The sequence below is a fragment of the Kitasatospora sp. NPDC024654 genome (assembly GCF_055559155.1).
The window spans coordinates 1-57470 of sequence record NZ_JBVHLF010000036.1 but is presented as its reverse complement, the minus strand read 5'-3'; the positions used below and the strand labels follow the sequence as shown (position 1 = coordinate 57470).

The window sequence follows — 57470 nt, the reverse complement described above, 5'->3', positions numbered from 1 at the left end:
CGCGTTGAGGTAGCGGAAGAAGCAGTCGAAGACGTCGGTGAAGATGGAGAGCAGCTGGAGTTCCTCGGGCACCTCCACTTGGATCCGCCGTACCTGCGGCGGCAGTTGGGTGTCCGGGTCCATCACCGCGATCTCCTCGGCGATGTCCTTGAAGATCGCCCGCTCGACGGTGCCGCCGTCCAGCACCAGGATGACGTTCTCGCCGTGCGGCATGAAGACCAGCCCGTAGGCGTAGAAGCTGTGCAGCAGCGGCTTGAGGTAGGCGTCGAGGTAGCGGCGCAGCCACCGCTCGGGGGCCCGCCCGGACTGCTCGATCAGCGCGGCGGCGAACGAGCGGCCGTCCCGGTCGGTGTGCAGCAGCGAGGCCATGGTGGCCAGCCGGCGACCCGGCTCCACCGCGGTGACCGGGCTCTCCCGCCAGAGCGCGGCGAGCATCTTGCGGTACGGCGAGTACCGGTCGGTGGCGGTCTCGAACTGCCGGTGCCGGTAGCCGATGGCGGCCCGCTCGCGGATGATGGTCAGCCCGGTGCCGCGCAACACCTCGTCACCGGCGATCAGTTCGGCCAGCCAGTCGTTGATGGCCGGGGTGCCCTCCATGTAGGCGGCCGAAAGTCCGCGCATGAAGCCCATGTTGAGCACCGAGACGGCGGTCTTGACGTAGTGCCGGTCCGGGTGGCTGCGGTTGAAGAGGGTACGGATCGACTGCTGGGCGAGGTACTCGTCCTCGCCCGGCCCGAGGCAGACCAGGCGCCGGTTGCCGAGCTCGGCGGCGAAGGTGACCGACAGCTTGTGCCACCACTGCCAGGGGTGCACCGGGAGCAACAGGTAGTCGTCGGGGTCGAGGCCCAGACCGGTCAGCGTGTCGGCGAACCGGGCCCGGGTGTCCGCGCCGAGTTCGGCGTCGATCAGCCGGTCGTAGTCGAGGTCGGCGCAGCAGCTGAAGGTCGCGTGGTCGCGGTGGGCGGCCAGCCAGATCAGCCGGATGGGGGCGGCGGCCTCCGGCGCGTAGGCGTGGTACTCGTCGCCGCCGAAGCCGATCCGTCCGTTGTTGGCGACGAAGCCGGGGTGGCCCTCGGTCATGCCGCTCTCGATGGCCTGGAAGTCGGCCTTGGCGAGCTCCGCGGCGCTGACCGGCGGCTTGCCGAGCTTGTAGGCGGTGCCGGCCAGGGTGGCGCCGATCTCCTCCAGGTAGACCGGCAGGATCCGGTCGGTCAGGCCCAGCGTGCCGCGCAGTTCCAGGCAGAAGTCCAGTGCGTCGAGCGGGAGTTCGACCTCGCCGCGGTGGCGGCTGAGGCTGTCCGGGTCGATCTGCCAGTGGTCCAGGCTGAGCCGTCGGGCGGCGAAGCGGTACTCCACCGTGCCGTCGTCGCCGCGCACGGCGTAGTGGCCCGGCGCGGTCGGCTCGGGGGCGAGCAGCCGCTCGTGCGAGAACTCGGCCAGCGCCTTGCGGACCAGCAGGCGGTTGGCGCGCGCCCAGGCGGCCGGGGTCAGGTGGGCGGTGGCCGCCACCGGGTCCGTGGTGCGCGGGTCGCCGGTGGACGGGGTCAGCACGTGGATGCTCCTTGGGTGGCGAGGAACCGGTCCCTGGTGCAGATGCTGAGCAGGGCGTCCTTCTCGGGCTTGTGGATGGTGCGCAGCGGGGTGAAGCCGACCGCGGCGTTGAGCGCCTGGACGGCGGTGTTGCGGACGTCCGGCTCGACCACCACCCGGTGGGTGGTCGGGTCGGCGAAGAGCCAGGCCATCACGGTGCCGAGGACGGCCCGGGTGAAGCCGTGCCGCGGGGTGTCGGTGGGCGCGCAGAGGAAGTGCATGCCGACGTCGCCCGGCTCCGGGTCGTACAGGCCGACCAGCTCGACCCTGGCCGGGTCGTAGCGCTCGGCCAGGAAGGACGGCCGGCCGTCGACGAGGCCCAGGAAGGCGTCGTGGCCGGCGGCGTCGGCGATCCGGCGGTACTCGGCGCGGACCTGGTCCAGGTCGGCGTCGAGCATCATCCAGAAGGCCGCCTTGGGGTGGGTCACCCAGCCGTGCAGCAGGGCGGCGTCGGCCTCCGGGTCGAGCGGGCGCAGCTCGAAGTCGCCGAGCCGGTCGTCGTGGCGCCGGAAGACGGTGGTGCTCACGCTCACGCTCATGCGACCACCCCCTGCGGCGCGCCGAACTCCTGGAAGGCGATGGTCTTCTCGATCGGGTAGTGCTCGCGGCCGAGCAGCTCGCGGATGATCCAGGAGTTGCGGTAGGGGCCCATGCCGAGGTCGGGCGAGGTGATGCTGTGGGCGTGGGTCCCGGCGTTCTGCAGGAAGATGCCGCGGCAGGTGACGTCGATGCTGTAGTTGCGGGCGACGTCGAAGCGGCCGCGCCGGTCCCAGCGGATCCGGTCGCGGACCGGTTCCAGGAACGCCGGCGGGCGGTAGCGGTAGCCGGTGGCCAGCACCAGGCCCTCGGTGTCGAGCGCGAACTCCCGCCCCTGCTCGACGTGGTGGAGTCCGAGCCGGTAGCCACCGCTCGCCTCGTCATAACTCGCGCTGGTCAGCGCGGTGTTGGTGAACAGCCGGGTGGGCACCGGCCCGCCCAGGCTCTTCTGGTAGAGCAGGTCGTAGATACCGTTGATGAGTTCGGCGTCGATGCCCTTGAACAGGCCCTTCTGCTCGGCCTCCAGGCGGTAGCGGGTCTCCTCCGGCAGGGCGTGGAAGTAGTCCACGTACTCGGGGGAGGTCATCTCCAGCGTGAGCTTGGTGTATTCGAGCGGGAAGAAGCGCGGCGAGCGGGTGACCCAGTTCAGCCGGTAGCCGTCGGTGTCGGTGTCCGCGAGCAGGTCGTGATAGATCTCCGCCGCGCTCTGGCCGCTGCCGACCACGGTGATGCTGCGCTTGGCCTGCAGCGCCGCCTTGTGCTCCAGGTAGGCCGAGTTGTGTACGAAGTCGCCGCCCAGGCCCTGGCAGGCCTCGGGCAGGTAGGGCGGCGTGCCGGTGCCGAGCACCAGGTGCCGGGCGTGGTGGACGACGGTCTCGCCGGTGCCGGACTGCCGGGCGTGCACGGCGTAGTGGCCCTCGTGCTCGTCGTACTCGACCGAGGTGACCTCGTGGCCGAAGCGTATGCTGCGCAGCTTGCCGGCGGCCCAACGGCAGTAGGCGTTGTACTCGGTGCGCACCGGGTAGAACCGCTCGCGGATGTAGAAGGGGTAGAGCCGCCCGGTCTCCTTCAGGTAGCTGAGGAACGAGTAGGGCGAGCTGGGGTCGGCCAGGGTGACCAGGTCGGCGAGGAAGGGCGTCTGCAGGGTGGCGGACTCCAGCAGCATGCCGGGGTGCCAGTCGAAGTCCGGCTTGCTCTCCAGGAACAGGCCGTCGAGCTCGCCGATCGGCTCGGTGAGGCAGGCCAGGCCCAGGTTGTAGGGGCCGAGCCCGATGGCGATGAAATCGTGGGTGGACATGCGGGTCTCCCGTGCGGAGGGTGTTCGGGGGGCGGTGGTTCAGCCGGCTCGGCGGACCGGCTCGGCGGCGGTCTTCGCGCGCAGGTAGCCGCCGGCGTGCTCGGCGAGCAGGTCGAGCACCTGGGCGATGTCGTCCAGCGTGGTCTCGGGGTTGAGCAGGGTGAACTTGAGGAAGTGCCGGCCGTCCACCTTGGTGCCGGCGACCACGGCCTCGCCGGAGGCGGCCAGCGCCTCGCGGGCGAACAGGTTGGCGTCGTCGGCGAGTTCGCGCTCCGGGCCGGCCGGCGGCAGGTAGCGGAAGACCACGGTGCTCAGCTGTGACCTGGTGACCACCTCGAAGCGCGGGTCGGCGCTGAGCAGGTCGTAGGCGTCGGCGGCGCGGTCCACCACCTCGTCGAAGAGCTCGCCGACCGCGTCCGCGCCCATCACGCGCAGGGTCAGCCAGAGCTTGAGGGCGTCGAACCGGCGGGTGGTCTGGATGCTCTTGTCGACCTGGTTGGGGATCCGCCGCTCGGCCATCCGGGCCGGGTTGAGGTAGTCGGCGTGGTAGGTGGCGTGCCGCAGCACGGCTCGGTCGCGCACCAGCAGGGCGCTCGAACTGACCGGCTGGAAGAAGGACTTGTGGAAGTCGACGGTCACCGAGTCGGCCCCCTCGATGCCGTCCAGCAGCTGCCGGCGGGTGGGCGAGACCAGCAGCCCGCAGCCGTACGCGGCGTCCACGTGCAGCCACACCCCGGCCGCCGCGCACACCTCGGCGAGCTGCGGCAGCGGGTCGATGGAGCCGAAGTCGGTGGTGCCGGCGGTGGCGACCACGGCCATCACCACCAGCCCCTCGCGGCGGCAGCGGTCGAGCTCGCGGGCGAGCACGGCGGGCCGCATCCGGCGGTCCTGGTCGGTGGCCACCGTGATCACGGCGTCCGGGGCGAGGCCGAGCATCTTGGCCGACTTCTGCACGCTGAAGTGGCCGGCCTCGGAGGCCAGGATCCGCAGTCGGGGCAGCAGGTCGGAGCGGGAGCCGGCCGCGCAGGCCTCCTCGCGGGCCAGCAGCAGGGCCTGGAAGTTGGACTGCGAGCCGCCGCTGGTGAACACCCCGTCGGCGTCCGGACCGAGCCCGACCCGCTCGGCCGTCCAGTCGATCAGCCGGCGCTCGATCAGGGTGCCGCCGGCGCTCTGGTCCCAGGTGTCCAGCGAGGAGTTGACCGCGCTGAGCACCGCCTCGCCGAGCAACGCCGGTATGACCACGGGGCAGTTGAGATGGGCCAGGTAGCGCGGGTGGTGGAAGTAGACGGCGTCCCGCAGGTAGACGTCCTCCAACTCGTCGAGCGCCCCCGCGATGTCACCGAGCGGCCGCTCCAGGTCGATCCCGGCCAGCCCGGGGGCCAGCTCGTCGGGGGATATCCCGCTGAACGGCCGCTCGGTGCCGGCGATCCGGGTGGCCACTCGGTCGACACCGTGCGCCAGCGAGACCCGGTAGTGGTCCACCGTACGGTCGTTGAACAGGTGCGCGCGGGCTCCTGCCGGCGGGGCGTCGACGGTCAGCGGGGCGTCGACGGGGTGTCCCGGGTAACTCATGGTCAAGTCCTCAAGAGTCGGAGCCGATCGGGGAACTTAGGTTAGCCTAACCTAAGTTCCCCGAGGTCGGTGCCCTCCGCGGAATGCGGACCGCCGGCACCCCGGGGCCGGGTCGTCAACCGGTGGCCGCGGCCAGCTTCTCCGCGAGCAACTGCTCCTCGGAGGTGCCGAGCCGCCAGTACCCGGAGAACCCCACCAGGCGGCGGTCGAATCCGCGCTCGCCGACCAGGTGCCGGCGCAGCGCCCGGACCGCACCGGACTCGCCCGCGATCCAGGCGTACGGGGTGCCCGCGGGCAGCTCGGCCGCCCGGACGGCCGCCAGCAGCGGGCCGCCCGCTCCGGGGGCGGCACTCTCGCGCACCAGCCAGGTGATCTCCGCCTCGGCGGGGGCGTCCAGGTCCTGGATGTCCGCCGCGTTCGGGACCTCGACGAAGACCAGGGCCCGGGTGTGCGGCGGCAGCCACTCCAGGATTCCGCCGACCGCCGGCAGCGCGGTCTCGTCGGCGGCGAGCAGCAACCAGTCGGTGTCGTCCGGCGGGCGGAAGCCGACACTGCGGTTGTCCTCGGTGACCGGGCCGAGCAGCACGACCCGGTCACCGGGCCCGGCCCCGGCCGCCCACCGGGAGGCCGGGCCGAGATCGCCGTGCAGTGCGAAGTCCACGTCCAGTTCGGCCGGTTCGCGGCGCTGGGCGCGGATCGTGTAGGAGCGCATGACGGCCCGCTCGGACTCGTCCACCGCCCGCCAGGCGGCGAACCAGCCCTCGCCGGTGCGGTCCGGCAGGACCGGGGCGTGCTGCCCGGGGTGCGGCAGGAAGAGCGAGAAGCTCTGGTCCCGGCCGCCCGAGGTGAAGGCGCGCAGCTGCTCGCCGCCGAGGGTGATCCGCACCATGGTCGGTCCCAGCCGGCGGCTGCGCAGCACGCGCGCGTCGAAGAAGCGGTACTGCCCGGAGACGATGTCGCTGCTCATCGGCGGCTCAACTGACCTTCTTGGCGCTCTGGATGGCCTTGGCCAGCCGTTCCAGCAGCGGTGCCGCACCCGCGTAGGAGTACCGGGGCACCGCGTCCCACGGGGTGATCTGGTTCGCCTTGACGGCCGGCAGCTGACTCCAGGCCGGCTTGGCCGCCAGGTCCTTCGGCTGCAGGGCCGTGCTGCGGTCGTCGAGCAGGATCAGGTCCGCGGCGTACTTGCTCGCGTTCTCCCAGCTGAGGCTCTCGTAGTAGCCGCCGGTGTCCAGCTTGTCCGGGACCACGAGGTCGACTCCGAGCTGGGCGAAGTACATCAGGTCGGCGCTGTAGCCCGGGTTGGACACGTAGAGCAGGTCGGCGCTGCCGGAGGCGGCCATCACCTTGAGGCCGCCGCTCGCCTTGGCGGCCTGGCGCACGGCGTCCGCGGCGGCCTCGAAGCGGGCCTTGGCGTCGGTGACCTTCTTGGCGTTCAGGTCGGCGCCCAGTGACTGGGCCAGCTCCGCGTAGCGCTGGATCGGGGTCGTCAGCGGGACCCGGGCGGTGGTGATCCCGACCACCGGCGCGAGCTGGAGGATCTTGTCCTTGCTCTCGTCCGGCACGTACCAGAGCGCGCCGGGGTCGTACATGTGAGTGACCAGCAGGTCGGGGCGCAGGGCCGCGTACTTCTCGATGTCGAAGTCGCCGTAGGCGTTTCCGATGATGGTCACCTTGTTCACGTCGAGGTCACCGGCCTGCGGGTCGGCCTGCCCATTGGCGAGCTTGGTCTCGCCGAAGACGCCGACGATCTGCTGGTCGACGCCGAAGTCGACCAGGGCCGCCGCGGTACCGGTGAAGGCGACGATCCGGCTGGGGGTGCTCTTCGTGGTCGCCGTGGTCTTGCGGTCGTCGGTGAAGGACCAGGGGCCGCCGCTCGGGTGGCCCGCGGCCGGGGCGGACGTGGCGGTCGAGCCGCCGTGCTTGCCACAGGCGGCGAGGACCGCGCCGAGCCCGGCGACGCCGCCCGCGGCGAGCAGACCGCGCCGGGAGAGCGAAGTGGTGTTTCTGAACAGTGGCATGACGGTCTCTCACTCTCACAGGTGCGCGAAAAGTGGGGTGATACCCACGGCGGAAGTTAGGTTAACCTATCCTAAGTAACTGTCCGGAGGGGGCGACTGCCCGCTCCTCGGCCGCCCTGGAGCCACCGTGTCCGTCACCCGCAGCTCGCCGGCCACCGCCGACCTGGCGGCCGCACCGCCGCCACGCGGTCGGCCCCCGGGGAGCCGGGCCGCCGCCCGAGCCGCGGGCCTCGCCGGCTCCCTGCTGCTCCTGCTGCTCGTGCTCGCGCTCAGCATCGGGGTGGGGGCGAAGGAGCTCTCGCTCGGCGAGGTCTGGCACGGCCTGCTCGACCGGAGCGCCGCCAGCTACCCGGTGGTGCACCAGATGCGGCTGCCGCGCACCCTGCTCGGCCTGGTGGCCGGCATCGCGCTGGGCCTGGCCGGCGGCGTGATGCAGGCGCTGACCCGCAATCCGCTCGCCGACCCCGGCCTGCTCGGCATCAACGCCGGCGCTTCGGCCGCCGCCGCCACCGCCGCCTCGTTCCTGGGCGTGGCCACCTTCGCCGGCTACGTCTGGTTCGCGCTGGCCGGCGCCGCGGTCGTGTCGGTCCTGGTGTACGCGGTGGGCGGCGGGCGTGGCGCCACCCCGGCCCGCCTCGCGCTGGCCGGCTCGGCGCTCAACGCGGTCTGCTACTCCTACGTGAGCGCGGTGATGCTGCTGAACACCACCGCGCTCGACCGCCTTCGGTTCTGGACGGTCGGTTCGCTCGCCGGTGCCACTCCCGGCACGGTGGTCGCGATGCTGCCGTTCGTCGCGGTGGGCCTGGTGCTGGCGCTGGCGCTGGCCCGGCCGCTCAACGCGCTGGCCCTGGGCGACGACTCGGCCCGCGCGCTCGGCGCCCACCCGGGTCGGGTCCGGGTCGCGGCCATCGTCGCGGTGACCCTGCTGTGCGGGGCGGCCTCCGCCGCCTGCGGGCCGATCGTCTTCGTCGGGCTGCTGGTGCCGCACGTGGTGCGCGCGCTCACCGGCCCCGACCTGCGCTGGCTGCTGCCCTACTGCGCGTTGCTCGCGCCGGTGCTGCTGCTGGGCGCGGACGTGCTCGGACGGGTGCTGGGCCGGCCCGGCGAACTCGAGGTGGGGATCGTGACCACGGTGCTCGGCGGGCCGTTCTTCCTCGCCGTCATCCGCCGCGGAAGGGTGGCCCAGGCATGACAACGCATCGGAGCACCGGCGTGCTGCGGCTGCCGGGTGGGATCTCGCTGCGCTTCCGCCCCCGGGCGCTGGCCGTGGCCGGCGGCAGCGCGCTGCTGACCGCCCTGCTCGCCGTGCTGGCGCTCGGCAGCGGCGACTACCCGATCCCCCCGGCCGACGTGCTGCGCGCGCTCACCGGCGGCGGCTCACCCGCCGACGAGTTCATCGTCCAACAGCTGCGGCTGCCCCGGGTGGTCACCGCCCTGCTGGTCGGCGTCGCGCTGGCGCTGGCCGGGGCGGTCTTCCAGACGGTGGTGCGCAATCCGCTGGGCAGCCCGGACGTGCTCGGCTTCACCCAGGGCGCGGCGGCCGGGGCGCTGGTCGTGGTGGTCGCGGGCGGTAGCAGCCTGGCGCTGGCCGGCGGCGCGGTGGCCGGTGGGTTGGCCAGTGGTGTGCTGGTGTACGCGCTGGCCTGGCGGCGTGGAGTGCACGGCTACCGGCTGGTGCTGGTGGGCATCGGCGTGTCGGCGATCCTCACCGGCGTCAACGGCTACCTGCTGACCCGGGCCCAACTGATGGACGCCGCACGGGCGATGCTCTGGCTCACCGGCAGCCTGAACGGCCGTGGCTGGGAGGTCGCCGGGCCGCTGCTGGTCGCGCTGGCCGTGCTGGTCCCGGTGGTGCTCTGCTGCGGGCCCGCGCTGCGGATGATCGAGCTGGGGGACGACACGGCGTACGCCCTCGGCGTGCCGGTCGAGCGGCTGCGGCTGGTGCTGCTGACCGCCGCGGTGCTGCTGGCCTCCTTCGCCGCCGCGGCGGCCGGCCCGGTCTCCTTCGTCGCGCTCACCGCGCCGCAGGTGGCTCGCCGGCTGACCAGGGCGCCCGGGCCCAACCTGCTGCCCTCGGCGCTGCTCGGCGCGGCGTTCCTGGTCGCCGCCGACTGGGTCGCCCAACGGTCCGTTCCCGGCCACGAGTTGCCGGTCGGCGTGGTGACCGGCGTGCTGGGCGGCGGTTATCTGGTGTGGCTGCTCGCCACCGAACGGAAGGCGGGCCGGATATGAGCGACTCGACCACCCGCGGCGGAACCGCGGCCGACGACGGAGGACAGATGCACGAGCCCGAGCAGTCCCGGGTGCCCGACCGGTTCCGGCTGAAGGGCCAGGGGCTGACCCTCGGCTACGAGCGGCGGATCATCGCGGAGGAACTGACCGTCGCCATCCCGGACCGCTCGTTCACCGTCATCGTCGGGCCGAACGCCTGTGGCAAGTCCACCCTGCTGCGCGCGCTCGCCCGGATGCTGAAGCCGGTGCGCGGCAGCGTCCTGCTGGACGGTCAGGACATCGCCGCGCTGCCGGCCAGGCGGCTCGCCCGCACCCTCGGCCTGCTGCCCCAGACGTCGGTCGCGCCGGACGGGATCACGGTGGCCGAGCTGGTCGCCCGCGGCCGCTACCCGCACCAGGGCCTGCTCCGCCAGTGGTCGCCCGAGGACGAGCGGGTGGTCGCCGAGTCGATGGCCGCCACCGGGGTCGCCGACCTGGCCGACCGCCTGGTCGACGAGCTGTCCGGCGGCCAGCGGCAGCGGGTGTGGATCGCCATGGCGCTCGCCCAGCAGACCCCACTGCTGCTGCTCGACGAGCCGACCACCTACCTCGACATCACCCACCAGATCGAGGTCCTCGACCTGTGCGCCCGGCTGCACGAGGAGCAGGGCCGCACCCTGGTGGCCGTGCTGCACGACCTCAACCACGCCGCCCGCTACGCCACCCACCTGATCGCGGTGCGCGACGGGCGGGTGGTGGCGGTCGGGCCACCGGCCGAGACCGTCACCGCCGAGTTGGTCGAGGAGGTCTTCCGGCTCCCGTGCCAGGTCATCGACGACCCGGAGACCGGTACCCCGCTGGTGGTGCCGGCGGCCCGCCGACGCCTTCGACGCCAGGAGCCGGTGTGAGCATCGAGACCTACCGGGACGCCTGGGGCATCCCGCACCTGCGCGCCGACAGCGCGAACGAACTCGCCTTCGCCCAGGGGCGCAACGCCGCCGTCGACCGGGCCTGGCAGATCGAGGTCGAGCGGCACCGCGCGCTGGGAACCACCGCCGCCTTCCTGGGAGCCGAGGCGCTCGGCTGGGACACCTTCGCCCGACGGGCCCGACTGGCGGACACCGCCCGCCGCTGCTTCGACCACCTGGACGCGCCGACCGCCGCCTGGGTCACCGCCTATGTCGCGGGGGTCAACGCCGGCCTGGCCGAAACCGCCCACCGAGCACCGGAGTTCGCCGCCAGCGGGCTCAACCCCGGTCGCTGGCAGGCGTGGACCCCGCTGGCGGTCTGGCTCTCCACCCACGTCCTCTTCGCCGGCTTCCCCGGCAAGCTCTGGCGCGAGGAGGTCGCCGGCCGGCTCGGCCCCGACCGGATCGGGCTGTTCGCCACCGACGGCCCCGGCACCGCCGGGAGCAACGGCTGGCTGATCGCCGGCGAGCGGACCGCGAGCGGCGCCGCGTTGATCGCCGGCGACCCGCACCGGTTCATCGAGGACCCGGGCATCTACCAGCAAGTCCACCTGGCCTGCCCGGAGTTCGACGTGGTGGGGCTGGCCGTCCCGGGCGTCCCGGGGCTCGCCCACTTCGGTCACACCGGTACCGTGGCGTGGGCGATCACCAACGCGATGGCCGACTACCAGGACCTCTACCGGGAACGGCTGCGCCGCCGCGCCGACGGCGTGCTGGAGGCGCTCGGCCCGGACGGTCCGCGGCCCGCCGCCGTGCACACCGAGACCATCGAGGTGGCCGGCGCCGACCCGGTCCGGATCGAGGTGATCGAGACCGAGCGCGGCCCGGTGGTGATCGGCGGACCGGACGGGCCGGGGCCGGCCCTCAGCCTGCGCTACCCGCCGCGGGTGCGTGAGGAGTTGGGCTTCGAGGCGTTGCCCGCCCTGCTCCGGGCGCGGACCGTGGCCGACGTGGACCGGGCGCTGGACCGCTGGGCCGAGCCGGTCAACGTGGTGCAGGCGGCGGACACCGCGGGCGGGCTGCTGCACCGGGTGGCCGGCGCGGTGCCGCTGCGCCACCCCGACAACGCGCTGCGGGTGGTGCCGGCCTGGTCGGCCGAGCACGCCTGGCGGGGCTGGCAGCCGATGCCGCGCGAGGCGGTGGACGGGATCGCGGTGATGGCCAACCAGCGGGGACTGGCCGAGCCGCTCGGGGTCGAGTTCGCCCCGCCGTACCGGGCCGAGCGGATCCGCGCACTGCTGGACGCACCGACGCCCTGGCGGGCCGCGGACCAGAAGGCCGTCCACACCGACACCCACCTGGCCGCCGCCGAACCGCTGTTGGCGTTGCTGGCCGGTCTGGCCGGGCTCTCCCCGCGGGCCGCCGGGTTGCGCGACCGCCTGCTGGCCTGGGACCGGCGGATGGCCGCCGACAGCACCGACGCGGCGTGCTTCGCCGCGCTGCGGACCGCGCTGGTGCGACGGCTGGCCGCGCGCCCGGAGCTGGCCCGGCTGGCCGAGCCGAACCCGTACCCCGAGCTCTTCCAGCCGTGGCTGGCGCTGCTGCTGCGGATCGGGTACGCGCTGAACGGGGTGCTCACCGGCGGCCTGCTGTCCGAGCCGGACCGGACCGAGCTGCTCGCCGCCGCCGTCGAGGAGCTGGCCGCGGACGGCCCGCCGACCGTCCGGTGGGGCGAACGGCACCGGCTCGCGCCCTGGCGGGCCTGGCCCACCGGGCCGGAGGAGCGCTGGCCCGAGCTGGCCGGCGACCACGACTGCGTGCTGGCTACCTCCAGCGTCCCCGGCCTCACCGACCGCAGCGCCCGCGGCCCGGCCGCCCGCTACGTCTGGGACCTCGACCGGCGTGACGACAGCGGGTGGGTGGTGCCCTTCGGCGCCTCCGGCCGGCCCGGCGACACCCACCGGCGCGACCAACTGCCGTACTGGCTACGCGGGGAGCTGATCCCCGTGATCACCGACTGGACCCGCCTCACCAAGGAGCACGATGACCACCGCTGAGTCCCCCACGCGCCGGGCCGTGCACGAGCGGACGGTGGACGGCTTCGGCACCGTCCGGATCGTCCCGGTCGACCCGGTGGCCGACCTCGACCTGCTGCACTCCTGGGTCACCCAGGAACGGGCCCGCTTCTGGGGCATGCTGGACGCCGACCGGGCCCGGGTGCACGAGATCTACGCCTACCTCGACTCGCTCGACACGCACCACGCGTACCTGCTGTGGCGGGACGGCCGGCCGGTCGCGCTCTTCCAGACCTACCAGCCGGAGGCCGATCCGGTGGGGGAGTACTACGACGTCCAGCCCGGTGACTTCGGCGTCCACCTGTTGATCGGCCCGTGCACCGGGGAATCCCGGCGCGGCTTCAGCGAGACGCTGATCGCGGTGTTCCTCGGCTTCGTGCTGGCGGACCCGGCCCGGCGGCGGATCGTGGTCGAACCCGACGCCCGCAACGACAAGGCGATCGCCCGGCTGCTCCGGTCCGGGTTCGTCCTCGGACCGGAGATCGAACTGCCGGAGAAGCGGGCCCGGTTGGCCTTCCTGAGCCGGGACGCCGTGCCGCTCGGGTAGCCGTGTCCACGGGGCCGCGAGGGGGTGCGCGGTGCGCGGCCTGTTTTCGCTCGATGAGAGCGGCTACCGTGGCGGGTGGGGTCTCGCGCGAGAGTCGGGGGTCACGTCGGATGGAAGCATCGCCGCTTTACCTGGAACCGCGTCTGGAGCCGCGACTTGGCGCGTTGCTGCGGTCCGCGGACCTCCTGCACTCCCTGGTCGACGCCCTGGGCTCCCCGCTCAACCTGCTCCTGCCGGCGCAACTCGCCGAGAACGTGGCCCGGTTCCGCGCGGTCTACCGGAAGCACCGTCTGTCCGGCGGCATCCTCTTCGCGCACAAGGCGAACCGGTCGAGCGCGCTTGTCCGGCAACTCGCGGCGGGCGAAGCCGGATTGGACGTCGGATCGCTGGCCGAGCTGCGGCACGGGCTCGGTGCCGGCCTCACCCCGGACCGGATCACGGCGACCGGTCCGAAGACCCCGGAGTTCCTCTGGCTGGCCGCCCGCACCGGTGTCCTCGTCAACATCGACTCCCGTGGGGAGCTGGAGGGGCTGGCCGCCCTGGTCCGCAAGCACGCGCTGCCCCCGGCACGGATCACGCTGCGGCTGTCGGGCTTCCAGGGGCCGGGCGCGACGGTACTCACCCGGCCGAGCCGGTTCGGCACCCGGCCGGCCGAGTTGGACGACCTGCTGGACGCGGTGGAGGGTCATCGCGATACCACCGAGCTGGTCGGTGTCGGGTACCACCTGGACACCGTGGGCCTGCCGGAGAAGGCGGTCGCGCTGGAGGCCTGCGTCAGGGCGATGAACGAGTGCCGGCGCCGCGGGCTGCGTCCTCGGGTGATCGACATCGGCGGGGGCTTCGGCGTCAACTACCTCGCGCACCCCGAGCAGTGGGAGCGCTACACCAGCGAGCTGGCGAACGCGGTGCTGGGCCGGCGGCCCGCGCTGACCTGGCAGGGCCACGGCTACGGGCTGCGCGGCGAGTCCGGCACCCTCCGGGGCACCCTCGGACTCTACCCGGCCCACCGGCCGGTCGCCGCCGAGCGGTACCTCGACGAGTTGCTCTCGTCCCAGGCGCCCACGCTGGGGCGGCCGTTGGCCACGCTGCTGCTGGAGAACCTCTACGACCTGGCCATCGAGCCGGGCCGCGCGCTGGTCGACCAGTGCGGTGCGGTGCTGGCGACGGTGCTGGAGGTCAGGCGGACCCCGGAGGGCGATCCGTTGGTGCGCCTCGGACTGAACGCCGGCGACATCGGCCTCGAGGCGCACGGGGTGCTGATGGACCCGCTGCTCGTGCCACGGGACGGCGGAATGCCGGAAACCGGCCCGGTCGGTGTCTACCTGGTCGGAAACCTCTGCCTGGAAAGCGATCTGATCACTCGGCGGATGGTCTTCCTGCCCGGCCTGCCGGCTCCCGGCGACCTGTTGGCGTTCGCCAACACCGCGGGCTACTGCATGGACTTCGGCGCGCACCACGCGATGCGCCAGCCGGTCGCCCGCACGGTGGCCGTCGACCGGGCCGACGGGTCGTGGCGCTGGTGGCTCGACACCCAGTACTGGCCCATCTTCGCTACGGGGGAACAGAGTTGAGATACGACAGCATCACCGAGGCGATCGGCGACACGCCACTGGTCCGGATCGACCCGGCCGTGCACGGGCTGCGGAACATCGACCTGTACGCCAAGTTGGAGATGCTCAACCCGTTCGGCTCGGTGAAGGACCGCGCCGCGTGGAACATGACCCGCGACCGGCTGGCCGTCGCGACCGAACGCGGCGACACCATCGTGGAGTTGTCCAGTGGCAACACCGCGAAGGCGCTCGCCGCGATCGCCGGCATGCACGGCCTGCCGTTCCGCAGCGTGACCAACCGGATGAGGATCCCGGAGATCAAGGACCTGTTGCTCCTGCTCGGTGCGGAGATCGAGGAACTCCCGGGCCAGGCCGAGTGTTTGGACCCCACCAACACCGACGACCCGCTCACCCGGATCCACCGGATGCTCTCCACGGCGCAGACCGGCTACCTGCACACCGACCAGTACTACAGCGCGCTCAACACCGAGGCGCATCTGACCGGGACCGGTCCGGAGATCCTGCGCGACCTGGACGGCCGCGCTCCCGACCACTTCATCGCCTGCGTCGGCACGGCCGGCTCCTCCACCGGGGTGGCCACCTCGCTGCGCGAGCGTGATCCCGGGGTGGACGTGCTCGGACTGGTGGCCCACAAGTCCGACTTCATTCCGGGCATCCGGACCATCGACGAGCTGCACGAGGTCGGGCTGTTCGACCCCGCCGGTTACGACGGCATCGAGCCGGTCACCGCCGACGAGGCGATCGACGGCATGCTGACCCTGATCCGCCGCTGCGGTCTGCTGGCCGGCCCGACCGGCGGCGGCGCCTACTACGGCGCGGTGCGCCATCTGCGGCGGTTCGACGCCGAGTCGACCGAGCGCCGGACGGCCGTGTTCATCGTCTGCGACCGGGTCGAGAGCTACCTCAGCTACATCCGCCGACGCCGTCCCGAGCTGTTCAACCAGCCACCGCGGGCCAACTCGGCCGCCGATCTGACCGCGGCGGAAGTCGCCGCCGCCACCGTCATCGACGTCGAGCGGGCCCGGAAGTGGATCGCCGCCGAGCGCCCGCTGGTGGTCGACCTGCGCGGCCCGTTCGCCTACGCGGCGCTGCACATCGAGGGCTCGATCAACATCGTGGACCAGCTCTTCGAGGAACTCCTGCACGGTGGGCTGCCGTTCGGCCGGCAGCAACCCGTCCTGCTGGCCTGCCCGGTGGGGGAGCAGTCGCAGCGGTACGCCGCGCTGCTCACCCGGATGGGGCACCGCGACGCGCGCAGCCTGGCCGGCGGCATCATCGGCTGGCGGGACGCCGGTGCCCCGCTGGTGAGCGACTGAGGGGCCGGCCGTGCAGTCGGTGTTCAAGGAACTCGAGGACTGGAACGCGGAGTTGCGCGCCCAGTTCCCGATCATCACGGCCAGTCCGGAACTCGCCTATCTGGACAGCGCCGCGACCGCGCAGAAGCCGAGGGCCGTCCTGGACGCCGTGCGGACCTACCTGACCACGGCGAACGCCAATGCGGGCCGCGGCAGTTACCCGTGGGCCAACCAGACCACCGCGCTGGTGGCCCAGGCCCGGGAGCGGGTCGCCGCGTTCCTCGGTGACCCGGCCCCGGACCGGTCGGCGGTCCACTTCGTCAGCGGCGCGAGCGAGGGCCTGCGCACGGTGGCCCGGGACTGGCTCACGGAGCACCTGACCGACGGGGACGAGATCATCGTGCCGTTCGCCGACCACCAGGCGAACGCGCAGCCCTGGCTGGAGGCACAACGGCTGCTCGCCGCGCAGGGGGTGCGGGTCACCGTCCGGGAGATGCCGTACCAGGCGTCCTCGCACGACTACGATCCGGCTCGGCTGGCCGAACTGGTCGGCGAGCGGACCGCGTTCGTGGCCGCCACCCATGTGCACCACGTCTACGGCGGCGACCTGAACGTGCACCGGATCCGTCGGGTGGTCGGCCCCTCCGTGCCGATCTGCCTGGACGCCGCGCAGAGCGTCGGCCACCTGCCGGTCGACGTCGGCGCCCTGGACGTGGACTTCGTGGTGTTCTCCGGGCACAAGGCGATGGCCCTGCCCGGCATCGGGGCGATCTGGGCCCGCAACACCCGGGGCCCGGAGTTCGCCCCCGGCGGCTGGGCCGGCACCCCGAACACCAGCGGGATCGTCAGCCTGGTGGCGGCCCTCGACTGGCTGGACGCCGCCGCCCCGGCCAGGATCGAGCGCTGGACGGTCGCCCTGGCCGCCCGTCTCACCGACGGCCTGCGCCGGCTGCCCGGCTACGAGCTGCTCGGCTGCCAGTTGAGCCTGGCGGTGGACTCGCCGGTGCAGCAGCGGCACGGCATCGTGAGCTTCCGGCACCACGGGACGAGCGCCAACGACCTCGGCTTCGTGCTGTCCACCCACGGCTTCCTGGTCCGTGCCGACAGCCACTGCCAGGCCCGGGCCGGCGAGCAGGAGGACTCGGTACGGGTGAGCCTGCACGTCTACAACACCCCCGAGGAGATCGATCGGTTGCTGGGGGTGCTCAGCGCGCTCTGACCTGACCCGGGCGGCGCCCCGGACTTCATCGAAACGATTTTCGTTTCCATTTATGGACTAGAGTGTGCGCCCGGACCCTCGGTGGTGAGACCCGCGGTGGTGAAAGGGGCATGGATGGGCGTGAGCATGGCGCTGGCCGAGACCTGGGTCGAGCGTTGGGAGCGCCAGCAGGAGCGGTACGCGGTCGACCGCGAGGAGCGGTTCACGGTGATCGCCGACGTGGTGGAGTGGGTGACGGGCCGCCAGGAGCAGCCACTGGTCCTCGACCTGGGCAGCGGGCCGGGCTCGCTCGCGGTCCGGATCGCCGCCCGGCTGCCGCACGCGCACCTGGTCGCCGTGGACATCGACCCGCTGCTGCTGGAACTGGGTCGCACCCACGCCCCGGACGCGGCGCGCTTCGTCGAGGCGTTGATCGGGGCGGAGGGCTGGCTCGACGCGCTGGAGCTGGACCGCCCGGTCGACGCGGCCGTCTCCACCACCGCGCTGCACTACCCGGCGCCGGAGCGCCTGCTGGAGATCTACCGCGAGCTCGCGGCCGTGCTCCGACCCGGCGGCTTGCTGGTCAACGGGGACCACCTGGCCCCGCCGGATCCGGTCCTCGCGTCGCTCGCCGCCACGGTCGGCCACCGGCGGGCGGGGCGGCAGGGGCCGGTCCCCGCGGAGGACTGGGCCGCTTGGTGGGCCGCCGCCCGCCAGGTGCCCGAGTTCGCGGACCTGCTGGCCGAGCGGTCGGCGAAGGCGGCCCCGACCAGCGGAGAGGGCAACGGACTGTCGGTGCTCCAGCACCAGGAGCTGCTCCGGGAGGCCGGCTTCCGCGAGGTCGGTGAGGTGTGGCGGTACGGGGACAGCTGCGTCCTGGTCGCCGTGCGCTGAGCGCCGGCTACGGCCACTCGGCCTCGCCGGCCGTGGTGGCGGAGGGATCGTCCGCGTCCCACACCGTGGCGATCAGGCGCTCCGGGAGTGACTCTCCGCGCCGGGTCGCCTGCTGCAGGTACCGCTCGACCAGGAAGGTGGCGAAGTCGTCGGGAGACCGGCGAAGTTCGCTCTTGGTGGGCGGCGGAAACCTCAACAGCACGATCCCGTCGCCGCCCGCGCGGACTTCGCGCAACTGCCACCCGTAGTTGGGCATGGAGGCCTCCGGCGGTCTCTCGCGCCATCCCCGACCGTACGGCCCGCGCACGCACGGCCGGGCCTGCCTCCAATGTAACCGGGGGACCGGTCGCCCGAACGCCGGGAGCGGCGGGCCGGCAGCCCGCCGGTCCCGCCGCTCCCGGGCTCGCCGGGCCCGGGTCACGCCACGCCGTGACTAGGCCGACGGGGTGAGGCCGGCTCCGACGACGACCAGGCCGCCACCGGGTTCCCCGCCCAGCTGGTGCCCGCCGGCACCTCCTCGCCGCGCATCACCAGCGACGACGCCCCGACCGTGGTCCCCGCGCCGATCCTGGAGCCGGGCAGCGCGATGGAGTGCGGGCCCAGCGCGGCGCCCTCGCCCAGCCGGACCTGGTCCAGACGCATCAGCCGGTCGTGGAAGAGGTGGGTCTGCAGCACGCAACCCCGGTTGACGCTGGCCGCCGCCTCCACCCGGACCAGGTCGGTCTCCGGCAGCCAGTGCGTCTCGCACCACACGCCGCGCCCGATCCGGGCCCCGAGGCTGCGCAGCCAGAGGTTGAGCAGCGGGGTGCCGATCAGCGAGCTGCCCAGCCAGGGCATGGCCAGCGTCTCGACGAAGGTGTCGTACAGCTCGTTGCGCCACACGAAGCCGGACCAGAGCGGGTGCTCGCCCACCCGGAACCGGCCCACCAGCAGCCACTTCGCCAGCGTGGTGACCAGGCAGGCGAGCACGCCGGCGGCGAGCAGGACCACCCCGGCCAGCAGTGCCGCGCCGCCCAGGCCGCGCAGGACCAGCGTCTCCTGCAGGGCCGCGAAGACCAGGTCGCCCAGCACCGCGCCGGCCACCGCCGGCAGCAGCCGGCACAGCTCCACGCCGGCCCGGGCCAGCACCAGCCGGCGCGGCGGGTCGTAGGTGCGGCTCGCGTCGACGGCGTCCGCGACCCGGGGCAGCGCGATGCCCGGCCGCCCCAGCCAGGACGAGCCCGGCTCGGCGTGCGCGGGGGCGTCCGCCAGCACGCCCACCAGGGCATGGTCGGGCAGCTCCCGGCCGGGGCCGACGATGCCCGAGTTGCCGACGAAGGCCCGCCGGCCGACCCGCGCGGCCCCGAGCCGCAGCCGGCCGCCGCGCACCTCGAAGGGGGCCACCAGGGTGTCGTCCGCGAGGAACGCGCCGTCGTCCACCCGGGTCAGCGTGGGCAGCGCGAGCACGGTGGAGGCCTCCACCCGGCGGCCCACCCTCGCGCCCAGCAGCCGCAGCCAGACCGGCGTGAAGAGGCTCGCGTAGAGCGGGAAGAGCGAGCCGCGCGCGGTGTTCATCAGCCGGTTCACCACCCAGGCGCAGAAGGCGACCCTGCCGTGCGCCGAGTGGTCACCGGGGGTGAGCGGGATGCTGAACAGCCGGACCAGCAGGGCGGTCAGGGCCGCGTAGCAGGCCAGCGTCAGCACGGTCAGCGCCGGGGTGTACGCCAGCAGCTGGACCGTCGCGGCGCTCAGGGTCCGGGTGTGCTCGACCGCCGGGAAGCAGATGGCCAGCGCGGGCACGGCGGCGAGCAGCGGGATCAGGCCCAGGCCGGGCAGCGCGAGCGCGTACGCGAGGTCCCAGCGGCGGGAGTGGCGGCCCTCGGGTCCCGGCCGGTTCGCGCCGGCCGGTGCCGGGTCGCCGGTCGGCCGGGCCGGCGAGCCGTGCCAGCTCTCGTGGGCGGGCACCTCGCTCAGCACGCAGGACCCGGCGGCCACCTCCGCCCCCTCGCCCACCCGGGCGCCGGGCATCAGCATGGCGCGGGTACCGATCCGGGCCCCGGCGCCGACCTCGATCGCGCCGACGTGCAGCACGTCGCCCTCCAGCCACCAGCCGGCCAGGTCCGCCTCGGGCTCGACCGAGCAGCCGGCGCCGAACCGGGCCAGGCCGGTGACCGGCGGCGCGGCGTGCAACTCCGCGCCGGCCCCGACCCGGCAGCCCAGCGCACGGGCGTAGCGCCGGGCCAGCGGCGTCCCCAGCAGCGAGGCCAGGTTGAACATCGTCACCACCCGCTCGGCCGCCCAGAGCCGCAGGTGCACCGAGCCGCCCCGGGGGTACGAACCCGGCCGCAGCCCGGCGGTGAGCAGCCGGGCCGACCCCGCGCCGATCAGCAGCCGGCCGGGCCCGCCCGCCAGCAGCGCCAGGCCGCCCAGCACCACCCACCAGGAGGTGTGCGGGGCCCAGGGCAGTGGCCCGGCCAGGTTGTCGAGGGCGGCCAGCGCCAGCACCCAGCGCAGCCCGCTGGTCGTGAACAGCACGGCCAGCAGCAGGAGCTGGAGCGCACCGGCGCGGCGCGGCACGGGCCGCACCCGGCGCTCCTCGCCGGCCGCGACGCCGGTCGCGTCCAGGCGCGCCGCCAGGTCGAGCAGGCCCGGGTGCGCGTAGAGGTCGGCGACCGACACCGACGGGTAGCGGGTCCGCAGCACGGAGACGAGTTTGGCCGCGGCCAGGCTGGTGCCGCCGAGCGAGAAGAAGTCGCTGTCGCCGGTGACCGGCAGACCGAGCAGCTCCTGCCAGCGTTCGGCGAGCCAGCCGGCGGTGCCGGAGAGCCGCGGCTCGTCGGGCGCCGCCGCCCGGCCGGTCTCCGCCAGCGGCCAGGGCAGCGCGGCGCGGTCCACCTTGCCGGAGGTCTTGGTGGGCAGGTCCGCCACCACGGCCAGCACCGGCACCAGCGACCGCGGCAGCCGCTCCAGCAGCCGGGCCCGTGCCGCGGCGGTGTCGAAGGCGGCCCGCACGGCGTCCAGGACCAGGTAGCCGACCAGCACCTGGCCGCCGGTCGGGGTGTCGCGCACCGCCGCGGCCGCCGCGCGCACGCCCGGCAGCGCCTGCAGCGCGGCGTCGACCTCGCCCAACTCGATCCGCCGCCCGGCGAGTTTGACCTGCTCGTCGGCCCGCCCCACGAAGACCAGGCCCTCCGGGTCGGCTCGGACCAGGTCGCCGCTGCGGTACACCCGCGGGCTGCGCAGGCAGCGCTCGGCGCCGAACTTCTCCGCGTCCTTGACCGGATCCAGGTAGCGCGCGGTGCCCACCCCGCCGATCAGCAGCTCACCGGTCCCGTGCCAACCCACCGGCCGGCCCTGGTCGTCGACGACCGCCAGCTCCCAGCCGTCCAGCGGCGCGCCGATCCGCACCGGCCCGCCCGGGGTGAGCAGGGCCGCGCACGCCACCACCGTGGTCTCGGTGGGACCGTAGGTGTTCCACAACTCGCGGCCGGGGCGGGCCAGTCGCTCGACCAGCTCGGCGGGGCAGGCCTCGCCGCCGAGGATCAGCAGCCGCACCCGCTCCAGGCACTCCTGCGGCCAGAGCGCCGCCAGCGTCGGCACGGTGGACACCACCGTGATCCCGCGCTCGACCAGCCACGGCCCGAGGTCACTGCCCGCCCGCACCAACGACCGCGGCGCGGGCACCAGGCAGGCGCCGTGCCGCCAGGCCAGCCAGATCTCCTCGCACGACGCGTCGAACGCGACCGACAGCCCCGCCAGCACCCGGTCCCCCGGACCGAGCGGACCCTCGCGCAGGAAGAGCCGGGCCTCGGCGTCCACGAACGCCGCCGCCGAACGGTGCGTCACCGCCACGCCCTTGGGCCGTCCGGTCGTCCCCGAGGTGAAGATGATCCACGCGTCGTCGGTCGGCTCCGGCCGGCCCGGGCGTCCCGCGGGACGCGCACCGGGGCGCGGAACCACCGTGCGGTCCGCGCCGACCACCGCGCGGACCCCGGCGTCGGCCCAGACCAGCTCCGCCCGCTCGTCCGGATCGTCCGCGTCCACCGGCACGTACGCGGCCCCCGCCCGCAGCACCGCCAGGATCGCCACATAGAGGTCGGCCGTCCCCGACGGCACCCGCACCCCCACCCGGTCACCCACCCCGACCCCGGCGTGGGCCAGACGAGAGGCCAACTCATCGGCCTCCCGCAGCAGTTCACGGTAGCTCAGGACCACCCCGCCGGCGTCCAGCGCCGGCGCGCCGGGCCAGCCCTCGGCGGTCCCCTCGATGACGTCGAGCAACGTCCGGGCCGGCGCGGCCGGCACCACCGGCCACAGCGCACCTCCCCCTGGCACGCCGTCCGTCCGGTCGACCGTTCGGCAGCGATCCAACTGCTGCCACTCCATCGCTGTGTTCACGAACCTTGTCCTCCCCATGAGCTTGCGGGCGGGTGACATGGCGGTTCCCGTCGCCCCCGAACAGTGCGTCGCCGGTCCGGCGGACCCATTGCCCGGCGGGGTGGAATCCAGCCGGCTCCTTGCGGCCGGCCGGAGTCGGGGCCAGTCACCACCTCGCCGAAGCTAACGATTCGTCATGAGGGGGTGATGAAAGGGGCCGCCGGTTCCCTTTGAATTCCATGGGATTCCGAATAGTCCAAAAGATATTCCTGCAACGAACACCAGAGCGAAATATCGCGGAGTTGATGCGCGCTAACCGGATTTGGTGGCGTTCTGCAGCAGATTCGTGACGGTATCGTCGAAATAGGCGCTGTAGGGGGCGCCGGGAGAGTCGCCGCCCTGCTGGTAGCCGCCGATGACGCCGATGACGTGGCCGGTGGCGACGCTGATCCACGGGCCGCCGCTGTACGACGGGCAGTTGATGCGGCGCTGGTGGGCGTTGAACTGGCTGGTGGCGTTGGTGCGGAGCGGCGGGAGGTCGGTCTGCTTCGGGTAGCCGTAGAGGCGGACCGTGGCGGTGAAGCTCTCACCGGTGCCGAGCGGGCTGCCACCGACCACCTCCTCGATCTGCTGCCCGCTGCCGTTGGGCGCCACCCGGAGGAACGCGAAGTCCTGGTCCTGGTTGTGGTGTTGACTCCAGTCCTCGGTGGCGTAGACCTGGGTGACCTGCCAACTGCCGTACGGGGCCTTCCCGCTGCGATAGCCCGGGGCGAGGAGCACGCCGCCCGGGGAGGAGACGCAGTGGGCCGCGGTGATCAGCGGGTTCCGGGTGGCGCTGTGCACCACGCCGGCGGTGCGGAAGTGGCTGCCCGGGCCGACCCTGCCGCTGAAGACCGCGCCGACCCGGTTGGCCTCGGTGCCGGCCGGCGCGGTCTGCGTGCTGGGCGAGGAGGCCGCCGAGTACGGGACGCCGAGGAGGGGGATCGCCGCCGGCGGACCGGAGGCGATCCGAGGGGCTTTCACCTGAGCGCTCTCCGGTCGTCAGCGCGCGCTGAGCAGCAGCGCGAGGAGTGCCGTCAGGCCGAGCATCATGCCCAGACAGCCGCGCCGCCGCCCCCAGCCGCCTCGTCCCGGGCCGAAGGCCCAGAGATCCTCCCGGCGGCGCCGGTCCCCGTTGTGGTGATGGTCGTGGCCACCGTGGTGGTGGCCGCCGTGCCCCCCGTGCCCCCCATGGCCCCCGTGCCCCCCGTGGTGGTGGCCGCCGCTGTGACCGTTCATCTCCCTGCCCCTTCGCACCCCCGGTAACCGTCGCGTGACAGCCTGCCACGCCCGGGCCTGGCCGAGCCGCCCCCGTCACTCGATCGATGGACACGATTCCGGCCGACAGCGGCGCCGGTACGGCTACTTGCGCAGGGCGAGGATGGCCGCCGCCGAGGCCAGGGCCAGTGCCAGGGCGGCGACGCCGTAGGCCGTGCGGTGCGAGCGGAGGCCGGGGAGCAGGCGGTCCGCGGCCAGCCGGCCCGGGCCGGTGAGGGCGAGCGCGGCGGCGCCCGCGGTCAGCAGCAGCTCGTACTCGATGCCCTGCGGGGCGAAGAAGCCGCCGCTCCACTTCACGGCCACGGCGTTGACCATGGTGCCGACGACGGCGGCGGCCGCGAGCGGGGTGAGCAGGCCGGCCGCCAGCCCCAGGCCACCGAGGAGTTCGCCGAGGCCCGCCACCACGGCCATGACGTGGCCGGACGGATAGCCGCTCATGGTGAAGAACCGGCCGGTGGCGTCCAGGCCGCTGCCGCTGATCCAGCCGAGGATCTGGCTGCCGTGGGCGGCCAGGGTGAGGCCGACGGCGAGCCGGAGCACCAGCAGGCCGACGTCCTGGCCGGGGGTGCCGTTCGAGATGCGGTCCGAGTTGAGCGAGGACATCCTCAAGTCTCTCCAATGACAGGGGTGTTGGCGTCATCGTGCCGCGGGTCGGGCTGGCTCGACGTGGTAGTTCAAATTCGAACCACAATGGGACAGTACCCTGAGGTTCAAATTCGAACAACACCGACTCGCCGGTCCGGTGCAGGGGTTGGTGTCGAGGAGGGGCGATCACGAGATATCTTGATGTCGAGACGTTGTAGACGTGAAGCGGAGACCCCGGTGACTGACTCGACCATCATCTATACGCACACTGACGAGGCCCCGGCCCTGGCAACGTATTCCCTGCTGCCCGTGATCCAGGCCTACGCCTCGACGGCGGGTGTCAGCGTGGAGACCCGCGACATCTCCCTCGCCGGGCGCATCATCGCGAGCTTCCCCGACTTCCTGGAGGAGGGCCAGCGCATCCCCGACGCCCTGGCCGAGCTGGGTGAGCTGGCCAAGACCCCCGAGGCCAACATCATCAAGCTGCCGAACATCTCGGCCTCCATCCCGCAGCTCAAGGCCGCGATCGCGGAGCTGCAGTACGCGGGCTACGCGCTGCCGGACTACCCGGACGACCCGAAGACCGACCAGGACAAGGACGTCCGGGCGCGCTACGACAAGGTCAAGGGCAGCGCCGTCAACCCGGTGCTGCGCGAGGGCAACTCCGACCGCCGCGCGCCCGCCTCGGTCAAGAAGTACGCCCAGACCCACCCGCACCGGATGGGCGCCTGGAGCTCCGACTCCAAGACCAACGTCGCCCACATGAGCGCCGGCGACTTCCGCACCAGCGAGAAGTCCGCGGTGATCGCCGAGGACGGCGCGCTGCGGATCGAGCTGGTGGGCCAGGACGGCAGCACCACCGTGCTGCGCGAGTCGGTGCCGGTGCTCGCCGGCGAGGTCGTGGACGCCTCCGTGATGCACGTCGCGGCGCTGCGCGAGTTCCTCGCCGCCCAGGTCGCCCGGGCCAAGGCCGAGGGCGTGCTGTTCTCGGTGCACCTCAAGGCCACCATGATGAAGGTCTCCGACCCGATCATCTTCGGCCACGTGGTGCGTGCCTTCTTCCCGAAGACCTTCGCCCAGTACGGCGAGACCCTCGCCGCCGCCGGCCTGAACCCGAACAACGGCCTCGGCGCCATCCTCGACGGCCTGGACGCGCTGCCCGAGGGCGCGGCGATCAAGGCTTCCTTCGACGCCGAGCTGGCCGAGGGCCCGGCCCTGGCGATGGTCGACTCCGACCGCGGCATCACCAACCTGCACGTGCCGAGCGACGTCATCGTCGACGCCTCGATGCCGGCCATGATCCGCACCTCCGGCCACATGTGGGGCCCGGACGGCAAGGAGGCCGACACCCTGGCCGTCCTGCCGGACAGCAGCTACGCCGGCGTCTACCAGGTCGTCATCGACGACTGCCGCGCGCACGGCGCCTTCGACCCGGCCACCATGGGCTCGGTGCCCAACGTCGGTCTGATGGCGCAGGCGGCCGAGGAGTACGGCAGCCACGACAAGACCTTCGAGATCCCGGCCGACGGCACCGTCCGGCTGGTCGACGCCGCCGGCGACGTCGTGCTGGAGCAGCCGGTCAGCGCCGGTGACGTGTTCCGCGCCTGCCAGACCAAGGACGTGCCGATCCGCGACTGGGTCAAGCTCGCCGTCACCCGGGCCCGTGCCACCGGCGACCCGGCGGTGTTCTGGCTGGACGAGAGCCGCGCGCACGACGCCAACCTGATCGCCAAGGTCAAGGCCTACCTGCCCGAGCACGACACCGAGGGCCTGCGGATCGAGATCCTCTCGCCGGAGAAGGCGACCGCGTTCTCGCTGGAGCGCATCCGCCGCGGTGAGAACACCATCTCGGTCACCGGCAACGTGCTGCGCGACTACCTGACCGACCTGTTCCCGATCCTGGAGCTCGGCACCAGCGCCAAGATGCTCTCGGTCGTCCCGCTGATCAACGGCGGCGGCCTGTTCGAGACCGGCGCCGGCGGTTCCGCGCCCAAGCACGTCCAGCAGCTCCTCAAGGAGAACTACCTGCGCTGGGACAGCCTGGGCGAGTTCTTCGCCCTCGCGGCCAGCTTCGAGCACCTGGCGCAGACCAGGGGCAACGCGCGGGCGCAGGTGCTCGCCGACACGCTCGACCGCGCGACCGGCACCTTCCTGGAGGAGAACAAGTCGCCGAGCCGTCGCCTCGGTGGCATCGACAACCGCGGCAGCCACTTCTACCTGGCCCTGTACTGGGCCCAGGAGCTGGCCAAGCAGACCGACGACGCCCAGCTGGCCACGGCCTTCGCGGGTCTCGCCAAGACGCTGGCCGAGCAGGAGCGGACCATCGTCGACGAGCTGATCGCGGTCCAGGGCTCGCCGGCCGAGATCGGCGGCTACTACCAGCCCGTCCCCGCCAAGGCGGCGGCCGTGATGCGTCCGTCGAAGACCCTCAACGAGGCCATCGCGATCCTCGGCTGAGTGCGGTGAACGGAAAGGGTCCCCGGGCTGCCACAGCCCGGGGACCCTTTCCCGTCCCGCCGGGGTCCCGTCCCACCGGAGTCCCGCCCCGTCGGACGGGTCACGTCAGGCGAGTGGATAGCCGTGCACGCCGGGCGGGAGCGGCGGTGCGCCGGGGAGCCAGTACGACAGCACCCACGCGGACGGCCGGAACATCGGGCCCGGCAGCGCGTCCAGCGCGAACCGCTCCCAGCCGGCGCAGGCATGCGGCTCGGTGACCTCGGCGGGTGCGTCGCTGGGCGGGGCCAGCACGGCCGCGGTGAGCCGGGGCCGGCCGTCCAGGTGGTCGAGCACCACCCCGAGCACCCGCATCCGCTCCGCCGGCAGCACGATGCCGGTCTCCTCGGCCAGCTCGCGGGCCGCCGCCTGTTCGAAGGACTCGCCCGGGTGGTCCACCTTGCCGCCCGGCAGGCTCCAGGTCGGCGGCTCCCCGGCAGTGGTCCGCCGGCCGAGCAGCACTCCGCCGCGACCGCTCGGCACGATCACGCCGGCACCGATCAGCGGCGCGCCGGCCGGCGGGCGGCTCACCACGGCGAGGGCGCGAAGTCCTTGAGGAAGCACCCGTAGAGGTCCTCCCCCTGCTCGCCACGGACGATCGGGTCGTAGACCCGCGCCGCGCCGTCCACCAGGTCCAGCGGGGCGTGGAAGCCCTCGTCGGCGAGCCGCATCTTGTCGGGGTGCGGGCGCTCGTCGGTGATCCAGCCGGTGTCCACGGCGGTCATCAGGATGCCGTCGGTCTGCAGCATCTCCTGCGCGCTGGTCCGGGTGAGCATGTTGAGCGCGGCCTTGGCCATGTTGGTGTGCGGGTGACCGGCACCCTTGTAGCCGCGGCTGAACTGGCCCTCCATCGCGGAGACGTTCACCACGTACTTGCGCCGGGCCGCGGCCGCCGCCATCGCCGGCCGCAGCCGGCTGACCAGGATGAACGGCGCGATCGAGTTGCAGAGCTGGACCTCCAGCAGCTCGACCGGGCCCACCTCGGAGACGGTCTGCACCCAGCTGTTGGTCGCCGCCAGGTCCGGCACCAGGCCGCCGGCGTCGATCGCGGTGCCGGCGGCGATCCGCTCCGGCGAGGCCGAGCCGGTGACCAGGGCCAGCGCGGTGACCTCCTGCGCGCTGAGCAGCTCGCGCTCACCGCTCGCCTGCCCCGGCAGCGCGGGACGGTCCACACTGCCGCTGCCGAAGCTGCCGATCACCTCGGCGGCGGGCAGCGCGCCGGCCGGCAGCGGCGCGGACTCGGCGGCGACCAGCTCGGCGTAGGCGGCGGGGGAGCGGCGCACGGTCTGCGCGGCGTTGTTGATCAGGATGTCCAGCGGGCCGTCGGCCGCCACCGAGTCGGCCAGCGCGACCACCTGGGCCGGGTCGCGCAGGTCGATCCCGACGATCTTCAGGCGGTGCAGCCACTCGGCGCTGTCCGGCATCTCCTTGAAGCGGCGGATCGCGTCGTTCGGGAACCGGGTGGTGATCGTGGTGTGCGCCCCGTCGCGCAGCAGCCGCAGCGCGATGTACATGCCGATCTTCGCCCGGCCGCCGGTGAGCAGCGCGCGGCGGCCGGTCAGGTCGGTGCGGGCGTCCCGGCGGGCCCGGTTGAACTTCGCGCAGGGCTGGCAGAGCTGGTGGTAGAAGGCGTCCACCTCGACGTACCGGGTCTTGCAGACGTAGCAGGAGCGCGGGCGCCGCAGGATGCCGGCGATCTCGGTGGTGGTCCCGGTGGTGAGGCCGAACGCGCCCGCCGTCTCGTCGTCGATCCGGCCGGCGGCGCCGGTCGCGGTGGCCGCGGTCACGGCGCGGTCGTTCGCGGTCTTGGCGGCCCGCGACTCCTGGCGGCGGCGCTGCTTCACGGTCCGGAATATCCCGGCCACCGCCTTGCGGATGGTGATCGCGTCCGGGTGGTCGATCGGCAGCGCGTCCAGCTCGTCGAGGACGTCGAGGCAGAACCGCAGCCGTTCCGGATCGATCCCGGGGCCGAACCCGCCCTCCGGGTCGTCGCTCGTCGGAACCTCTCGTGTCGCCTCGATGGTCTGCCGCTCCTCGCTCGCCGTCATGCCTGTCCGCTGCTTCCTTGTTTGCTGATCCCCGCCCGATACCCCAGGAATGCTACGGAGTGCCTGCGACACGGCCAAACGCGCTCGGTAGATTCATTGCCCATGAGCGCTGAGACCGTCCCTGCCGTGCTGCTTCCCTACCCGGCGCAGGAGATCCCCGGGCTGCCCGGCGGGCTCGAGCCGCACCTCTTCGACGGGAGCGCCTGCGACGGCCGGCCGGGCCCGCCGCCGCCCGAGCTGCTGGCCCGGATCGAGCTGCTGGTCGTCCCCTACATGAACACCCGCCCGGTGCTGCCGCTGCTGCCCGCTATGCCCGCGCTGCGGGCGGTGCTCACCCAGACCGCCGGGGTCGACGACATCCTGCCGCACGTCCCGGACGGGGTGCTGCTCTGCAACGCGCGCGGGGTGCACGACGCCTCCACCGCCGAGCTGGCGCTCACCCTGACGCTGGCCTCGCTGCGCGGGGTGCCCGGCTTCGTCCGGGGCCAGGACGCCGAGCAGTGGCTGGCCGGCTTCTACCCGGCGCTGGCCGACCGCACGGTGCTGCTCGTCGGGTACGGCTCGGTCGGCGCGGCCATCGAGGAGCGGCTGCGGCCCTTCGAGTGCGAGGTGCTGCGGGTGGCCCGGACGCCGCGGGAGGCCGTGCACGGTCCGGTGCACGGGCTGGCGGCGCTGCCCCGGCTGCTCCCGGCGGCGGACGTGGTGATCCTCGCGGTGCCGCTCTCGAAGCAGACCCGGGGGCTGGTCGACGCCGGGTTCCTGGCCGCGATGCGGGACGACGCGCTGCTGGTGAACGTGGCCCGCGGTCCGGTGGTGGACACCGGGGCGCTGCTGGCCGAGCTGACCGCCGGCCGGTTGCGCGCCGCGCTGGACGTCACCGACCCGGAGCCGCTGCCGGCCGGGCACCCGCTCTGGCACGCTCCAGGTGTGCTGATCACACCGCACGTCGGCGGCAGCTCCTCGGCCTTCCTGCCCCGCACCCGCCGGCTGATCGGCGCCCAGCTGAACCGGTTCGTCCTGGGCGAGCCGCTGGCCAACGTGATCGCCCGGGACCGGCCCGTAGGCTGACGCCCATGGCTTCTGAACCGACCTCAGCGATGGATCCGGCCCGCCTGACAGAGGACCCCCACACCGGCTACGCCGAGCTGCGCCGGCTCGGCCCGGTGCACCGGATGACCGGTTCCGACGGGCTGCCGTTCTGGCTGGTCACCCGCTACGAGGACGTCCGCCGGGCACTCGCCGACCCCCGCCTCTCGCTCGACAAGCGGCACGCCCGGCCGGGCAACTACCGCGGCTTCGCGCTGCCGCCCGCGCTCGACGCCAACCTGCTCAACATGGACCCGCCGGACCACACCCGGATCCGTCGGCTGGTCGGCCAGGCCTTCACGCCCCGGCGGGTCGAGCAGATGCGCGAGCCCGTGCAACGGCTCGCCGACGAGCTGCTGGACGCCGTCGAGCCGGCCGGCCGTGCCGAACTGATCGCCGACTACGCCGCGCCGCTGCCGATCACGGTGATCTGCGACCTGCTCGGCGTGCCGGTGGCCGACCGGCGCGACTTCCGCGGCTGGACGGACACCCTGATCACCCCCGACCCGGCGCGGCCCGAGGCGGCCAGGGCGGCGGTCGGCGCGATGCTGCGGTTCTTCACCGAGCTGATCGCGCACAAGCGGGCCGAGCCCGGCGACGACCTGCTCTCGGCGCTGACCGCGGTCCGCGACCGGGAGGACCGGCTCAGCGAGGACGAGCTGACCTCGCTGGCCTTCCTGGTCCTCTTCGCCGGCTACGAGAACACCGTCCACCTGATCGGCAACGGGGTGCTCGCCCTGCTGGAGCACCCCGAGCAGCTGGCCGCGCTGCGCGCCGAGCCGGGGCTGATCGGCCCGGCGGTGGCCGAACTGGCCCGGTTCGACGGCCCGACGCCGCTGGCCATCCGGCGCTTCACGCGGGAGGACGTGGAGATCGCCGGGGTGCGGGTGCCGGCCGGCGAGACCGTGCTGCTCGCGATCGCCTCGGCCAACCGCGACCCGGCGCACTTCGCCGGCCCGGACGTGCTCGACCTGCGGCGCCCCGAGAGCGGCCAGGTGACCCTGGGCCACGGCATCCACTACTGCCTGGGCGCGCCGCTGGCCCGGCTGGAGGGCGAGATCGCGCTGGCCACGCTGCTGCGCCGGTTCCCCGCGCTGGCGCTGGACGGGCCCACCGGGGCGCTGCGCCGCCGACCCTCGCTGCGGGCCCGGGGGCTGCTGGCGCTGCCGGTGCGGTTCTGAGCGTCCGCGGCGCGCCGGAGCGGGGGATCGGCGCGCCGCCGGCCGGGTCCTTTTGCCGCCCGGGATCGTTAGATTGGAACGAGCAGAGGTCCTGCGGTGCCGGAGGACGGGTGAGCTGGATGGGCGTGCCGGACGACGTCGAGCCGGACCTGGTCGGTGTGGTGGGGCGGGTGACCGTTTCGATTCCGGCGCACGGGCCGGGTGAGGTGCTGCTGCCAGTGCGCGGCGGCACCGAGGCGTACGCGGCGTGGGCCGACGCGCCGATCGCCCGGCACACCCAGGTGCTGGTGGTGGAGCGCACTTCGGCTCGGTCCGTCATCGTCGTGCCGTTCCCGGCCGACTAGAGCCCGCACCCAGAGGAGTCCGCCATGTTGTTCTGGCACGTTCCCGCGCCGAACGAAGCCCTGTTGATCTCCGGTTCCAAGCGACAGGCGCAGGACACCCAGTTCCGGATCGTCACCGGTCACGGCAGCTTCGTGATGCCGGTCAAGCAGAAGGCCCGGATCCTCTCGCTGGCGCTGCGGGAGGCGGAGATCGCCGAGGACTGCGTGACCCAGCAGGGCATCCGGCTGACCGTGCGGGCGGTCACCGTCTTCAAGGTGGGCGACGACTTCGTCTCGATCGCCAACGCGGCCCGGCGCTTCCTGGCCGAGCAGGACCGGATGGAGGAGCTGGTCGGCCGGATCTTCGCGGGCCACCTGCGCTCGATCGTCGGCGGCCTGACGGTGGAGCAGATCATCCGGGAGCGGGACCGGGTCTCCCAGGAGGTCAAGGAGGGCAGCCACACCGAGATGGAGAAGCTCGGGATCGTGGTCGACGCGCTGCAGATCCAGGAGATCGAGGACGCCTCCGGCTACATCACCAACCTGGCCGCCCCGCACGCCTCGGCGGTCGCCAGCCAGGCCCGGATCGCCCAGGCCAAGGCCGACCAGCTGGCCGCCGAGCGGGAGCAGGAGGCCGCCGCGCTCAAGGCGCAGTACGAGCGGGACACCGCGATCAAGCGGGCGGGGTTCGTGGCCGAGACCGAGCAGGCCAACGCCCGGGCCGCGCAGGCCGGACCGCTGGCCGAGGCCAAGGCCTCGCAGGAGGTCATCGCCGAGCAGACGCTGCTGGCGCAGCGTCAGGCCGAGCTGGCCGCGCAGCGCCTGGAGGCCGAGGTCCGGCGCCCGGCGGACGCGGAGGCGTACCGGCAGCGCACCCTGGCCGAGGCGCAGCGGGACCGGGCGAAGTTCGAGGCCGAGGGTGAGGCGTACCGGCGCACCACGCTGGCGACGGCGGAGGCGCAGGCGGTCCGGGTCCAGGCGGACGGCAGCGCGTACGCCGAGCGGACCACCGCCGAGGCGCAGTCGGCGGCGAACGCCGCGCGGGCCGAGTCGCTGCGCGGCGGCAACCAGGAGCTGATCGCCGCCAACCGGATCGTCGAGCAGCTGCCGGCGTTGGTGGACGCGGCGGCCCGGGGGCTGGCCGGAGCCAACCTGACCGTGCTGAACGGGACGGACGGGGTGAACCAGCTGGCGGCCGGGGTGGTCGGGCAGGGGCTGGCGATCCTCGACACGCTGCGGCAGGGGACCACGGCGGCGGGACAGGCGCGGGAGACCGCGCCGAGCGGGAAGTCGGTCGACCTGAGCTGAGGTGCGACCGTTCGGCGACAGCGCGGGGACCCGGCGGTTGGGCCGTCCGGGTCCCCGCGCCGCACGCCCGGGTGGGGCGGGCGGGGCAGTCCGGTGCGATCCGTTGACATGGCCGCCGCACTGCGCTGTCATGTGTGCTAAGTCGTTTGATTCTGTCCGAACCTGATAACTCTTCGGACTGTTCTGTCGCAGCTCGCGCTGCGGTACGGCACCATGGCGGTGCCCGCGGCCGCGGGTGCCCGCGCCCACCCACCCCACGGAGGACAGTTGTCCAGATTCTCCACGGCCGCGAGGCGGTTGTTCCGTCCCGTGCTAGCCCTGGCGCTCGTCGCGGCGGCCGCGCCGGCGGCCCTGCTGTCGGCCTCCCCGGCCCGGGCCGAGGCCAACGGCGTGGCGCTCAGCCCCCCGATGGGCTGGAGCAGCTGGAGTTACCTCCGGCAGAATCCGACAGAAGCGAACATCGAGGCCGAGGCCAAGGCGCTCTCCACCAGCGGCCTGCTCTCGCACGGCTACCAGTACGTCAACATCGACGACTTCTGGTACCTCAACCCCTCCACCACGGTGGACTCCTACGGTCGTTGGGCGACCGACCCGAGCCGCTTCCCGGACGGCATGGGCGCGGTCGGCAGCTATGTCCACGGCCTGGGCGAGAAGTTCGGGATGTACCTCACCCCGGGTATCCCGGTCGCCGCCTACAACCAGAACACACCGATCGCGGGAACCTCCTTCCACGCCCGGGACATCGTCTCCAACACGACGAGCTACGAGACCAACTACAACTTCGGCTCCGGCTCGATGTACTACATCGACTACGCCAAGAACCCGGTGGCGGCCCAGGCCTTCCTCAACTCCTGGGCGGACCAGCTGGCTTCGTACGGAGTGGACTACCTGAAGATCGACGGGGTGGGGGACTGGGACGTTCCCGACATCCAGCACTGGTCGCAGGCGCTCAACCAGACCGGCCGCCCGATCCACCTCGAACTCTCCAACTCGCTCGACGTCAACAACGCCTCCACCTGGCAGAGTTACGCCAACGGCTGGCGGATCGACGGCGACATCGAGTGCTACTGCGGCAGCTCCTCCTACCCGCTGACCAGTTGGAGCCGGGTTGCCAGCCGGTTCGGCGACGCGCCGCAGTGGACCTCCTACGCCGGCCCCGGCGGCTGGAACGACCTGGACTCGGTCGAGGTCGGCAACGGCGCCAACGACGGACTCACCACCGACGAACGGCAGACCCAGCTCACCCTCTGGGCGATCGTGGGCGCGCCGCTGCTGCTCGGCACGGACCTCACCAACCTGGACAGCGGTGACCTCGCGCTGCTCGACAACGACGAGGTGATCGGCGTCGACCAGGCCGGCCACCCGGCCTCGCCGGTGGACCGGCTGACCCAGCAGCAGGTCTGGGCCGCTCCCAACGGCGACGGCAGCTACACCGTCGCCCTGTTCAACCTCGGGGACAGCCCGGCCGCCGTCACCGCGCGCTGGTCGGACGTCGGCTTCAGCGGCTCGGCCGCGGTGCGCGACCTGTGGAGCCACACCGACCTCGGCAGCGCGAACGGCAGCTTCTCCGCCACCCTCCCCGCGCACGGCAGCCGACTGCTCCGGGTCACCCCCGCGGCCGGCACGCACTACACCGCGCTGCACTACCAACTGGTCAACTCGGCGACCGGCCAGGCCCTCGACGTCAGCGGCGCGGCCACCGGGGACTACGCCGCTGTGGTGCAGCAGCCGGTCGGTGGCGGCGCCGACCAGCAGTGGCAGCTGGTGCCGACCGGTGACGGGTACTACAAGATCGACAACGTCAACAGCGGCCTGCTGGTGAACATCCCGGGTGGCACCACGGTGAGCGGCACCCCGCTGATCCAGTACCACGACGACGACGCCGCCAACTCCCAGTGGCGGCTGACCCCGGACGGCAACGGCGGCTACACCGTCACCGCCCGCTCGGACGGCCAGGCGCTCGACCTGGCCGGCGGCTCGGGCGCGGCGGCCGGCGCGCCCGCCGTCCAGTCCACCGCGAGCGGTGCGGCGAGCCAGCACTGGCGGCTGGTCCCGCTGCCCGTCCCGGGCGCGCGGTACAAGCTGGTCAACGCGGCGAGCGGTGGGCGGATGGACGTCAACTACGACTCCACGGCGGACGACGCGGCGATCCTCCAGTGGGAGGACAACGAACGGCCCGACCAGCTCTGGACGTTCAACGCGCAGGGCAACGGGGTCTACACCGTGGTCAACGCCAACAGTGGCAAGCTGCTCAACATCCCCGGCCCGACCACCGCGGAGGGCACCCAGCTGATCCAGTACCACGACGACGGCAACAGCAACTCGCGCTGGACGCTGGTCGACGCCGGACCCAACCGGATCCAGCTGCGCAGCGTCTACGACGGCCTGCTGGTCGACCTCGACAACAGCTCGCTCTCCGATGGCGGCGTGGTACTGCAGTGGCACGCCGACGGCGGCACCAACCAGATCTGGTCGCTGGTCCCGCCGTCCTGACCCGGCGGTGTCCGGTCGGGCGGGGGCGGCTGCCGTCCCCGCCCGACCCCGCTGCCGAAGTACGCTTCTGACATGCGGAATTGGGAGCGGGGAGCGGGCCGGGCGCCGGCCGGCCCGCTGCCGGCCGGGGCGGCGGGGTACGGCGTGGCGGCCGAGCGACTGGCCGAGCAGTACGAGGGCGTGACCTTCGAGGAGGTCCACCGGGACGTCCTGCCGCTGCTTCCGGCGGTCCCCGGCCGGGTGGTCGACCTCGGCGCGGGCACCGGCCGGGACGCCGCCGCGCTGGCTGCCCGCGGCCACCGGGTCACCGCCGTCGAGCCGACCCCCGAGCTGCGCCGGATCGGCCGACGACGGCACGCCGCCGCGGAGATCGACTGGATCGACTCCTTCCTTCCGGAACTACCTGGTGTGCGGGGCGAGTTCGACCTCATCCTGGCCGCCGCGGTCTGGATGCACCTGGACCGGCCGGAACGAGCCCGCGCCATGCGCCGGCTGCCCGGGCTGCTGGCGCCTGCCGGCCGGGTCGTCCTCACCCTTCGGCACGGGCCGATCCCGGCGGGCCGCCGGATGTTCGAGGTGTCCGCGGCCGAGACCGTGGACCTCGCCCGCGGTGTCGGCCTGGCCCCGCTCTGGCTCGGCGAGCGCGCCGACCTCCACCACCGCCCGGGAGTCCACTGGAGCGTGCTGGTCCTGGGGCCGGAGCCGTCCGAGCCGGACCCGTCCGAGCGGGAATCTCCGGTGCGGGGATCCGCCGTCAACCACTGACGCGGGACCGGTCGAGCGGGTCGCGACCGCTCCGGGGGCCGCCCGTCCGGGGCTCCACCTCCCGTGCCCCCACCGGCCGATGCGGTGGGCGGGAATAGCGGTGTGGGGCGCGCTGCTTGAGGTGACCTCAGGGATTTCGAGCACGTCGGTGTGAGGAGTTGGACATGCGGTCAGGAGTTGTGGTGTGGGGCACGGTTGCCGAGGGGTTCGAGTCGGTTCGCGAGGAGTTCGCGGCGGTCGCCGCCGAGCAAGGGGACGACTACGCGGGCCAGTTGGCGGCCCATGTGCACGGTGAGCGGGTGGTGGACCTGTGGACCGGGCCGGACTTCGGCGCCGACACGCTCACCGGGGTGTTCTCCGCCACGAAGGGCGCTGCCTACCTGGTGGTCGCGCTGCTGGTGCAGGACGGGGTGCTGGACCTGGATGAGCGGGTGAGCCACTACTGGCCCGAGTTCGCCGTCGAGGGCAAGCAGGAGGTGACCCTGCGCGAGCTGCTGGCCCACCGGGCCGGGTTGGTGGGCGCGGACGCGGGCTTCACCGTCGAGGAGTTGGCGGACGACGAGGTGATCGCCGCCCGCCTCGCCACCCAGCGTCCCTACTGGCGTCCGGGAACGGCGTTCGGCTACCACGCGCTGGTGATCGGAGCGCTGACCGGCGAGGTGGTGCGGCGGGTGACCGGGCGCGGCATCCAGCAGCACTTCGAGGAGCGGGTGCGTGCCCCCTACGGCCTGGACTTCTACCTCGGCCTGCCGTCCGCGCTGGAGGAGCGGTTCGCGACCACGCTGCCCATGCGGCCCACGGCGGAGCAGGAGGCCCAGCTGGCGGCGGCCGCGACGGGCGACCAGAGCCTGACCGGGATCGCGTTCAACCGCAACCACCCCAAGGCACCGGCGCTGGAGGAGTTGCCGAATCACGTGGTGGTGCGGGCCAAGGGGCCGGCCTCGGTGGGTGGCGTGGCCTCCGGGCGGGGGATGGCCGGGATGTACGCGGCGGCGATCAGCGGTGGTGGCGGGCTCGGGCCGCTGTTGAGCGCGCGGACGGTGGCGCTGTTCGGGCAGATCCACTCGGTCGGCTACGACGTGGTGACGCGCGACCACAACGCCCTCGCACTCGGTTTCCTCGCGGTGGACGGCAGCTACCCGGGCCTGGGGCAGGGGGCGTTCGGGCACAGTGGTGCGGCCGGCCAGCTGTCCCTCGCCGATCCGCGCTCCGGCCTCGCCTACGGCTACAACCGCCGTCGCTTCGCCTTCCCGGGCGGTGCGGCTCCGGAGAACGCCCGCCTGGTCGCCGCTGTCCACGCGGCGGCCACCGCGGCCCGCTGACCCGCCGCGCCCGTCCCCGCGCCGGAGCGCCGCTCACCGGGGAGACCTGGTCCGTGGCGGCCGGCCGTGGGACGGGCCGGGCGCCACCCGGTGGCCGCCCCGCCGATCGCGCCGGTGGCGGGCGTGGCGCGCCGTTCGGCGGCGTGGCGGTCGTTGGCCGCGGCCTCGGGTGCGCCGTACTGTGGCAACGTCGTACGGCGGTGGGGCTTGCCGTGAACCGCGGCTTCGAGCCGACAACAGCCCCTACCTTGACCGGTAGGCGGACTGTGTCCGTGTGATCATCGTGGACCGTCTCCCGGCCCGGTCGCCAGCCACAGCACGGGCGCCGAGGAGAGGCAGCGATGGAGTTCGACGTGACGGTGGAGATCCCGCAGGGGTCCCGCAACAAGTACGAGATGGATCACGCGCTGGGGCGGATCCGCCTGGACCGGATGCTGTTCACCTCCACGCGCTATCCGGCCGACTACGGCTACATCGAGGGCACCCTCGGTCTGGACGGGGATCCGCTGGACGCGCTGGTCCTGGTCGGCGAGCCGACGTTCCCGGGCTGCACGATCCACTGCCGGGCCCTGGGCATGTTCCGGATGGGTGATGAGCAGGGCGAGGACGACAAGGTGCTGTGCCTGCCGGCCGAGGACCCGCGGCTGGCGAAGTTCCAGGAGATCGACGACGTCCCGGAGCACGACCGGATGGAGATCCAGCACTTCTTCGAGGTGTACAAGGACCTGGAGCCCGGCAAGTCGGTGCGGGGCGCGGACTGGACCGGCCGGGCCGCCGCCGAGGCCGAGATCGAGGCCGCCCGCCGGCGCCTGTCCGGCAGGTGAACGGCGGGACCGTCGCCGCCCCGCGCGGACCTGCCCGTGCCGACCAGCAGGAACACGACCGGGTGTTGAACGGTCCGGACGCCACCGGCGACAGCTCCGGGCCCGGCGCGCCCACCACGGCCGGGGCCGTCCGCGCCGGATCCGAGGTCCACGCGGTGCCGTGCCGGCGGCTGGTGGTGCTGCGACACGCCAAGTCCGCCTGGCCCGATGTGCCGGACGAGGAGCGGCCGTTGGCCGATCGGGGGCTGCGCGACGCCCCGGCGGCCGGCCGCTGGCTGCGCGAGGCCGGCATCCGTCCGGACGCGGTGGTCTGCTCGCCCACGCTGCGCACCCGGCAGACCTGGGAGCTGGTCTCCGGTGAACTCGGGGCGCCGCCAGAGCGGTTGGTGTTCGACGAGCGAGTCTACGGCGCGGGCGGGGCCCGCCTGCTGGAGGTGGTGCGCGAACTGCCGGACGAGTGGCGGTGCGTGCTGCTGGTGGGTCACCAACCGGGCGTGCAGGAGCTCGTGTTGGCGCTGGCCGGTGACGTCGGGGGGAAGGTGGCGCGGAAGTTCCCGACCGCGGGGATCGCGGTCCTCGCCCTGGACGGACCGTGGGCGCGGGCGGTCGAGGGAGTGGCCCGGCTGAGCGCGTTCGTCGCCCCCCGCGGCCGGGGCGGTCCCGGGTGAGTGCCGCCCGGGCGGGCCGGGCGGCGGGGTGCGGAACGTGCTCCCGCGACAGAGCCGGTCGTTGACCGCCGTGGGTGCGGCGGGTCCGCGTCGTGCTGTCAGTGGTTGGTGAGGCTCTCCGCCTCGGCGTTGTAGAGCTCCGTGGGATCGAGTCCCATACCGGTGAAATGGCCCGCGAGTTCGAGGGACAGGACGCCGTGGAGGCGGGTCCAGAAGGCGAGAGCGCGGCGGAGCGCCGATGGCGGGGCCTGGTGTTCGCGTGCCCAGGACCGGTGTTCGGCCAGGTGCTCGTCGAGGGGTGTCGCCGGGGTGGCGGGTGGCTGCTCGGTGGCGCAGGCGTCGAGCAGGACGGCCATGATCTCGGAGGTGATCCGGGTGGTGTCCTCGGGGGCCTGGTACCCGGGCACGGGGGTGCCGTAGACGAGGAGGTAGCGCTGCGGGTCGTCCAGGGCCCACCGGCGCAGGGCGTCCGCCAGCCCGGCGAGGTCGGAGCCGGCCGCGGCGCGGGCGCGGAAGGTGTCGGCGAGGCTGCGGTAGGCGTCCCGGATGAGCTCGGTGATCAGCTCGTCGCGGTTGGCGAAGTACCGGTAGAGGGCGGGCCCGCTCATCCCGATCCGCTTGGCGATGGCGTTGAGGGACAGGGCGGACGCCCCGGCGGTGGCGATCTGCTCCCAGGCGTGCTCCTTGATCTCCTCCCGCACCTGGGAGCGGTAGCGCTCCCGGGGGGTCCTCGCGTCCGACTCGGCCATGCCCGCCTCCAGACCTCATGACTACAGCGTCTACGTCTCGTTAGAGGTTATCACCATCCTTCTTGACTCTCGCTCGGGAATGCTGTTACAACTTCTAACGAACGCAACAGTGTCTATGAAAAGGGGATGGTCATGAAGACCGAACGCCTCGTCCAGGTCGTTCTGCCGGGCATCGTGGCTCCGGAGGGCCTGGAGATCCGCCATGGCGCCGTGCCGGTGGCCGGCCGGGGCCAGATCGTGATCGCCATGGAGGCGAGCGGCGTTTCGTTCGCCGAGCAGCAGATGCGCCGCGGGCGGTACTACCACCAGCCGCCCTTCCCGTTCGTGCCCGGCTACGACCTGGTGGGCCGGGTGCTGACCATCGGCGAGGGCGTCGATCCGAGCCTGGTCGGGCGGCGGGTGGCCGCACTGGTGAAGGTCGGCGGGTGGGCCAGCCACGTACTCGTCGACGCCGACGACGCCGTGCTCGTCCCGGACGGCCTCACGGCGGCGGAGGCGGAGACCGTGGTGGTCAACGGCATCACCGCCTGGCAGATGCTGCACCGCCGGGCGCGGGTGCGCGCCGGGCAGACCGTGCTGGTACACGGCGCCAGCGGCGGGGTGGGCTCCGTCCTCGTGCAGCTGGCCAGTGCGGCCGGTGCGAAGGTGATCGGCACGGCCTCCGCCCGGCACCACGACGCCCTCCGCGAGCTCGGCGTGATCCCGGTCGACTACCGCGCCGGAGACGTTGCGACCCGGGTCCGGGAGCTGGCGCCCGGCGGGGTGGACGCCGTCTTCGACCACGTCGGCGGCCGGAGTGTCATCGACTCCTGGCACCTGCTCGCCCCCGGCGGCACCCTGGTCGCCTACGGCAGCGCCTCCACCCGCGACGACACCGGCTCCAAGCAGCGGCCCGTGCTGAAGATCCTCGCCCGCACCTGGCTCTGGAACACCCTGCCCAACGGCCGCCGGGCCTACTTCTACAACATCTGGGCCGGCCGGGCACTGAGCAGGACCCGCTTCCGCGCCCGCCTGCGCGCCGACCTCACCCAGGTGTTCGCGGCCCTCCGCGGCGGTGACATCACCGCCCGCATCGCCGTCCAGCTCCCGCTCACCCGCGCGGCCGAGGCGCTGCGCCTGGCGGAGTCCGGCACGGTCAGCGGCAAGGTCGTCCTGACCCGCGACTAGCCGCTCCCCGTGTCGGGTCTCAGCTCCTCGTGGTCGAGTCCCGTTCGCCCTTGGTCGCGTGACGTTCGATCGCGATCATGGCCGCGTCGTCACTGAGTCGTCCGCCGACGTAGCTGACCAGGTCGTCGCAGATATGGCCGAGGAGCGCTTTGGCATGGCAGTGGGTGCGGGTGGTGAGCCGTTCGGTGAGGGGGTAGAAGGCTCCGAGGGCGTTGCGGGCCTCGATGACGCCGTCGGTGTAGAGCAGGAGGGTCTCGTCGGCACGGAAGCTGAAGGTCTCGAGGTGGTAGGTGGTTTCCGTCAGCATGCCGAGGCCCAGCGGGGGCGCGGGTTGGCTGGCGTTGAGCGTCACGACCTCGTTCGCCCGCAGGAGCAAGGGGGGCGGGTGGCCGCAGGTGATGCTCCGCACGACGGGCTCGTCGTCGGGAACGTCGAGGATCGTGGCGGTGACGAATGACTCCTCGGCCTCCTCGGGTTCCGCGGCTTCCCTCATGTTGCTGCGGATGCTCCTGTCCAGGTACGCCGCGAGTTCCGGCAGAGTGGCCTGCTCGCGGGCCGCGTCCCGGAACGTGCCGATGAGCAGGGCGGCGTCGCCGACGGCGGTCAGGCCCTTGCCCCGGACATCGCCGATGATCAACCGTGTCCCCGTGGGGGTGCGCACGGCGGCGTAGAGGTCTCCCCCGATGTGTGCTTCGTCCTCGGCGGCCAGGTACACGGAGACCAGGCGCAGCGGCCCGAGCCGGTGGGGCAGGTCGGGCAGCACGGCGAGTTGCGCGGCCTCGGAGACCGTTCGCACCTGTACCAGTTCTTGCTGGTGCCGCTTCGACAGGTAGCGGGTGGCCGTGCAGAACGCCGAGGTCACGATCAGGGCCACCATCTGCGGTGGGGATGCCGACTGGCGTACCGCGTAGATGGCCGCTAGGGCCGCCACGGCAGCGGCCGCGACCAGCCCGGTGAGCCGGGGGCTGGCGTACCAGGCGGTGACCACGGGGACCATGATCAGCAGGTCGCCCAGATGAATGGAGGCGGTGAACGAAAGATCGGTGAGCGTGATCGCCGCGATGACCAGGAAGGGCGTCGTCGCCAGCACGGGATGGGGCTGCCGCACGCCGCCCGGTCGAGCCAGCAACCGCAGGTCCCCGGTTTCTCGCTGCACCATGCATACCTACGGAGTGTCACCGTCGCGAAATCCTCCGCACCCGGCAGTTCGCCTGGCCTGGATCTCGATAGGTCCCATTCTGGGCACGAGTGCGTTCTCCCGCAGCAGGGGGCCGCGCGGCGCACCTGGAACGGGCGACGGCCGGGGTGCTGGGGAAGCCCGGCGGGTGCGGCGGCGACCCCCGCCCCGGACAGTCTCCCCGCGGTCCTTCCCATGCTCCTGGGCACGCCGTCCACGTTCGCCTGGCCAGGGGGCGGGGCAGCACCTCCTGCCGAACGGTCGGCTCGACATGCCGGGCCTCGAAGATCGCGCCGCCCGGGCGGCACGCCCACCTGGGTCCACTCGCACGTGCTTCCGTCGGGACCGGTGACACACCCGCTGGCCTGATCGCGGTGACCCGCCCGGGGACCGGCGACCGGCTCCGCCGCCGTCCCGCGGCACCGCCCCCGCGCCGCGTCAAGGCGGACCGGATGGCCAGAATCCGGCGGCATCAGGCCAGTCGGACGACGAACATCCTTGCCAGTGTCAGGAGTTGGTGTGGGTCTGCTAATCGTTGGACGGCCCCGCGGCGGGCCGATCGTCGAGCAGAAAGGCATCACCATGCCTCTTCGCAGAGCACTGTCAGCCACTCGCGTCGCCGTCACGGTCGCCGCCGTGGCCGTGGCGGCCCTCGTCGCTCCCGGCACCGCGATGGCCTCGGCCGAGGCGCCGGTCCTCGCCCTCACCACTGCGGACATCCAGGCGGCACGGACGGTCGTGCACCCGGACGCTTTCACCAACTGCACCGTCAGCACCACCGGGAACATCGCCCTCACTCCCGGCACCAGCCTCGCCCAGGGCGTCAACCTCTGTTCCGGCAGCTACGAGCTGGCCATGCAGGCCGACGGCAACCTCGTGGTCTACGGCCCCGGCGGCGCGGCGCTCTGGTACAGCGGCACGGTGAACCCCGGGACCACCGTGGCGGACGCGCAGACCGACGGCAACTTCGTGGTCTACTCGGGCAGCACCGCCCTGTGGAACTCGCGCACCGGGGGGAACCCCGGCGCCTACGTGTGCTTCCAGACCGACGGCAACCTGGTGGTCTACAAGCCCAACAACGGCCAGTACACCTGCAGCGGCGGCTACCTGTGGGACGCCGCCAGCTGAGCGGTCCGACCCGCACCACTTCGCGGCCCGCCCGGGCCCGCGGGGCGGGACGACGCGTCGCTCCGGCCGATTATGCGGTCGCCGATCCGTGGACTGGGCTGGGACGATACCGGTATGGCACGAACATTCGAGGATCTGGTGGCGGAGGCGGAGTCGGCCCCGGTGGAGGGTTGGGACTTCTCCTGGCTGCGGGGGCGAGCCACCGAGCAGCGCCCGTCGTGGGGCTACCAGGGCATGATGAGTGAGCGGATGGCGCGGGCCTCGGCCGCCCTGGACGGCCAGACCGGCGGCGCCCCCACTGCCGTTCGGTGACGGGGCGTTCGACCTGGTGGTCAGTCGACACCCGGTCACCGTCTGGTGGGAGGAGATCGCCCGGGTGCTCCGGCCGAGCGACACGTACTTCTCCCAGCAGGTCGGCCCGGCCAGCGTCTTCGAGCTGGTCGAGTACTTCCTCGGCCCGCAGCCGGAGGAGGTGCGCCGCAAGCGCCACCCCCACGACGCCCGCCGGGCTGGAGGTCGTGGACCTGCGCTCGGAGTCGCTTCGTACCGAGTTCTTCGACGTCGGCGCGGTGATCTACTTCCTCCGGAAGGTGATCTGGATGGTGCCCGGCTTCACCGTCGACCAGTACCGCGACAGGCTGCGGCAGTTGCACGACCGGATCCAGAGCGAGGGCCCGTTCGTGGCCCACACCACACGGTTCCTCATCGAGGCCCGCAGGCTCGCCTGACACCGGCCCGCCGCCCGCCCCGAGCGGCGCCGTCCGGACCGTCCCACGGAACCCGCGTCGAGCGAGGGCCTGCGCCGCCCGCGGCGGACGGTGCGCGCTCCCGCTCCCGCCCCCGGCAGCTCAACCGCGCAACGCTACAACGGGACCGGCGGAACGTCACCGGCACCGAGGGGCAGCCTCCGCCGTCCGCGGGGGCCACCCCGACTGTCCCGCGAGGGCGAACCGGTCGGTCTCGTGCGACCACGCGTTGTTGTTGACGGTTTCACAAACCGGCCATGGTGTCCATCATGTGTTGACACGAGCATGGTGTAGGCCAAGGGGCGAGAGGGATATGGTGACAGCAGAGATGAACCGGTCGGCTCCGACGAAGGGGACCGGGTGACATCTCAGGGGCATCCGGCGGAGACTTCCGGGCGGGCGGCTGCCCGGGGAGGGAGGGCCGCCCGGCACACCGTTTCAGTTTCCCGGTTCGAGGTCGCTCAGTTCTCCGCTGACGTTGAGCAGTTCGTGGCACGAGGACGCCTGCTTCCCCGAGGCCGGGGTGCCCGGCTGCTGGCAGGTCACGTTCGCCGTCACCGTCTGGTCCTCGGGGACCTCGATGGGAGTCACCCAGTGGTAGTCCTGGTTGCGGAAGGTCTCCAAGGCGATGGTGGTGATGGTCTGATCGCCGAACTTGATGGTCAACAGCCCTTGGTCGCCTTGGAAGTTGGCGATGACGATGTCGGTGATGCCGAAGACCTTGCCCTGCGGAACCTGGTAGCTGCCCACCGTGGAGGCGCCGCTCGCGGTCTGCACGTCGATCGTCGCGGAGCTCTGCTGGCCGGTCCCCGGCACCGCCAGGCCGGGGCTGCCGTTGCCGCCGCCCCCACCACCGTTGTTCTGCGGCCCGCTCCCCGGCCGCGTCTGGCCGCCGGTGCCGCCGCCGGACGAGCCGGGCGAGGCCGCGCCGGCGCCGGGCGGCGTGCCGGGAGCGGCGCTCTGTTGGGCGACGGCCTGTTCCGCGGCCTGTTTGGCGGAGCTCTGCACGGCCGGGCGCACCAGGGCGAACCAGGCCAGCAGCAGCGCGAGCAGTGCCGCGAGCAGCGCGAGCAACCACCTGGGGAAGATCGGGAGCTGGACGAACTCGCCGTCCAGCACGTGCCGTTGGCCGGCTGCCGGGGGTCGGTCGCCCGGCTTGTCCGCGGTCCTGCCGTCGGTGTCCTCGTCCTGGCCGACGGCGACCTCGAAGGGCCAGGTGACCGGTTTGCCGAACCAGATCAGCTTGCGGGTGCGGGCCTGCACCCGCACCTCGCCGGACTCGCCGGGTTCGAGGCGCAGCCGGCCCGCGGTGACCCGGAACCGCAGGTCCTCGCCGGCCTGCCCGGGGGTGAACGTCACGGTGCCGGCAGCGTTCCCCAGGTTCCGGGCCGAGGCCCGGTGGCGCGCGCGGAGCCAGCCGCGGCGGCGGCGGGGAGCGAGCGCGGCGCGCAGCTCGTGGAACGGCGTCACGGTGACCGTGGTCTCCGGAACGGCCACCAGCTCGGGGCGCTCGGTGGGCAACACCCGGATGCCGAGCGGGAATTCACCGGCCCGCACCTCGGGGGAGCGGGGTGGTGCGAGGCGGACCGTCACCGTCTCGGACGTCCCGGGGTAGAGAGAGACCCGGGCCGGCTCGACCGTCGTCCACGGTGCGCAGTCGCCGACCACCTCCAACGAGTACGCCTCAACGATGTCGGTGTCGTTGCGTACCGTCAGGGTCGTGGTGGCCACCCCTCCGGGCGCCACCGTCAGTGCGGGCAGGCCGAGTTCGGCGGATGTGGGCATAGCGCGACGGTAGGGCCGCCGGACGCCCCGGGGAGAGAGCCGCGCGGGCAAGCCGCGGGCACACCCCTTGCCCGCGCGAACAACCCGGCCCTGCCCGGCCCGGTTGCCGCGGGCCGCTCGACACACGCTCCACGCTCCACGCAGGCTCACGGCCGGCCCCGCGATGTGGCAGCCGGTCGTCATCACCACACCTCCACTGGCGCCGCACAGGCAGAACGGAACGGTTGATGACGTCGATCGAGAGAATCCATGAGGCAGCCACGACTCATCACGCTGCCGTGGCAACGCAGTTGGGCGGTGCCCGAGTCCCCGGCCGGGCCGCGTCCGCCGAGCTGCGCGGCGATCCGGGCCGGGTGCTGGTGGCGGTGTACGCGGAGGACATCATCCTGCAGACGGGCGTCGTCCAGCAGCTGCGGCAGCGGCCCGAGGTGGAGCTGCTCACCGACGACGAGGTCGCGAAGGCCCAGGTCACCCTGATGGTGGTCGACGGCCTGAACGACGCGGTGGCCGACCACCTGCGCCGGCTGCGGCTCGGCACGTCGGGCCGGATCGGGTTGGTGGTGGGCCACTTCGAGGCCGGCGGGTTGCAGACCATCATCGAGTGCGGCGTCGCCGCCGTGCTGCGCCGGTCGGAGGCGGACCAGGACCGGTTGGTCCACCTGATCACCGCGTTGGCCAACGGTGAGGGCGTGATGCCCGGGGACCTGCTCGGCGAGCTGCTCGACCGGGTCGGGAGCATCCAGCGCACCATGCTCGACCCGCGTGGGCTCACCCTGTCGACCCTGACGGCCCGGGAGGCGGAGATGCTGCGGCTGGTCGCCGAGGGCCTCGACACGAGTGAGATCGCGGCCCGGACCTCGTACTCCGAACGCACCGTCAAGAACGTGCTGCACGAGGTCACCACGCGGCTGGGCCTGCGCAACCGGGCGCACGCGGTGGGGTACGCGATGCGCCGCGGTCTCATCTGAGGCCCCCGGCGCGGTGGTTTGCCCTTCGGGGACACAGGTTGTTACCCCCGTCTCGGGTGCCCGGGGTCTGTCCCCGGGCACCCGAGACGGGGAGACTGCCGGGAGCACCGCCCGTCTCGGCATGTGAGGTTGAGCGTGATCGGCGCCACCGGCACTCCCCGCTCCATCCGGCGGTCGGCCCGCGCCGCCGTCGCGGTACTGCTGTCCCTGACGGCGGCCGTGGTGACGCTCGGCGCCGCGAACTCCGACGGACAGGCCGGGGCCCGCGATCCGGCGTCCAGCGGACCCGCCCCGGCCGCCGGTCGGATCGTCTTCGCCGGCACGGACCACCGCAGCCTGGCCCAGGTGACCGGCACGGGGGCCAGCACACCGCTGTTCGGACCCGGCCCCGCCCACTTCGACGAGGACCCCTCGGCCCGCGGTGGCCAGCTGGTCTTCACCAGCCTGCGGGACGGCCCACTGCCCCAGGTGTACCTGCGCGACGCCTCCGGCGGGGTGCACGAGCTGACCACCGGCATGGACGCCGCCGACCCGACCCTGACCCCGGACGGCAAGGCCGTCGTCTTCGACGCGCTGGAGCCCGGCGGACCCGGCGGCAAGTCCCAGCGGGTCCTGTGGGTGATCAACAGCGACGGCACCGGACTGCGCCGGCTCACCGACGGAACGGCCGACGAGACGAACCCGACGGTCTCGCCCGACGGCGAGTGGGTCGCGTACGCGTGCGACGGCGACCCGGCGCACACCCAGATCTACCTGCGGCCGCTGGCCGGCGGTCCGCCGACCGAAGTCACCCGGGTGACCACCGGCAACGCCGTCGACCCGGCCTGGAACCCGGTGAACGACGACGCGCACCGTGACCAGATCGTCTACACCTGGGACCAGGGCGGCGGGCGCGGCCCACAGCTGGTGCTCACCTCGCCCGACGGGGGTGACCGGCCGTTCTTCCCCGCCACCGGCTCCACCTGGCAGACCGGGTCGGCCGCCTGGCTGCCCGACGGCAGTGGGGTCCTCTTCCTGAGCCCCAACCAGCCCGACGGCTCCCTGACCTCGGTCCAGAACGTCTACCGTGCCCCGACCTGCTCCTGTACCCCGCCCCAACTGGTCTACAGCGACAACCGGTTGATCGCGACGCCGACCTGGCTGGGCAGCCAGACCGACGGCGGGCCCGTGGTGTCGCAGACCAGCGCCGTCGCCGCGAACACGGCCGACCTGGAGGACGTCCTCCCCGACGGGGGCGACCCGCGCGACCTGGGCGTCAGCGTGCTGAACGAGGACCCGGCCGCCGACACCAACACCAACCCCGACCCCGCCGCCGACCCGCTGTTCCACCCCCGCCCGGGCTACGACCCGTGGTACGAGCGGCAGAGCTACACGCCCGACGGCCGGCAGATCGTGGTGACCCGCTACGAGGACTCGCCGGCCGGCCGGATCGAACGGATCTGGCTGACCGACGCCGACGGTTCGAACCCGCACCCGATGAACCTCGCCGGGCGCGGCCCGAACGACTGGGACACCGACCCCACCTTCTCGCCGGACGGCAAGCTGATCGCGTTCAGCAGGACGTCTCCCGGCGGCGCCCAAGGGCAGTCCGGACCGGGGCGGATCATGATCGCCCAGGTGTCCACCGGCGCGATCGTGGGCACCGTGGAGCCGCCGGCCAGCCAGGAAGGCGCCTCCGACACCGAACCCTTCTGGTCCCCGGACGGCAAGCTGATCGCGTTCAGCAGGACCGAGGCGATCAACGGCAACGCCGGCAACATGCACGTCTGGACCGTGCCCGTCGACGACCTCGCCCAGCAGACCGACCTGAGCCGGGCGGCCTGCCCGGGCGCCTGCGACGTCATCGACGACAGCCCGGTGTTCTCGCCGGACGGGCAGCGCATCGCCTTCAACCGCAAGGGCGGTGACGGCGGGGACAACCAGCAGGACGGCGTCCTGGTCATGTCGTCGAGCGGCAGCGGCTGCACGGTGGTCCTGCCCGCGGGGCTCAGCCAGGACACCAGCGCCTGCGACCGCCCGCTGCCGGACACCTCCACCACGGGCCCGTTCCAGCCCCGCGACGTCGCCTGGACGGCGAACGGCGCTCAGCTGGTGCTGACCTCCCGCCGGGCCCTGGCGCCCGACTCGCCGGAGGGGCTGTCGGTCTACGACTTCGCCACCGGCACGCTCACCCCCCTGGACTGGCGGCTGCCGGGACGCCAGAAGGAGCCGAGCATCCAGCAGTCCGTCGACCTGTCGCTGAGCGCGCCCGCCGGCGCGCCCCCGGTCCACCCCGGCGGCGGCACCAGTGTGGCGATCACCGTGACCGACAAGGGCCCCGCGCCCTCGCCCGGCACCGTCCTCACGGCGTCGGTGCCGACGGGCGCCCGGCTCGACGGGCTGACCGCCCCGGTCGGGCAGTGCGACGCGCAGTCCCTGCGCTGCGACCTCGGCACCCTGGCACCGGGCGCGGTCGTCCAGGTGACCGCCACCCTCGTCGGCACGGAGGTCGGCCAGCAGCAGTTCGGCTGGAGCGTGGCCGGGACGGTGGTCGACCCGAACCCCGAGGACAACGCCGCGCAGACGATCCTCCCCGTCGCGGCCGCACCGCCCCCCTCGTCAGCACCGCCCGCCACTTCCGCACCCCCCTCGCCACCGCCTCCCACGTCCACACCGCAGGCGCTCCCCGCGCCGCAGGCCGGCCCGGGAGTGTCGGTCGGCGCGCAGCCGGATCCCGGCTACGTCGGCGGCCGGGTGACCGTCAGCTACACGGTGCGCAACACCGGCCAGGCGCTGGCGACCGGGCTGCACCTGTCGCTCGGCCTGCCCGCGGGCGTCCCCACCGAGCCCCTGCCCCCCGGCTGCACGGGCGGAGTCTGCGAGCTCGGCGACCTGTCCCCGGGCGGCACCGAGGTGGTGCAGGTGGTGCTGTCACCCGACGCGGCGCTGCGGACCACCGTCACCACGGTGCTGACCACCACCGGCACCGACGCCGACCCGGGACCCCACGTGGCGAGCACTCCGCTGCGCATCCTCCAGCCCCGCATCGTCGCGGTGCCGCCGATCGGCAAGCCCGGCTTCGTGACCTCCGTGCGCGGCGTGGACTTCCCGCCCGGCGTGCCGGTGCGGTTCACCTGGCAGCCCGGCATCACCGCGGCCGCTGCGCCCACCTACCCGAGGGCCGACGGGACCTTCGCGGGCCAGCTGCTCATCCTCCCCAAGGACGAGACGGGCCCGCGGACCATCACCGCCGGCGGACCCGGGTTCTCCCCGGTGACCTGCCCCTTCCTGGTGGTGGAGGGCAGCATCGGCCCGCCGGGGGAGGTGGAACGGCGGTGATCCACGAGGTCGACGAGGCGCTGCGGCTGCTGCTCGCCGAGACCGGCCTGCCGGAGCGCGGGGTCGAGCTCGTCTTCGACTCGCCCACCCGGGAGTGGGCCGCCCGGCGCAACGCCCCGACGGTCAGCGTCTTCCTCTACGGGATCCGCGAGGAGACCGCCCGCCGGCAGGCCGGTGCCGTCGAGGAGCACGACGCGGACGGCCTGGTCGTCGGCCGGCGGGCCGCGCCCCGCTGGTTCGAGCTGGCCTACCTGGTGACGGCGTGGACCAACCGGCCGCAGGACGAGCACCGACTGCTGGCGGAGGTGCTGCAGTGCCTGACGACCGTGGACGCGCTGCCCGAGCGGGTGCTCACCGGCACGCTCGCCCGGCTCGGGCTCACCGTCGGGCTCGACACCGCCGGGAGCGGCACGGGCCTGCCGTCGGTGTCCGACGTGTGGTCCGCCCTCGGCGGCGAGCTGCGACCCTCGATCGACCTCAGGGTGTTCGCCCCGCTGCCCGGCGGGCGCGGCCCCGTGGGGCCCCCGGTCACCGACGGGCTCGTGGTGCGCGCCACCGACACCACCGAGGACGCCGCAGGCTCCGGCGCCGGCCGCCGGCTGCGCTACCGCGGCGGCACGGATCCCGGCCCGGACGGCTTCGCGGCCCCCCGGGAGCGCCCGTTGCCGCCGGGCCGCCGGCAGCGCGGCGGCCCGGCGCGATGAGCGTCGACCTCGGGGCGGCCAGGAGCGACCCGACGGCCGGCCTCGACCACCTGTGGGACCGGCTGCGGCGCGTCGAGCAGCGGGTCCGGTCCGCGGTCCGCGACCGCAGGGCCGGCGACCCGGACCCGGACGACCCGTACCGCGGCCAGTACCTCAGCCCGGAGGCGGTGGAGCGGATCCTGGCGACCTGCGCCCCGGCGGGCGGGGCCGGGGGGGGGGGGGGGGGCGGGCCCCCCCCCCCCCCCAGGTCCCTGCTCTCGAGCCTCGCCAGCGGCTTCTGGCTTCTTCCGGTGGAACTCTAACTCCTCCCCGTGGTGACCGCCCCCCACCTCCACGCACCCCCCCCTCACCCCCCCCCCCCCCCCCCCCCCCCCCCCCCCCCCCCCCCCCCCCCCCCCCCCCCCCCCCCCCCCCCCACCGCCCGGTTCCCGGCTCGAGCGGCTCGCCGGCGGCTTCGGGCTGCTCCCGGTGGACCTCGAACTGCTCCTGGTGGCGATCGCCCCCGACCTCGACGCCCGCTTCGAACAGCTCTACGGCTACCTCAACGACGACCTGACCCAGCGCCGCCCGACGATCGGGCTCGCGCTCGAACTCTGCGGGCTGCCGGCAGCCGGAGCCGGCCGCTTCCGTTTCTCGGCGCAGGCCCCGCTGATCGCCGGTGGCCTGGTGGAGATCACCGAGCCGGAGCGCCCGCTGCTCTCCCGGATCCTGCGGGTGCCCGACCGGGTGACGGCCCATCTGCTCGGCGACGACCGGTTCGACAGCGCGCTGCACGGGCTGGTCCGGCTCGGCCGGCCGGGCGCCGAGGCGCCCGCGGAGCCGGCCCGCCGTCTGGGCGTCGCCGCGGCGGACGGCAGCGGACTGGTGTACCTGCTGGACCGGGGCGGCCACGCCGGCCTGCTGGCGGTGGACGCCCTCGCGGCCGGCGGCCGGCCGCCCCTGGCCGTCGACGCCGCCGCGCTCGCCGCCCGCCCACCGGACGCCACCGTGTGCGCGCTCGCCCGGGAGGCGCGGCTGCGCGGCAGCGGTGTCGTGCTGGGCCCGTTGGACCGGCTCGAACCCGAACGCCCCGAGCGGGTCCGGCTGTTGCGCGAGCTGTGCGCGCGGCTCGCCGGCGTGCCGCTGGTGGTGCACGGCGGCCGGCCGTGGGATCCGGCCTGGGCGCGGGAGAGCCCGCTGGTGATCACCGTTCCGCCACCGGACCCGCGGCAGCGCGCCGAGCAGTGGGCACGCGCGCTGAGTGCGGCGCAGGCACCGCCGGGCGGCCCGGCGGGGCAGCCCGCGCGGGCCCCGTTGGGCGCCGAGTTGGCCGAGGCGATCGCCCCGTACCGGCTGGACCAGGAGCAGGTGGCGCGGGCCGCCGAGGTGGCGGTCAGGACGGCGGCCGCCCGGGGCCGCCCGGTGCGCGCCGAGGACGTGCGGGCCGCGGTGCGAGCCCAGAACGGTGCGGGACTCGCCCGTCTCGCCCGCCGGATCGACCCCGCGGTCGGCTGGGACGATCTGGTGCTGCCCGAACCCACCGGGCGCCGGCTGCGCGAGCTCGTCCTGCGGGCCACCCACCGCGACCAGGTGCTCGGCCGGTGGCGGATGCGGCCGGGCGGCGGGCGGGGGCGCGGGGTGATCGCCCTGTTCGCGGGGGAGTCGGGCACCGGCAAGACGATGTCGGCCGAGGTGGTGGCCGCCGAGCTCGGCATGGAGCTGTACGTCGTGGACCTGTCCACCGTGGTGGACAAGTACCTCGGCGAGACGGAGAAGAACCTGGAGCGTATCTTCACCGAGGCCGCGCAGGTGAACGGCGTCCTGCTGTTCGACGAGGCCGACGCGCTCTTCGGGAAGCGCTCGCAGGTCAAGGACGCCCACGACCGCCACGCGAACGTGGAGTCGGCGTACCTGCTGCAGCGCATGGAGTCCTTCGACGGGATCGCGGTGCTGACGACCAATCTGCGCGCCAACCTCGACGAGGCGTTCACCCGGCGGCTGGACGTCATCGCGGAGTTCCCGCTGCCGGACGAGGAGCGGCGACGCGTCCTGTGGGACCGCTGTCTGGGCCCGCACCTGCCCCGCGGTGACGACCTCGACCTGGAGTACTGCGCGCGGCACTTCGAGCTCGCCGGCGGTTCCATCCGGTCCTGCGCGGTGACCGCGGCCTACCTGGCGGCCGAGACGGGCCGGCCGCTGGGCATGGCGCAGCTGGTGTCCGCGGTGGTCGCCGAGTACCGCAAGCTCGGCCGCCTGGTCCTGGAGGGCGAGTTCGGGTCGTGGCTGGGCGTCCTCGGGGACGGCGAGTGCGCCTGACCCCACGGGGCCCGCCGCCGGCGCCGCCCCGCGGGGACCCGCGGCGGTGGCCGCCGGGGGCAGCGTCCTTGCCCCCGGTCTGGAACCCCGGGACATGTCCCCGGCAGGTGGCCGGGCAGCAGACTCGGGGGGCGAACAACGGGCCACCCGAAGGAGCGAGCATGCCGTCGTACCTCACCCCGGGCGTGTACGTGGAGGAGGTCCAGTCCGGTGCCCGGCCGATCGAGGGAGTCGGCACGGCCGTCGCCGCCCTGGTCGGCTTCGCCGAGACCGGACCCTTCCACGAGCCGACCCTGGTGACCAACTGGGACCAGTACGTCCGGACGTTCGGCGGCTTCACCGAAGGCACCTACCTGCCGCACGCCGTCTACGGCTTCTTCGCCAACGGCGGCGGCTCCGCCTACATCGTCCGGGTCGGCGACCCGGCCCGGCAGGCGGCCGACGGTGGGCCGGACCCCGCCCGCAGCGTGCCCCCGCCCACCGCGGTCGCGGGCTTCCTCTTCTCCGCCCTGCCCGGCGCGGGCGGCGACGTGTCGGTCGAGATCGCCGACACCGAGGGGGAGAACGTCCCGGAGGACCGGTTCCGGCTGCTGGTCCGCAGGGGCGGCGAGGTCGCCGAGACCTACGACGTGTCGACCCGCAAGAACACCAGGGGATATGTCGTCACCCAGCTGCGGGAGTCCAAGCTCGTCACGGTCACCGAGCAGCCCGGCACCGCGCCGAGCCGCCCCGAGCGCCAGACCCACGCCCTCGCCGCCGCGCCCGCCCCCGCGCCGGCGGCCGCCCCCGCCACCCGCCTCGACCCCGCCGAGTACGTCGGCGACGCCTCGGCCCGGACCGGCTTCGCGGGGCTGGAGGCGATCGACGAGATCACCATGGTCGCGGTCCCCGACCTGATGAGCGCCCACCAGCGCGGCGACCTCGACGCGGAGGGCCTGCGGACCGTCCAGCTGGCGGTGATGTCGCACTGCGAGCAGATGGGCGACCGGATCGCCGTGCTGGATCCGCCGCCGGGCCTGAACGCCCAGCAGATGCGCACCTGGCGCTACGACGAGGCGGGCTTCGACTCCCGCTACGCCGCCCTGTACTACCCGTGGATCAAGGTGTTCGACCCGGCGAGCGGCCGCAACGTGCTGGTCCCCCCGAGTGGGCACGTCGCCGGGGTGTGGGCGCGCAGCGACGCCGAACGCGGCGTGCACAAGGCCCCGGCCAACGAGATCATCCGCGGCGCGGTGGACCTGGAGCTCCGCCTCAGCAAGGGCGAGCAGGACCTGTTGAACCCGATCGGCGTCAACTGCGTGCGCGCCTTCCCCGGGCGCGGTATCCGGATCTGGGGCGCGCGCACCCTCTCCTCGGACCCCGCCTGGCGCTACCTCAACGTGCGGCGGCTCTTCAACTACCTGGAGGAGTCCATCCTCCTGGGGACCCAGTGGGTGGTCTTCGAGCCCAACGACGACCGGCTGTGGTCCAGCGTCCGCCGGAACATCACCGCGTTCCTGACCGAGGAGTGGCGGCGCGGCGCGCTGTTCGGCCAGACGGCGGCCGAGGCCTTCTACGTCAAGTGCGACCGCGACAACAACCCCCAGGAGTCCATCGACCTCGGGCAGGTGGTGTGCGAGATCGGGGTCGCTCCGGTGAAGCCCGCCGAGTTCGTGGTGTTCCGGCTGTCCCAGTTCTCCGACAGCACGAGCCTCGTCAACGAGTGACCAGCAGCATCGGCACCCACCGGAAGGTGACAGGAAGTCATGGCTGAAGGCGATCCGCTCTCCACGCATATCTTCGGCGTCCAACTCGGCGGCTACAACGTCGAGTCCGTCAAGGCGATCACCAATCTGACGGTCGATCAGGATGTCGTCGAGTACAAGCAGGTGACCCAGCAGGGCAAGCTGATCGTCCGTAAGCAGCCCGGCGCCCGGCTGCCCGGCGAGGTGACGATCACCCGCGGTCTCGACAAGAGCAGCGCGTTCACGAGCTGGATCAAGGAGACCCTCAACAACGGCGCGATCAACACCGCGCGGCAGAACCTCACCATCGAGGTCAAGGACACCACCGGCGCCACCCTGCGCCGCATCCAGCTGACCAACGCCTGGGCCAGCCGCTGGGAGGGCCCCACGCTCACCGCGGGCGAGTCGAACGCCGCGACCGAGACCGTGACCATCGTGTTCGAGGAGATCACCGTCGAATGAGGCGACGGATCGGCCTTGAGGAACTCCTGGAGCAGGCCCCGGCCCCGGCGTCGCAGACCGCCGCGCCGCAGCCGCGCCGCCCCGGTCACCCGGACCCCCGGGGGCACGGGCCGCGTACGGAGTTCGAGTTCGAGCTGCCGCTCGGCTACGTCGACGACGACGGCACGGTGCACCGGCACGGCGCCATGCGCCTGGCCACCGCGCGCGACGAGCTGATGCCCCAGATCGACAAGCGGGTCAAGGAGAACCCGGCGTACCTGAGCGTGGTGCTGCTGAGCCACGTGATCACCAGGCTCGGCACCGTCACCGACGTGCACGCCGGTGTCGTCGAGCAGATGTACGCCACCGACGTCGCGTTCCTCCAGGACCTCTACCAGCGGATCAACAGCGAAGGCCACACGCGCGCCGCGGTGACCTGCCCGCACTGCGACGGCTCCTTCGAGGTGGACCTCGCTGGTGGGCGCCTGGGGGAATCGTGACGTACGCGCCTGCTCGGCTGTACGAGGAGGTCGCGTACATCGCCTACCACTTCCACTGGCAGCGGGAGGACATCCTCGACCTGACCCACCGCGAACGCGGGCAGTGGGTCCGGGAGATCGCGCGGATCAACACCCGCGTCAACGAAGGCGGGTGAGCGGGGTGGGGTTCCGGGACAGGTTCACCCGGCGGCGGGCCGGCGGGGCGGTGGGTGGTGGCGCGGGCGATGGCGGTGACGGGGCGGGCGCGCCCGGCCGGCGGGACTCCGGTGCCGGCGGCCGGGACGGGCGGTGGCACGCGGTCGAGCCCTTGACCCCGGCCATCGCGGGGCCGGTCTCCCGGATCAGCGACGGCCTGCGGTTCCGCTCCCGGCTCGCCTCCTGGCAGGACCCGTCGCTCTGCGGCACGCTCGGCCACGCGGTGCTCCCGACCGCTCCGGCGGGGATCCTACGGGCGGTGGCACGGCCGCCTGGTGCGGCCACCACGGTCGCCGGAGCGGACGAGCTCGCGCTGCGGCACGCGGCGGCGCCGGGGACGGCGGCGATGGCGCCGGAGGCGGAGGAACCGGCGGAGCCGGGGGAGACCCGGCAGATCCAGAGCTCCCCGGGGGCGCGGCGACTGCCCGTCAGGCCGGGTCCGCCGGTGGCACGCGGGGGCGGTGGGGCCGGCCCGGGCGCTCCCACGGAGGGCGACGGTGGCACCGCGACGGCCGGCGCGCACCCGGCGTCCGATCGCGGCGCCGGGACGTCCCCGCGTCAGGTCGGCCCGGTGCTGCCGCGCCCGATCGGCGAACCGCTGACCGTGGCGCCGCGCCCCCGGCCGCTGCCCACCCGCCCGGTGTCGGTGGTCCCGCTCCGGAGCGGGGAGCGCCGCGCGGGCGCGGCACCGGCGCACCGGGCCGCCGCAGGGCCGCCGCCCGCGGCGCCGGGGGAGCCGAGCGCCAGCGCCGGCCCACCCGAGACCCCCACGCGGACCGTGGCGGAGCGAACCGGTGCCGCCCCGGGCCCGGCCACCGCCTCCGGGCCGCCGCCAGCCGGGCACGCCGACGGCGTGGTGCGGCGCGCTACCACGAAGGGCGCCGCCTCGGGCCGACCCGTCCTCGGCGCACCACTGACCTCGCTGCCCGTGACCGCCGCGCCAGGGCCCGCCGCCGGCGGCTCCGAAAGTGCTGACATGACGTCAAATCCCGTACTGATGCCGATCGTTCCCGTGGCCTCGGAGCCGGTCGGACCGGCCGGGGACCCGCCCGGCAGAGCAGGCCGGGGTGCTCGCGAGGGCGGCGGGCCCCCCACCCGGTGGCCGGGCGGGCGTGCCGTGGGCGTGCCCGGCGGGCCGGGCCGGCCGGCCGCAGTGCCGCAACCGGGCGGCGGGCAGGCACCCGCTCGTCCCGAGGACGGACCGCTCGGCGCCACCCACGCGCTCGGCGGCTCCGCCGTCCGGGAACCGGGGAGGTCGGCTCCCTTCCACCCGGCCCCCGGGGCCGGCGACGCCACCCACATCCAGCGCGCGCCCTCCGCGAGCGAGGGTTCCCCGCCCGCGCCGCCGTCGGCATCGTCCGGCCCCACCACGCGGGTGCGCCGTGGCTCCACCACCGCCCGCACGCGTGGGGGTCTGGGCGCGCCCCTCGACGCTCTGCCGCCGACCGCGGCCGTACCGGCCGGCGGCACCGCGCCGCTGTTCGGCGGGCGCGGCACCGTGCGGCGGGTCCCGGAACCGGTGACGGCCGAGGTCACGAGCGGCGGGACCGGAACCGGGCGGGAGCACGGCACCCCCACCCTCCCCGCACCACCGCGGCCGGCCGCGCCCACCGGGATGGTGTTGCGCGGGGAAGGGGACCGCGTCGCCCGCGACGCGGTCGCCGACAGGCGGCCCCCGGAGGGCGCGCCGGAGCCAACGGCCCTCCAGCGCGGGGTCGGTGACGTGCGCCGCGGCCCGCACCCCGGCGCTCGGGGCGCGGACCTGAGCGCGGGTCCGGGCCGGACCGGGGATGCGGGAGGGCACGTCGCGGGAGCCGACCCGTGGGCGTTCGACGCCGTACCGGGGAAGGCGGGTGCCTCCGCCTCCCCGCTGCCCGGCCCCGGACCGGACCGGTCCTCAGCCGTGTCGAGGCCGCCCGCCCGCGCGGCCCACCAGGTGCCCGCCGCAGCGCCGGACCCGACCGGTGCACGGCTCGGCTCCGATCGCGGCACGGGCGTGGGGGGGGGGGGGGGGGGGGGGGGGGGGGGGGGGGGGGGGGGGGGGGGGGGGGGGGGGGGGGGGGGGGGGGGGGGGGGGGGGGGGGGGGG

At 73.7% G+C, this 57470-nt stretch carries 47 protein-coding genes and 1 pseudogene (1 of these 48 running past the window's edge); 31 read left to right on the top strand and 17 right to left on the bottom strand.

Features of this window, described 5'->3' with window-relative positions:
• From ACZ38L_RS21680 to ACZ38L_RS21655, 6 genes are all read right to left on the bottom strand, one after another.
• Positions 1–1551, bottom strand: partial view of an IucA/IucC family protein gene (locus ACZ38L_RS21680; protein ID WP_465695955.1) — the 5' portion only. The gene continues 267 nt to the left of window position 1, outside the view; the window shows 1551 of its 1818 coding nt (coding positions 1–1551); it begins with the start codon at positions 1549–1551; its stop codon lies off the left edge, out of view.
• Positions 1545–2129: a GNAT family N-acetyltransferase gene (locus tag ACZ38L_RS21675; protein ID WP_465695951.1), complete on the bottom strand. Its 585-nt coding sequence runs from the start codon at positions 2127–2129 to the stop codon at positions 1545–1547. Before ACZ38L_RS21675 ends, ACZ38L_RS21680 begins: the two co-directional genes overlap by 7 nt.
• On the bottom strand, positions 2126–3424 hold the full coding sequence (locus ACZ38L_RS21670; protein WP_465695947.1) for a lysine N(6)-hydroxylase/L-ornithine N(5)-oxygenase family protein: 1299 nt from the start codon (positions 3422–3424) through the stop codon (positions 2126–2128). The genes ACZ38L_RS21675 and ACZ38L_RS21670 overlap by 4 nt, the downstream gene beginning before the upstream one ends.
• A gap of 39 nt (positions 3425–3463) precedes the next feature.
• A complete protein-coding gene (locus tag ACZ38L_RS21665) occupies positions 3464–4996 on the bottom strand; it encodes a pyridoxal phosphate-dependent decarboxylase family protein (protein WP_465695943.1) in 1533 nt (510 codons plus the stop codon).
• A 115-nt stretch (positions 4997–5111) separates the two neighbouring features.
• Complete coding sequence (locus ACZ38L_RS21660) at positions 5112–5963, bottom strand: siderophore-interacting protein (protein ID WP_465695939.1); 852 nt, start codon at positions 5961–5963, stop codon at positions 5112–5114.
• Positions 5964–5970: 7 nt separating this feature from the next.
• Positions 5971–7017 carry an ABC transporter substrate-binding protein gene (locus ACZ38L_RS21655; RefSeq protein ID WP_465695937.1) on the bottom strand — a complete coding sequence of 349 codons (1047 nt, stop codon included), beginning with the start codon at positions 7015–7017 and terminating at the stop codon, positions 5971–5973.
• A 127-nt stretch (positions 7018–7144) separates the two neighbouring features.
• On the opposite strand from ACZ38L_RS21655, the gene ACZ38L_RS21650 reads away from it, so the two are divergent.
• From ACZ38L_RS21650 to ACZ38L_RS21610, 9 genes are all read left to right on the top strand, one after another.
• Positions 7145–8209, top strand: coding sequence for a FecCD family ABC transporter permease (locus ACZ38L_RS21650; RefSeq protein ID WP_465695935.1), 1065 nt, complete (start codon positions 7145–7147; stop codon positions 8207–8209).
• Complete coding sequence (locus tag ACZ38L_RS21645) at positions 8206–9249, top strand: FecCD family ABC transporter permease (protein ID WP_465695933.1); 1044 nt, start codon at positions 8206–8208, stop codon at positions 9247–9249. Before ACZ38L_RS21650 ends, ACZ38L_RS21645 begins: the two co-directional genes overlap by 4 nt.
• 47 nt (positions 9250–9296) lie before the next feature.
• On the top strand, positions 9297–10136 hold the full coding sequence (locus ACZ38L_RS21640; protein WP_465696022.1) for an ABC transporter ATP-binding protein: 840 nt from the start codon (positions 9297–9299) through the stop codon (positions 10134–10136).
• A complete protein-coding gene (locus ACZ38L_RS21635) occupies positions 10133–12193 on the top strand; it encodes a penicillin acylase family protein (protein ID WP_465695931.1) in 2061 nt (686 codons plus the stop codon). The genes ACZ38L_RS21640 and ACZ38L_RS21635 overlap by 4 nt, the downstream gene beginning before the upstream one ends.
• Positions 12180–12758 (top strand): GNAT family N-acetyltransferase, encoded by a 579-nt coding sequence (locus ACZ38L_RS21630; RefSeq protein ID WP_465695929.1) that lies wholly within the window; start codon positions 12180–12182, stop codon positions 12756–12758. The genes ACZ38L_RS21635 and ACZ38L_RS21630 overlap by 14 nt, the downstream gene beginning before the upstream one ends.
• Before the next feature lie 110 nt (positions 12759–12868).
• Complete coding sequence (locus tag ACZ38L_RS21625) at positions 12869–14329, top strand: Y4yA family PLP-dependent enzyme (RefSeq protein WP_465695925.1); 1461 nt, start codon at positions 12869–12871, stop codon at positions 14327–14329.
• Positions 14326–15645 (top strand): pyridoxal-phosphate dependent enzyme, encoded by a 1320-nt coding sequence (locus ACZ38L_RS21620; RefSeq protein WP_465695923.1) that lies wholly within the window; start codon positions 14326–14328, stop codon positions 15643–15645. The genes ACZ38L_RS21625 and ACZ38L_RS21620 overlap by 4 nt, the downstream gene beginning before the upstream one ends.
• Before the next feature lie 10 nt (positions 15646–15655).
• Positions 15656–16843, top strand: a complete 1188-nt coding sequence (locus tag ACZ38L_RS21615; RefSeq protein ID WP_465695922.1) for an aminotransferase class V-fold PLP-dependent enzyme — start codon at positions 15656–15658, stop codon at positions 16841–16843.
• 114 nt (positions 16844–16957) lie between these two features.
• A complete protein-coding gene (locus ACZ38L_RS21610; RefSeq protein ID WP_465695920.1) occupies positions 16958–17716 on the top strand; it encodes a class I SAM-dependent methyltransferase in 759 nt (252 codons plus the stop codon).
• Between the two features lie 7 nt (positions 17717–17723).
• Here the strand turns inward: ACZ38L_RS21610 and ACZ38L_RS21605 are convergent, their stop codons facing one another.
• The 5 genes from ACZ38L_RS21605 to ACZ38L_RS21585 all read right to left on the bottom strand — a co-directional run bounded on the left by ACZ38L_RS21605 (position 17724) and on the right by ACZ38L_RS21585 (position 23992).
• Positions 17724–17972 (bottom strand): hypothetical protein, encoded by a 249-nt coding sequence (locus tag ACZ38L_RS21605; protein ID WP_465695918.1) that lies wholly within the window; start codon positions 17970–17972, stop codon positions 17724–17726.
• A 161-nt stretch (positions 17973–18133) separates the two neighbouring features.
• Complete coding sequence (locus ACZ38L_RS21600) at positions 18134–22081, bottom strand: Pls/PosA family non-ribosomal peptide synthetase (RefSeq protein ID WP_465696021.1); 3948 nt, start codon at positions 22079–22081, stop codon at positions 18134–18136.
• 303 nt (positions 22082–22384) lie between these two features.
• Positions 22385–23095 carry a trypsin-like serine peptidase gene (locus tag ACZ38L_RS21595; RefSeq protein ID WP_465695916.1) on the bottom strand — a complete coding sequence of 237 codons (711 nt, stop codon included), beginning with the start codon at positions 23093–23095 and terminating at the stop codon, positions 22385–22387.
• A gap of 18 nt (positions 23096–23113) precedes the next feature.
• Positions 23114–23350 carry a hypothetical protein gene (locus ACZ38L_RS21590; protein WP_465695914.1) on the bottom strand — a complete coding sequence of 79 codons (237 nt, stop codon included), beginning with the start codon at positions 23348–23350 and terminating at the stop codon, positions 23114–23116.
• Between the two features lie 123 nt (positions 23351–23473).
• Positions 23474–23992, bottom strand: a complete 519-nt coding sequence (locus tag ACZ38L_RS21585; RefSeq protein ID WP_465695912.1) for a DoxX family protein — start codon at positions 23990–23992, stop codon at positions 23474–23476.
• A 219-nt stretch (positions 23993–24211) separates the two neighbouring features.
• On the opposite strand from ACZ38L_RS21585, the gene ACZ38L_RS21580 reads away from it, so the two are divergent.
• Positions 24212–26431, top strand: a complete 2220-nt coding sequence (locus ACZ38L_RS21580; RefSeq protein ID WP_396562823.1) for an NADP-dependent isocitrate dehydrogenase — start codon at positions 24212–24214, stop codon at positions 26429–26431.
• Between the two features lie 105 nt (positions 26432–26536).
• Here the strand turns inward: ACZ38L_RS21580 and ACZ38L_RS21575 are convergent, their stop codons facing one another.
• Both ACZ38L_RS21575 and ACZ38L_RS21570 read right to left on the bottom strand, forming a co-directional pair.
• On the bottom strand, positions 26537–27001 hold the full coding sequence (locus ACZ38L_RS21575) for a nucleotide triphosphate diphosphatase NUDT15 (protein WP_465695907.1): 465 nt from the start codon (positions 26999–27001) through the stop codon (positions 26537–26539).
• Positions 26995–28515: an SDR family NAD(P)-dependent oxidoreductase gene (locus ACZ38L_RS21570; protein WP_465695905.1), complete on the bottom strand. Its 1521-nt coding sequence runs from the start codon at positions 28513–28515 to the stop codon at positions 26995–26997. The genes ACZ38L_RS21575 and ACZ38L_RS21570 overlap by 7 nt, the downstream gene beginning before the upstream one ends.
• 102 nt (positions 28516–28617) lie before the next feature.
• On the opposite strand from ACZ38L_RS21570, the gene ACZ38L_RS21565 reads away from it, so the two are divergent.
• The 9 genes from ACZ38L_RS21565 to ACZ38L_RS21525 all read left to right on the top strand — a co-directional run bounded on the left by ACZ38L_RS21565 (position 28618) and on the right by ACZ38L_RS21525 (position 38485).
• Complete coding sequence (locus tag ACZ38L_RS21565; protein WP_465695903.1) at positions 28618–29583, top strand: 2-hydroxyacid dehydrogenase; 966 nt, start codon at positions 28618–28620, stop codon at positions 29581–29583.
• Between the two features lie 5 nt (positions 29584–29588).
• The gene (locus ACZ38L_RS21560; protein ID WP_465695901.1) at positions 29589–30782 is read left to right on the top strand and encodes a cytochrome P450 family protein; all 1194 of its coding nucleotides are present in this window, start codon (positions 29589–29591) and stop codon (positions 30780–30782) included.
• Positions 30783–30892: 110 nt separating this feature from the next.
• A complete protein-coding gene (locus tag ACZ38L_RS21555) occupies positions 30893–31126 on the top strand; it encodes a hypothetical protein (RefSeq protein WP_396562813.1) in 234 nt (77 codons plus the stop codon).
• Positions 31127–31150: 24 nt separating this feature from the next.
• Positions 31151–32413 carry an SPFH domain-containing protein gene (locus ACZ38L_RS21550; protein WP_465695899.1) on the top strand — a complete coding sequence of 421 codons (1263 nt, stop codon included), beginning with the start codon at positions 31151–31153 and terminating at the stop codon, positions 32411–32413.
• A 267-nt stretch (positions 32414–32680) separates the two neighbouring features.
• Positions 32681–34906, top strand: a complete 2226-nt coding sequence (locus ACZ38L_RS21545; protein WP_465695897.1) for an alpha-galactosidase — start codon at positions 32681–32683, stop codon at positions 34904–34906.
• Positions 34907–34978: 72 nt separating this feature from the next.
• Positions 34979–35671 (top strand): class I SAM-dependent methyltransferase, encoded by a 693-nt coding sequence (locus tag ACZ38L_RS21540; protein WP_465695895.1) that lies wholly within the window; start codon positions 34979–34981, stop codon positions 35669–35671.
• Positions 35672–35835: 164 nt separating this feature from the next.
• The gene (locus ACZ38L_RS21535) at positions 35836–36993 is read left to right on the top strand and encodes a serine hydrolase domain-containing protein (protein ID WP_465695892.1); all 1158 of its coding nucleotides are present in this window, start codon (positions 35836–35838) and stop codon (positions 36991–36993) included.
• Between the two features lie 341 nt (positions 36994–37334).
• Positions 37335–37817 (top strand): inorganic diphosphatase, encoded by a 483-nt coding sequence (locus ACZ38L_RS21530; RefSeq protein WP_465695889.1) that lies wholly within the window; start codon positions 37335–37337, stop codon positions 37815–37817.
• Positions 37814–38485, top strand: a complete 672-nt coding sequence (locus ACZ38L_RS21525; RefSeq protein ID WP_465695887.1) for a SixA phosphatase family protein — start codon at positions 37814–37816, stop codon at positions 38483–38485. The genes ACZ38L_RS21530 and ACZ38L_RS21525 overlap by 4 nt, the downstream gene beginning before the upstream one ends.
• A gap of 98 nt (positions 38486–38583) precedes the next feature.
• Here ACZ38L_RS21525 and ACZ38L_RS21520 read toward each other — a convergent pair whose 3' ends face one another.
• On the bottom strand, positions 38584–39234 hold the full coding sequence (locus ACZ38L_RS21520; protein WP_465695885.1) for a TetR/AcrR family transcriptional regulator: 651 nt from the start codon (positions 39232–39234) through the stop codon (positions 38584–38586).
• Between the two features lie 132 nt (positions 39235–39366).
• Here ACZ38L_RS21520 and ACZ38L_RS21515 point away from each other — a divergent pair, with 132 nt between their 5' ends.
• Positions 39367–40401, top strand: a complete 1035-nt coding sequence (locus tag ACZ38L_RS21515; protein WP_465695883.1) for a medium chain dehydrogenase/reductase family protein — start codon at positions 39367–39369, stop codon at positions 40399–40401.
• 19 nt (positions 40402–40420) lie between these two features.
• Here the strand turns inward: ACZ38L_RS21515 and ACZ38L_RS21510 are convergent, their stop codons facing one another.
• Positions 40421–41560 carry a PP2C family protein-serine/threonine phosphatase gene (locus tag ACZ38L_RS21510; protein ID WP_465695881.1) on the bottom strand — a complete coding sequence of 380 codons (1140 nt, stop codon included), beginning with the start codon at positions 41558–41560 and terminating at the stop codon, positions 40421–40423.
• Between the two features lie 600 nt (positions 41561–42160).
• On the opposite strand from ACZ38L_RS21510, the gene ACZ38L_RS21505 reads away from it, so the two are divergent.
• Both ACZ38L_RS21505 and ACZ38L_RS21500 read left to right on the top strand, forming a co-directional pair.
• Positions 42161–42706, top strand: a complete 546-nt coding sequence (locus ACZ38L_RS21505) for a hypothetical protein (RefSeq protein WP_465695877.1) — start codon at positions 42161–42163, stop codon at positions 42704–42706.
• Positions 42707–42820: 114 nt separating this feature from the next.
• A pseudogene (locus ACZ38L_RS21500) lies at positions 42821–43434 on the top strand (SAM-dependent methyltransferase).
• Between the two features lie 456 nt (positions 43435–43890).
• On the opposite strand, the gene ACZ38L_RS21495 reads toward ACZ38L_RS21500, so the two are convergent.
• A complete protein-coding gene (locus tag ACZ38L_RS21495) occupies positions 43891–45237 on the bottom strand; it encodes a COG1470 family protein (protein ID WP_465695874.1) in 1347 nt (448 codons plus the stop codon).
• A 227-nt stretch (positions 45238–45464) separates the two neighbouring features.
• On the opposite strand from ACZ38L_RS21495, the gene ACZ38L_RS21490 reads away from it, so the two are divergent.
• From ACZ38L_RS21490 to ACZ38L_RS21450, 9 genes are all read left to right on the top strand, one after another.
• Complete coding sequence (locus ACZ38L_RS21490) at positions 45465–46205, top strand: helix-turn-helix transcriptional regulator (RefSeq protein WP_465695872.1); 741 nt, start codon at positions 45465–45467, stop codon at positions 46203–46205.
• Positions 46206–46340: 135 nt separating this feature from the next.
• The gene (locus tag ACZ38L_RS21485; RefSeq protein ID WP_465695870.1) at positions 46341–49523 is read left to right on the top strand and encodes a hypothetical protein; all 3183 of its coding nucleotides are present in this window, start codon (positions 46341–46343) and stop codon (positions 49521–49523) included.
• Positions 49520–50227 (top strand): Pvc16 family protein, encoded by a 708-nt coding sequence (locus tag ACZ38L_RS21480; RefSeq protein ID WP_465695868.1) that lies wholly within the window; start codon positions 49520–49522, stop codon positions 50225–50227. Before ACZ38L_RS21485 ends, ACZ38L_RS21480 begins: the two co-directional genes overlap by 4 nt.
• Positions 50224–50529 (top strand): hypothetical protein, encoded by a 306-nt coding sequence (locus ACZ38L_RS21475; RefSeq protein ID WP_465695864.1) that lies wholly within the window; start codon positions 50224–50226, stop codon positions 50527–50529. Before ACZ38L_RS21480 ends, ACZ38L_RS21475 begins: the two co-directional genes overlap by 4 nt.
• A gap of 157 nt (positions 50530–50686) precedes the next feature.
• On the top strand, positions 50687–52522 hold the full coding sequence (locus ACZ38L_RS21470) for an ATP-binding protein (protein ID WP_465696019.1): 1836 nt from the start codon (positions 50687–50689) through the stop codon (positions 52520–52522).
• A gap of 161 nt (positions 52523–52683) precedes the next feature.
• Positions 52684–54228: a phage tail sheath family protein gene (locus ACZ38L_RS21465; RefSeq protein ID WP_465695860.1), complete on the top strand. Its 1545-nt coding sequence runs from the start codon at positions 52684–52686 to the stop codon at positions 54226–54228.
• A 39-nt stretch (positions 54229–54267) separates the two neighbouring features.
• Entirely contained in the window at positions 54268–54708 is a 441-nt protein-coding gene (locus tag ACZ38L_RS21460; protein WP_396562780.1) for a phage tail protein, read from the top strand.
• Positions 54705–55187 (top strand): hypothetical protein, encoded by a 483-nt coding sequence (locus tag ACZ38L_RS21455; protein WP_465695854.1) that lies wholly within the window; start codon positions 54705–54707, stop codon positions 55185–55187. Before ACZ38L_RS21460 ends, ACZ38L_RS21455 begins: the two co-directional genes overlap by 4 nt.
• On the top strand, positions 55184–55342 hold the full coding sequence (locus tag ACZ38L_RS21450; protein ID WP_465695853.1) for a DUF6760 family protein: 159 nt from the start codon (positions 55184–55186) through the stop codon (positions 55340–55342). Before ACZ38L_RS21455 ends, ACZ38L_RS21450 begins: the two co-directional genes overlap by 4 nt.
• A gap of 598 nt (positions 55343–55940) precedes the next feature.
• Here the strand turns inward: ACZ38L_RS21450 and ACZ38L_RS21445 are convergent.
• The gene (locus tag ACZ38L_RS21445) at positions 55941–56360 is read right to left on the bottom strand and encodes a hypothetical protein (RefSeq protein WP_465695851.1); all 420 of its coding nucleotides are present in this window, start codon (positions 56358–56360) and stop codon (positions 55941–55943) included.
• Positions 56361–57470: the final 1110 nt, after the last annotated feature.

Excerpts from the sequence above, each read along its gene's own strand:
- ACZ38L_RS21455 (WP_465695854.1), top strand. The coding sequence starts at position 54,705 with ATGAGGCGACGGATCGGCCTTGAGGAACTCCTGGAGCAGGCCCCGGCC.
- ACZ38L_RS21460 (WP_396562780.1), top strand. The coding sequence starts at position 54,268 with ATGGCTGAAGGCGATCCGCTCTCCACGCATATCTTCGGCGTCCAACTC.
- ACZ38L_RS21665 (WP_465695943.1), bottom strand. The coding sequence starts at position 4,996 with ATGAGTTACCCGGGACACCCCGTCGACGCCCCGCTGACCGTCGACGCC.
- ACZ38L_RS21540 (WP_465695895.1), top strand. The coding sequence starts at position 34,979 with ATGCGGAATTGGGAGCGGGGAGCGGGCCGGGCGCCGGCCGGCCCGCTG.
- ACZ38L_RS21675 (WP_465695951.1), bottom strand. The coding sequence starts at position 2,129 with ATGAGCGTGAGCGTGAGCACCACCGTCTTCCGGCGCCACGACGACCGG.
- ACZ38L_RS21590 (WP_465695914.1), bottom strand. The coding sequence starts at position 23,350 with ATGAACGGTCACAGCGGCGGCCACCACCACGGGGGGCACGGGGGCCAT.
- ACZ38L_RS21530 (WP_465695889.1), top strand. The coding sequence starts at position 37,335 with ATGGAGTTCGACGTGACGGTGGAGATCCCGCAGGGGTCCCGCAACAAG.
- ACZ38L_RS21570 (WP_465695905.1), bottom strand. The coding sequence starts at position 28,515 with ATGACGGCGAGCGAGGAGCGGCAGACCATCGAGGCGACACGAGAGGTT.
- ACZ38L_RS21660 (WP_465695939.1), bottom strand. The coding sequence starts at position 5,963 with ATGAGCAGCGACATCGTCTCCGGGCAGTACCGCTTCTTCGACGCGCGC.
- ACZ38L_RS21600 (WP_465696021.1), bottom strand. The coding sequence starts at position 22,081 with ATGGAGTGGCAGCAGTTGGATCGCTGCCGAACGGTCGACCGGACGGAC.
- ACZ38L_RS21585 (WP_465695912.1), bottom strand. The coding sequence starts at position 23,992 with ATGTCCTCGCTCAACTCGGACCGCATCTCGAACGGCACCCCCGGCCAG.
- ACZ38L_RS21645 (WP_465695933.1), top strand. The coding sequence starts at position 8,206 with ATGACAACGCATCGGAGCACCGGCGTGCTGCGGCTGCCGGGTGGGATC.
- ACZ38L_RS21465 (WP_465695860.1), top strand. The coding sequence starts at position 52,684 with ATGCCGTCGTACCTCACCCCGGGCGTGTACGTGGAGGAGGTCCAGTCC.
- ACZ38L_RS21495 (WP_465695874.1), bottom strand. The coding sequence starts at position 45,237 with ATGCCCACATCCGCCGAACTCGGCCTGCCCGCACTGACGGTGGCGCCC.
- ACZ38L_RS21505 (WP_465695877.1), top strand. The coding sequence starts at position 42,161 with ATGCCTCTTCGCAGAGCACTGTCAGCCACTCGCGTCGCCGTCACGGTC.
- ACZ38L_RS21560 (WP_465695901.1), top strand. The coding sequence starts at position 29,589 with ATGGCTTCTGAACCGACCTCAGCGATGGATCCGGCCCGCCTGACAGAG.
- ACZ38L_RS21510 (WP_465695881.1), bottom strand. The coding sequence starts at position 41,560 with ATGGTGCAGCGAGAAACCGGGGACCTGCGGTTGCTGGCTCGACCGGGC.
- ACZ38L_RS21625 (WP_465695925.1), top strand. The coding sequence starts at position 12,869 with ATGGAAGCATCGCCGCTTTACCTGGAACCGCGTCTGGAGCCGCGACTT.
- ACZ38L_RS21630 (WP_465695929.1), top strand. The coding sequence starts at position 12,180 with ATGACCACCGCTGAGTCCCCCACGCGCCGGGCCGTGCACGAGCGGACG.
- ACZ38L_RS21490 (WP_465695872.1), top strand. The coding sequence starts at position 45,465 with ATGACGTCGATCGAGAGAATCCATGAGGCAGCCACGACTCATCACGCT.
- ACZ38L_RS21610 (WP_465695920.1), top strand. The coding sequence starts at position 16,958 with ATGGGCGTGAGCATGGCGCTGGCCGAGACCTGGGTCGAGCGTTGGGAG.
- ACZ38L_RS21565 (WP_465695903.1), top strand. The coding sequence starts at position 28,618 with ATGAGCGCTGAGACCGTCCCTGCCGTGCTGCTTCCCTACCCGGCGCAG.
- ACZ38L_RS21520 (WP_465695885.1), bottom strand. The coding sequence starts at position 39,234 with ATGGCCGAGTCGGACGCGAGGACCCCCCGGGAGCGCTACCGCTCCCAG.
- ACZ38L_RS21535 (WP_465695892.1), top strand. The coding sequence starts at position 35,836 with ATGCGGTCAGGAGTTGTGGTGTGGGGCACGGTTGCCGAGGGGTTCGAG.
- ACZ38L_RS21640 (WP_465696022.1), top strand. The coding sequence starts at position 9,297 with ATGCACGAGCCCGAGCAGTCCCGGGTGCCCGACCGGTTCCGGCTGAAG.
- ACZ38L_RS21655 (WP_465695937.1), bottom strand. The coding sequence starts at position 7,017 with ATGCCACTGTTCAGAAACACCACTTCGCTCTCCCGGCGCGGTCTGCTC.
- ACZ38L_RS21670 (WP_465695947.1), bottom strand. The coding sequence starts at position 3,424 with ATGTCCACCCACGATTTCATCGCCATCGGGCTCGGCCCCTACAACCTG.
- ACZ38L_RS21515 (WP_465695883.1), top strand. The coding sequence starts at position 39,367 with ATGAAGACCGAACGCCTCGTCCAGGTCGTTCTGCCGGGCATCGTGGCT.
- ACZ38L_RS21445 (WP_465695851.1), bottom strand. The coding sequence starts at position 56,360 with ATGTCAGCACTTTCGGAGCCGCCGGCGGCGGGCCCTGGCGCGGCGGTC.
- ACZ38L_RS21550 (WP_465695899.1), top strand. The coding sequence starts at position 31,151 with ATGTTGTTCTGGCACGTTCCCGCGCCGAACGAAGCCCTGTTGATCTCC.
- ACZ38L_RS21605 (WP_465695918.1), bottom strand. The coding sequence starts at position 17,972 with ATGCCCAACTACGGGTGGCAGTTGCGCGAAGTCCGCGCGGGCGGCGAC.
- ACZ38L_RS21475 (WP_465695864.1), top strand. The coding sequence starts at position 50,224 with ATGAGCGTCGACCTCGGGGCGGCCAGGAGCGACCCGACGGCCGGCCTC.